Raw genomic sequence first — 56838 nt, forward strand, 5'->3', positions numbered from 1 at the left:
GTGCCGGGTTTCGAAAGATGGGCCGACAGGCCCGCGACCTGCGCTTCCAGGCTGCGGATCAGCGCCGGGTCGATGCCGGCGACTTGCGCCGCGGACGAATCCAGCCGGTGAGAGATATCTTCCAGCCGGCTTTCCAGGCCACGGATCGCTGCCTCGCCGGCGGGATCGGGAGCGCGCGTTTCCATGCGCTTGGCGAGCGCGGTGAAGCGGGCATCGATGGCGTCCATGATGCCGGCACTGTCGACCTGCGACGTGCGCTGGTCCAGCCGGTCGGCGACTTCGTCCAGCCGGCGCTCAAGATCGCGAAACAGCATGTTTCCCTGTTCGATGGCGTCGCCCTGGCGCCGCTCCATCATGCCCGACAGCACATCGAAGCGCTGTTCGAGGCCCTGGAAAATATATTCGGCGTCCGGCATGGCCGGCGCCCGGTCGATCTTGTCGGCAATGAGCGCGATCTGATTGCCGAGACGCTCCATCGCCTGTTCCGGCAGATTGGCGCGGCCGGCGAGATCGTCGACCCGGCTCGACAGCATGTTGAGCTGGTCGATCACCTGATTGCCAGGCCGGTCCTGCGCGACTTCCTCGATCTGCTGGGCAAGCGAGGCGATGCGCTTCTCGATGCGTTCGAAGGGTTCCGGATCGAATGAATTGGCTTGCGCTGCAACGGTCGAGGCGACGATGGCGCGGGAAATCTCGTCCAGCCGCTCGTCGATCATGCCGAATGTGCCGGTGCTGCGATTGTCCTGCTGGCTGGCGAAATGGTCGACGGCGCCGGCAAGCGTGCGGACCTTGTCTTCGAGCGAACGCAGCGACAGCGATTCCGGCAGATTGTTGACGGCATTGCTGATCTGTTCGAGCCGGTCGGTCAGCATCGCAAGGCCGGGCGCATCCGATCGCTTCTGCTGATCGGCATCGACACGATCTTCGAAAGCGCTCCAGCGGCGGTCGAATTCGTCCCAGCGGCGGCCGACCGCCTGAACGCTCTCCTCGCGCGCCAGCGTATCGAGCGCGGCCTTGACCTGCTCCAGTTCAAGACGAAGCATGTTGACGCTTCTGTCGTCGCTCTTTTCGGCCAGCGTCTGGATGGCGCCGGAAAGCCGCTCGAACTCGACGCCGAGTTCGGCGCTGCCCTTGCCGCCTCCCGACCGGCCGCCCGGCTGAGCGCTTGCCTGGAAGGCCCGCTCGATATCCTTGCGCAGCGCCTCGAACTCACGTTGCAAGCCGACGGTCATCTGGTGGCGGAGTTCTTCGCGCAGGCCGCGCAATTCTCCGGCGATCTTGCCGACCACGGCGACGCCGTCCTCCTGGCCGCGCACGCGGTCGATATCTCGGGCGATCGCCTGGTAATTCTGGTCGAAGGCCGGGGCCTTCGGCCGCTGCTGCGCGGGGGGCGGCTCCTCATGCCAGCGCTGCTGGCCATAGGGCTCGGCGCTGGCATAGCGCGGCTCCGCGGCCGGTCGGCGCGGATCGGGACGCACATTTGCGTCCTCGCGCGTGCGCTCCAGCCGCTGCTCCAGCGTTTCCAGGGAACGGTTGAGCTCCTCAAGCGTGGTATGCGGCCGGCGCTGCCTGCCGGCGTTGAGTGTATCGAGATAGGACCGCTTGCTGTTCATCAATGCGCCCGTTTCAGAATTGCTGGCTTATGGCCAGTTTCCCAAAGTCCTGCCGGGAACGAGGCGACCGAGCGGTTTTGCTGCGGTGGAAGGCGAACTTCCCGGGATCTCGCCCGCGCTTCGAAAAAACCGTGAAAAATTCGCTACAGGATAAACACGGGGTACCGACATGCGCACATTTCGCCCAACGTGGTAAACAACGCGTTAACCAAACTTAAGAAGTTGCAACGTTGTTGGGATTGCCGCCGCGCCAGGTGTCCGTGCGCCAGGGGATGCGGCATAACGTTCCGCCCACACAATGCCCTTGCGTCGTGAGGCGGCTATCGGTATAGAATTGACGTAAACGTAAAAGGTGCACAGACCGCGTCTTTTGCGATTTGTTTGTTGAAACCACGACTGGAAGCACGCCCCCGCTTCCACTCAGGCGACGCAAGGTCCCGGACCGCGATGCCACCAGACGGGGAAAGCCAGTGACCATGAAACTTGTTTCGCCCGGCGAAGCCGCGGCCAATACCAATAATATGTCTGTCGAAGCCGGCGAGGACCTTGCCCGCATCGGCGAGATGGCCAAGAATTACGGAGTGACGCTGCGCACGTTGCGTTTCTACGAGGACAAGGGCCTTCTCAATCCGCAGCGCGACGGCTCGACCCGCCTGTACACGCGCCGCGACAAGGCGAGGCTGAAACTGATCCTGCTCGGTCGCAAGGTCGGTTTCTCGCTGCGCGACGTCAAGCAGATGATGGATCTCTACGATCCGACCGGCTCCAACACCAAGCAGTTGCGGCTGGCGCTCGACAAGTCGGAGAAGCAGCTTGCCCGCCTGCAGAAGCAGCGGGCGCTGATCGAGGACGCCATCGGCGAGTTGAGCAATTCGATGGCGGCGGTGCGCCAGATGCTGATCGAGCGTTCGGCGCCGCAAGCCAGCGTCGCCAGCTAAATCCGTCCGCCGCTTCGGCGAACGGCCTTCCAACCAACGAATAAGAGCCGCGTGGCTTTCCGCGCGGCTTTTCGCGTTGCTTCGAGGGCATCTCACACGAAGACATTCCACGTTCCGTGCTGGCTTACGAGGTGTCACGCCGCTACGCTACGTGGGAAGTGTCGGGAAATTTTGTCGCATCAAAAAATTGACGTTTACGCAAACGTCAATTTTTGCTATCCCGACCTCGACATTGGTCCGCCTGCCGTGCAGGGCTTGATTCCGGGACCAAGTCCGCATGGTGGAGGGAAAAGCATGCCGATATACAGGGCTCCGGTCCAGGACACGCTGTTCGTACTGAATGAGGTGTTGGGCTACCAGCGCTATTCCAATCTTCCGGGCTTCTCCGATGCGACGCCGGACGTGGTCGAGGCGATCCTCGCCGAAGGCGCCAAGCTCGCCGAAAATGTCATGCAGCCGCTGAACCGCGTCGGCGACATGGAAGGCTGCGTGCGCCATGACGATGGCTCGGTGACGACGCCGAAAGGCTTCAAGGAGGCCTTCGACCAATATCGCGAGGGCGGCTGGATGGGGCTGGCCGCGCCTGTGGAGTTCGGCGGGCAGGGCCTGCCCTACGCGGTTCATACCGCGGTCGCCGAATATATGGTGTCGGCCAACATGTCGCTGATGATGTATCCCGGCCTGACGCAGGGCGCGATCGCGGCCATCATCACCCATGGCACCGACGCGCAGAAGGCGACCTGGCTGCCGAAGCTGGTCGAGGGCGCCTGGACCGGCACCATGAACCTGACCGAGCCGCATTGCGGCACCGATCTCGGCCTGCTGCGCACCAAGGCCGTTCCCAACGGCGACGGCACTTACAAGATATCGGGCCAGAAGATCTTCATCTCGGCCGGCGAGCACGACATGTCGGACAATATCGTCCATCTGGTGCTGGCCCGCATCGAGGGCGCGCCGGAAGGTGTGAAGGGTATTTCGCTGTTCATCGTGCCCAAGCTCAAGCTCGATGCATCAGGCAATCCCGGCGAGAGGAACACTGTCTCCTGCGGCTCGATCGAGGAGAAGATGGGCATCCATGGCAACTCGACCTGCGTCATGAACTATGACGAGGCCGAGGGCACGTTGCTCGGCGAGGCCAATGGCGGCCTGAAGGCGATGTTCACCATGATGAACGAGGCCCGCCTCGGCGTCGGCCTGCAGGGGCTTTCGCTGTCGGAGGTCGCCTACCAGAATGCCGTCTCCTACGCCAAGGACCGCCTTCAGGGCCGCTCGTTGTCCGGGGCCAAGGCGCCGGACAAGAAGGCCGACCCGATCATCGTCCATCCCGACATCCGCCGCGGCCTGATGACCATGAAGGCCTTCAACGAAGCCGGTCGCGCGCTGGCGCTGTGGACGGCGATCAAGTCCGATATCGCTCACCGCTCCGCCGACGACAAGGACCGCCAGGCCGCCGACGACTACACCGGGCTGATGACGCCGGTGGTCAAGGGCGTGCTCACCGACAAGGGCTTCGACCACGCTGTCATGGCGCAGCAGGTGTTCGGCGGCCATGGCTATATCGAAGAGCACGGCATGAGCCAGTTCGTGCGCGATGCCCGCATCGCCATGATCTATGAAGGCGCCAACGGCATCCAGGCGCTCGATCTCGTCGGCCGCAAGCTTGGCCTGAACGGCGGCCGCGCCGTGCAGGCTTTCTTCAAGGAGGTCGGCGAGTTCTGCGAGGAGAACCGCTCCGACGAGAAGATGGCGCCCTTCACCAAGGCGCTGAAAAAGGGCCTCAACGATCTGCAGGCCGCGACCATGTGGCTGGTGCAGAACGGCATGGCCAAACCCGACAACGCGGGTGCCGCCTCGACCGACTACATGCATCTCTTCGGCCTTGTGGCGCTGGGCTATATGTGGGCGCAGATGGCCAAAGCCGCCGGCGCGAAGCTGGCGAACGGCGCCAACGGTGCTTCGTCCTTCTACGACAACAAGCTGGTGACGGCGCGCTTCTTCATGGAGCGGATCATGCCGGAGACTTCGGCGCACCTCGCCCGCATCTCCAGTGGCGCGGACACGCTAATGGCGCTGCCGGCGGAAGCGTTCTAGGTTTGGCGGGCCGGCACAGCCGGCCCACAATTGTCGGAACGCGGAGGAAATCGTGGCGACAAATCCAGCCGAAGTTCTTGGCCTGCCGAAGCCCGCCTGGGCGGCGGACGAGGTCGGTATGCTCTATGACATGGCGTCCCGCTTCATGTCGGAAGAGATCGCGCCGCGCTACGACGAGTTCGAGAAGAACGAGATGGTCGACCGCGAGAGCTGGTTGAAGGCGGGTGCCGCCGGCCTGCTCTGCGCCTCGATGCCGGAGCAATATGGCGGCTCCGGCGGCAGTTTCGCGCATGAGAGCGCCATCATCGAGGCGATCGGCCATGTCGGCGTCGACGGCTTCGGCATCGGCCTGCACAACTCGATCGTCGCCCCCTACATCCTCCACTACGGCTCGGAAGAGCAGAAGAAGAAGTGGCTGCCGAAACTCGCCACTGGTGAGTTGATCGGCGCCATCGCCATGACCGAGCCTGGCGCCGGCTCCGATCTGCAGGGCGTCAAGACGCGCGCCGAGAAGGACGGCAACCAGTACAAGCTCAACGGCTCCAAGACCTTCATCACCAACGGCCAGCTTGCCAATTTCATCATTGTCGTCACCAAGACCGATCCGGACAAAGGCGCCAAGGGGACCTCGCTGATCGTCGTCGAGACCGACGAGGTGGACGGCTTCGAGCGCGGCCGCAACCTCGACAAGATCGGCTTGAAAGCCAACGACACGTCGGAACTCTTCTTCAACGACGTGCGCGTGCCGACCTCCAATTTGCTCGGCCATGAGGAAGGCCAGGGCTTCATCCAGCTGATGCAGCAATTGCCGCAGGAACGGCTGCAGATCGGCACCGGGGCCATCGCCATGATCGAGCGCGCATTGGCGCTGACCATCGAATACGTCAAGGAGCGCAAGGCCTTCGGCAAGGCGATCATCGATTTCCAGAACACCCAGTTCAAGCTCGCCGAATTGAAGACCGAGGCGACCATCGGCCGCGTCTTTTACAATGATTGCGTCGCCCGCCACATCAATGGCGGCCTCGACCCGGTCACGGCCTCAATGGCCAAATACTGGCTCAGCGACCTGCAGGGAAAAGTGGTCGACGAATGCCTTCAATTGCACGGCGGCTATGGCTACATGAATGAATATCCGATCGCCCGCATGTTTCGCGACGCCCGCGTCCAGCGCATCTACGGCGGCACCAACGAGATCATGAAATTGCTGATCGGGCGCTCGCTCTGAGCAGCTTTCAGCAAACCCAAGGAGCAGAAAAATGGCCGAAGCTTATGTCTATGACGCCGTGCGCACGCCGCGCGGCAGAGGCAAGAAGGATGGCTCGCTGCATGAAGTGCCGGCGGTAAGGCTCGGCGCCAAGGTGCTCGAGGCGATCCGCGACCGCAACGAGCTCGACACCGGCGCCGTCGACGACATCATCTTCGGCTGCGTCGACCCGGTCGGCGAGGCGGGTTCCGTCATTCCGCGCGCGGCCGCCTTTGAAGCCGGTTACGCGACCTCGGCGCCCGGCATGCAGATCTCACGCTTCTGTGCATCGGGCCTCGACGCCATCAATTTCGGCGCCGCCAAGATCGCGCAAGGCGCCGACGAGATCGTCATTGCCGGCGGCGTCGAATCGATGTCGCGCGTCGGCATGGGCGCGTCGGGTGGCGCCTGGTTCATGGACCCTTCGGTCGGTCTGCCCGGCTGGTTCGTGCCACAAGGCATCTCGGCCGATCTGATCGCCACCAAATACGGTTTTTCGCGCGACGACGTCGACGCCTATGCCGTCGAGAGCCAGAAGCGCGCCGCCAAGGCCTGGGGCGAGGGCCGCTTCAAGAATTCGGTGATCTCGATCAAGGACCAGAACGGCCTGACCATCCTCGATCATGACGAGCACATGCGGCCCTCGACCGATATGCAGTCGCTGGCGGCACTCAATCCGTCCTTCGTCATGCCTGGCGAAATGGGTGGCTTCGACGCCGTCGCGGTGCAGAAGCACCCCGAGGTCGAAGAGGTCAACCACGTCCATCACGCCGGCAATTCGTCGGGCATCGTCGATGGCGCAGCCGCCGTTCTGCTGGGCTCGAAGAAGGCTGGCAAGACGCTCGGCCTGAAGCCGCGCGCGCGCATCCGCGCATTCGCCAATATCGGCTCTGAACCGGTGCTGATGCTCACCGGCCCGGTCGACGTCACCGAGAAGCTGCTGAAGCGCGCCAGGATGAAACTGTCTGATATCGACCTGTTCGAACTCAACGAGGCCTTCGCCTCGGTGGTGCTGCGCTACATGCAGGCGTTCGAGATTCCGCACGACAGGATCAACGTCAATGGCGGCGCCATCGCCATGGGCCATCCGCTCGGTGCCACAGGCGCGATGATCTTCGGCACGGTGCTCGACGAGTTGGAGCGGCGCGACCTGAACACCGCGCTGGTGACGCTCTGCATCGGCGCCGGCATGGGCACCGCCACGATCATCGAACGCGTCTGACCGGGAGAAAGACGATGAGCTACACCAATTTCACCCTCGACATCGACGCTGACGGCATTGCGCTGATCACCTGGGACATGCCCGGTCGCTCGATGAATGTCTTCACCGAAGAAGCGATGCTCGAACTCAATGCCATTGTCGACAAGGTGGCGGGCGACGCCGCCGTCAAGGGCGCGGTGATCACCTCCGGCAAGGACACCTTCTCGGGCGGCGCCGACATCACCTTGCTGCAGAAGATGCTGACCACCTTTGCCGCCGACAAGGCCAAGGACGCCGGGCAGGCGACCAAGGCGCTGTTCGACAACGCCGGCAAGATGACCGGACTGTTCCGCAAGCTGGAGACGTGCGGAAAGCCATTTGTGTCGGCGATCAACGGCACCTGCATGGGCGGCGCGTTCGAGTTGTCGCTCGCTTGCCACGGCCGTGTCGCGGCCGATTCCGACAAGGTCAGGATGGCGCTTCCCGAAGTGAAGATCGGCATCTTCCCCGGCGCCGGCGGCACTCAGCGGGTGCCGCGGCTGACCGACCAGCAGCAGGCGTTACAGATGCTGACCTCCGGCCAGACGCTGTCGCCGCAGAAGGCCAAGGCGATGGGCCTGATCCATGAGATCGCCGAGCCCAGGAATCTGGTCGAGACCGCCAAGGCGATGATCAGGAACGGCCTGAAGGCCGTCCAGCCGTGGGACGAGAAGGGCTTCAAGCTTCCCGGCGGCCCGATCTACTCGGTGGCCGGCGCCAATCTGTGGCCGCCGGCCATCGCCATCCTGCGCCGCGAGACCTATGGCAACTATCCTGCCGCCGCCGCGATCCTGAAATGCGTCTATGAGGGCCTGCTGGTGCCGTTCGACACTGGCTTGCGCATCGAGCAACGCTATTTCACCGAGATCATGCAGACCAGGGAAGCCGCGGCGATGATCCGCTCGCTGTTCGTTTCGCTGCAGGAACTCAACAAGGGCGCGCGCCGCCCGGCCGGCGTGCCGGAAACGAAGTTCAAGAAGATCGGCATTCTCGGCGCCGGCTTCATGGGCGCCGGCATCGCCTATGTCACGGCCAAGGCCGGCATCCCGGTGGTACTGCTCGACCGCGACATGGAGTCCGCCGCCAAGGGCAAGGCGCATTCCGACAGCCTGGTCTCGGATCAGGTGAAGAAGGGCCGCGCCAAGCCGGAGGACAAGGACAAGCTCTTGTCGCTGATCACGCCGACGGCCGACTACGCCGATCTTGCCGGCTGCGACCTTGTCGTCGAGGCGGTGTTCGAGGATTCGGCCGTCAAGAAGGCCGCCACCGAACAGGCGGAAGCCGTGCTGAAACCGTCGGCGATCTTCGCGTCCAACACCTCCACCATCCCGATCACGGCGCTGGCCAAGAATTCGGCGCGGGCGAAGAATTTCATCGGCATCCATTTCTTCTCGCCTGTCGACAAGATGATGCTGGTCGAGATCATCCTCGGCAAGAAGACCGGCGACAAGGCGCTGGCCACCGCGATCGACTTTGTCCGCGCCATCAAGAAGACGCCGATCGTCGTCAACGACACGCGCGGCTTCTACGTCAACCGCTGCGTGCTGCGCTACATGTCGGAAGCCTACAAGATGCTGATCGAGGGCGTTCCGGCGCCGATGATCGAGAATGCGGCGAAGGCCGCCGGCATGCCGGTCGGTCCCTTGGCGCTGACCGACGAAACGGCGATCGACCTTGCCCAGAAGATCATGAAGCAGACCATCAGGGATCTCGGCGACAAGGCTGTCGATCCCAAGCAGATGGCGCTGATCAACACGCTGGTCGACACGCATGGCCGCTTCGGCCGCAAGAACGGCAAGGGCTTTTACGACTATCCGCAAAAGCCGGCCAAGAAGAAGCTGTGGCCGGGCCTCAGGGATCTCTACCCGCAGCTTGCGCCGGAAAAGGTCGACTATGAGGAGCTGAAGCGGCGGCTGCTCGTCACCATCGCGCTGGAAGCAGCGCGGGTGATGGAAGAGGGTATCGTCACCGATCCGCGTGAGGCCGATGTCGGCTCGATCCTTGCCTTCGGCTTCGCGCCTTTCACCGGCGGTGTTCTGTCCTATATCGACGGCATCGGCGCCAGGAAGTTCGTCAAGATCGCCAAGGGCTTGCAGAAGAAATACGGCGCCGAGTTCAAGGCGCCGAAGCTGCTGCTCGACATGGCCGACAAGGACGAGACCTTCTACCAGCGCTTCGACCCCTACGCGAAGGGCGAGGTGAAGAAGGCGGCCTGACGCCGCCTGGCTTGGGGCGACGCCAAGAGCGGGTTGACGGCCAGCGCCGCCAACCCGGGAGAAAGCGATGAACCTCGCCATCCGCACCCTGAAGTCGGCCCTTGTCGGTCTGCTCGTGCTCGCTGTCATCATCTTCGTGCCGGCGGGAACGCTGGCCTATTGGCAGGGCTGGACCTTTCTTATTGTCTTCACGCTTTCGACCAACATTATCGGCATCTACCTCGCCCTCAGGAACCCGGCACTGCCGGAACGGCGCATCAAGGCCGGCCCCGGCGCGGAGACCCGGCCGGCGCAGAAAATCATCATCACCCTCGCCTTCGCTGGCGCGATCGCCCTGGTGATCGTCTCCGTGCTCGATTATCGCTTCGGCTGGTCGCATGTTCCGGCCTGGATCTCGGTGTTGGGAAACCTTCTCGTGGCGCTCTGTCCGGACTGTCGGTGGACAAACCGACAATCGAAGATTAGAACGGCGAAGGTATTTTTTCCTGTTGCAGAGCACCGGACCGAAAGTGTGCAGCGGTTTCGGATAGATACGGTGTTCAAACCAAGAGGCAGGGCAAAAAGTGCTCTCGCATGATCGGGTATGGGCCGCCATCGACGCTCTGGCCGAGCGTTATTCGCTCTCGGCCTCGGGACTGGCGAAGCGCGCGGGCCTTGATTCGACCGCCTTCAACAAGTCGAAGCGGCTGTCCTCGGATGGGCGCCCGCGTTGGCCCTCGACCGAATCGCTGGCCAAGATCATCGAGGCGACCGGCGCTTCGCTCGACGAATTCATCGGTCTGGTCGAAGGCCGGGGCAAGCCCGGCCCCGGATTCCTGCCGGCGCAGAAGTCTTCGGTGCCGCTGCTCGGCTTCGCCCAGGCTGGCGCCGGCGGCTTCTTCGACGACGCCGGCTTTCCGGCGGGGCAGGGCTGGGACCTGATCGAGATTCCGGCGCGAGCGACGGAAACCTCCTATGCGCTGCAGGTCCAAGGCGATTCCATGCTGCCGCTCTACCGCAACGGCGACGTGCTGATCGTCGAGCCTGGCGCCGCCACCCGCCGGGGAGACCGCGTCGTCGTCAAGACCAATGCCGGCGAGGTCATGGCCAAGGTGCTCGACCGCCAGACGGCGAAGTCGATCGTGCTGGTCTCGCTCAATCCCGACCATCCGGACCGCGACATCCCCATGCGGGACGTCGATTGGGTGGCGCGGATCGTCTGGGCAAGCCAGTAGGGGGCCGCCGATGCGTCCGCTTCACGCTGCCGTCGCGATGTTGGTTCTCCTGGCGATGGGGACGGCGATCGTCGCTGGCGGCCGCGCCGTTCGTCGTGACGAGGACGCCAGCGCCGGCAACCACGTGCAGGCCGGCCTCGAAGCCCGATCCGACATGCCTGCCGCCACCGCAATTCCGAAGCAGCAGGCGGCAAAGCCGGAAGCGCATTCCAGGGCCATCGATCCCGAGATCATCGCGCATCCGCAGCTTCAAGCCGAGGAACTCCAGCGGGTCGAGCCACGCGCGCCTTTGAGCGAACTGGCGCTGGCCGGCCCGCCCAAGCCGCCCAAGACGAAAATGCCCGACGACTGGAACGGGACGAAACTGTTCCAGCCGGTCGCGACGGCCGCCGGCGTGATCGAGGCCAAGGGCTATTCGGTCGCGGTTTCCGGCATCGACATCGTCAGGCAGGACGAGACCTGCACCGATGGCGGCAAGTCCTGGGCCTGCGGTATCCGGGCGCGTACCGCGTTCCGCGCCTTTCTGCGTGGCCGGGCGGTGGTCTGCACGGTGCCGCCCGAGGGTGGTCGCGACCTGATCGCCGCCGAATGCCGCGTCGGCAAGCAGGATATCGGCCAATGGCTGATCGAGAACGGCTGGGCGCGCGCCGCCGAGGGCAGCCCTTACGTCGAAGCCGGCGAGAAGGCGCGTGAGGCCAGGAAAGGCATTTTCGGACCGGCGCCAATACTCTCTGGCCTGCTGCCGGTGCCGGCTGTGGTGGCAGCACCGGCAGCCACGCAGCCGATACTCGATCCGTCGGCGACGACGGCTACGCCGTCCACCGAAACGACCGCTACGCCGCCAGTTGACCAGCCAGAGCCTTCCGAATGAGCGCGCGCGTCTCCTCGATGCCATAGAGCGCGACAAAGGAACCGAAGCGCGGACCGCGCTCCTGTCCGATCAGCACCTGGTAGATCATCTGGAAGAACGCGACGGAGACGCCAGGCCCGCCTTCGGGGCTCTGCTTCGAATGGTCCTGATAGCGCTCGATCCTGCGCGCGACGTTGAGCGCGGCGTTCTGGATCGTTTCGCCGGTAGCTCCGGCGGGAAGCGCGGCAAGCGCTTGCGACAGCTCCGCCAGGGCCTCGCTCTCGACGATGTCGGCCGCCCGAAAGGTTTTCGTCGGTTTCACGAAATCGTCGAAATAGCGGATTGCATAGCCAATCAGCCTGTCGAGCTCGGGATGCGTCTCAGGCGTTACGCCAGGTACATGGCGCGAGATGAAGCCCCACAGCACATCCTTGTTCTGGGCGTTGGAGGCACTGACGAGATTGAGCAGCAGCGAGAACGGCACCGGCAGGTCGATGGCAGGCGGGTTGCCGTCATGCATGTGCCAGACCGGATTGCCGAGTCGCTCTTTCCAATCCTGCCTGGGATAGGCGGCGAGGAAGGTGTAATATTCGTCCACCGCCCTTGGGATGACGTCGAAGTAGAGCTTCTTGGCCTGGCGTGGCCGCTGGTACATATAAAGGCCGAGGCTCTCGGTTGGCGCATAGGTCAGCCACTCATCGATGGTCAGTCCGTTGCCCTTCGACTTCGAGATCTTCTGACCATTCTCGTCGAGAAACAGCTCATAGACGAAATGCTCCGGCGCCCGCCCGCCCAGAATGTTGCAGATCCGGTCGTAAATCACTGCGTTGGTCTGGTGGTCCTTGCCGAACATTTCGAAATCGACGCCAAGCGCTGCCCAGCGCATGCCGAAATCCGGCTTCCACTGCAGCTTCACCTTGCCGCCCTTGATCGAAAGCGTGGTTTCGGTGCCGTCGTCGTCGAAGGTGATGGTGCCGGCCTTGGCGTCGACATGCTTCATCGGGACATAGAGCACCCGGCCGCTCTTCGGTGAAATCGGCAGGAACGGGCTGTAGGTGGCCTGCCGCTCCGGCCCAAGCGTCGGCAGCATCACCGCCATGATCTGGTCATAGCGTTCGGCGGCGCGCAGCAGGACTGCGTCGAAACGGCCAGCCTTATAATATTCGGTTGCGCTGGCGAACTCGTAGTCGAAGCCGAACGTGTCCAGGAAGCGGCAAAGCATTGCATTGTTGTGGTCGGCGAAGCTCGCATAGTCGCCGCCAAACGGATTGGGGACCGACGACAGCGGCTTGTGCAGATGCGGTTCGAGCGCGGCGCGATCCGGCACGTTGTCGGGAATCTTGCGCATGCCGTCCATATCGTCGGAAAAGCAGAGCAGCTTGGTCTTGACCGTGTCCCTGGTCAGGACGCGGAAGGCGTGGCGCACCATCGAGGTGCGCGCGACCTCGCCGAACGTGCCGATATGCGGCAGGCCCGACGGACCATAGCCGGTTTCGAACAGTATGGTCTCGGGAAAGTCGGTGCCCTTGTAGCGCTCTACGATCTTTTTGGCTTCCTCGAACGGCCATGCCTTGCTTTCGGCCGCTGCCGCAAGCACCTCGGGGTTGAGATCGATGATGTTTGATCCCGCCATGTCACTGTTCCAGGTCGTTCATCCGGCAAAGCCGCAAGATTTTTCAACCGGTCTCTAGGCGTGCCTGTCTTGGGCGTCAACGCGTGGAGCGCTTTTTCCTTGCGGCACAGATGCCGCGTTCCTAAGTTCGGAAGCCGTTCAAGGAGTAAGAAAATGCCGTTGCCGACGCCGCATGAAGCCCTGATCTACCTGATGGTCATCACCTCGGCGTCTGATCGCGACATGACCGATGTGGAACTGGCGCGGATCGGCGACGTCGTCCGCTCATGGCCGGTGTTCGAGGACTTCAACCATGAGCAGCTGGTCGAGGTCGCCCAGGCCTGCCAGAAGATGCTGCACGAAAAGGACGGTCTGGAAGGGGTTTTGGCCAATGTCGCCGAGGTTCTGCCCGAACGATTGCACGACACGGCCTATGCCGCCGCCTTCGAAGTGGCGGCCGTCGACCTCGAAATGCGGCTGGAGGAGGTGCGGGTGCTGCAGCTCATCCGCCGCGAGCTCGATCTCGATACGCTGACTGTCGCCGCCATCGGCCGTGCGGCCAAGGCCCGGCTTCGGACGCTGACCTAAAGCAGGATCGTCAGAAATACTGACCGGGCCGGATGAGAAGAAACTGACCGGGCCGGATCAGAAAAAGCTGACCGGGAAATAGCGCAGATAGAATTCGGTGAAGATGCCCTTCACCGAAATCTCCTGCAACGCGTAGTCGAATGCGGCGGCCAGCGCCGGATCGTCGGCCCTGGTGGCGATGGCCATGCCCGAGCCCACATATTCCGGGGCCAGATAGGGGCCTCCGGCAAAGCGGCAGCAGCCCGCGGCATCGGAGCCGCCCAGCCAGAAGGCGAAGCGCATGCCGTCGCCGAAGGCCGCGTCGATCTTGCCGGCCTTGAGCTCGGCATAGAGGTCTTCCGGCCGCCCGAACGGGATGACCTCAACGGCGTTGAAATAGTCGCGCAGCATCCGCTCATGCGCGGAGCCGGCGACCACGCCGACGCGCTTGCCGCGCAATTTGTCGAAGATCGGTTCCGTCAGCGCCTTTGTTTTCGGCATGATGAAGCGCGCCGGAAACTGCAAATAGGAGCGCGAGAAGGCATATTTCGACCGAGACTCCGGCGTGGCGGCGATGCCGGCAATGATCGCTTCGCCTTCGCCCTTCCGCAGCGCGCCTTCCAGCTCGGCCCAGGGCAGCGCCTGGATCTGACATTTGTCGGCGATGCCGAGTTCGGCGCAGATGGCCCGCGTCAGATCGACGTGGAAGCCGGACAGCCGGCCTGCACCGTCGAGGAAGTTGAAAGGTGGGAAATCGGTGGTGGTCAGGAAACGCAACCGGGGCAATTTTGACAGGTCCGGCTTCGGCAGCCGCTCCTTGGCGTCCCACAAGACCGGCACTTGTGGCTCCGCGGCGCGTGCCGTCAGCGACTGCGCTCCCAACGAAGCCAGCATCATGACAATGGCTATCCACCGAATTGCCATCCTGCACTCCTCCCCATCCTGTTCCAATTTGTACCAAAGGAGCAAAGGCGCAAGTTTTTGATTTCATCAAGCTGATTTAGGGATATGATTGATAAGCTTGCAAATGATTGCATCGCCTCGGCTGGGGTGGCCGTGGGTAATGCAGGCAACAAATTTGCACCCGGGATCGATGGCAAGGTGAAGCGCCGGACTGTCGGTCTCAATGCGGAAGGCAACATGGGGTAGATGTTGCGATGGGCCATTTCGATCGCACACTGGAATTCATCGATGATCTGCAGCACGCCAACACGGCGGCGGCGGTCTGCGAAAAGCTGCTTGGCATAACCTCGGAATTCGGCCTGACCGCGCTGATGGCCGGGACGGTTCCGCAGCCAGGCACGCCAAAAGGCCAGCAAAAGGAGCATGTGCTGCTTTGCGAGTGGCCGGTTGAATGGCTAGAGCGCTATGTGTCGCGCAACTATGTCGACCATGACCCCGTCGTCAGCCATATGAAGCAGCTTCAGGCGCCGTTCCAGTGGCGGGAAGCCGCGCAAGGCATTCGCATCGACAAGAGCAGCGGCGAAGTGATGGGCGACGCCGGCGAATTCAAGCTGCGCGACGGACTGGCCTTCCCGCTGATCACATTGGACGGCCAGATCGTCATGGTATCGCTGGGTGGCGAGGCCGTCGAACTGTCGGGGGCCGAGTTCGGGCTGGTGTCGCTGGTGTCGACCTATGCCGTCGGCCGCGCCATGCAACTCCACACGATGGCCAACAAGACCATCGATCACATCGAACTGACGCCGCGCGAGCGCGAATGCATGCAATGGGCGGCTGTTGGCAAGTCCGAGTGGGAGATTTCGCAAATCCTCGGCATCTCGGAACACACCTCGGAGAAACACCTTCTTAACGCCAAGAGCAAACTCGGTGCCGTCAACCGGGTGCAGGCGGTCGCGGAAGCGATAAGGCGCGGCTATATTAGTTAGGTCGGCCGCGCCGGCCTAGAAATTCTTGCCTACGCGATCGCGTAATTTTCTCGGGAAAGCCCGGCCGTATCTTCCTCTTAAAACCAGGAGACGGCGAATGCTTTTTTCCCTAAACACCCAGGAATTGATGGAACGACCCGACCTTTGGGAGGCGGTTCATCGCTTACGCTACAAGATCTTTGTCGAGGAGATGGGTTGGACCGATCTGAAGCGCCCCGACGGCCTTGAGATCGACCAGTTCGACCACGACGAAGCGGTACATCAGCTTGTCATCCGCAATGGTGAACTGGCCGGTTATCAGAGGATGTTGCCGACGACGCGGGCGCATCTTCTGACCGACGTGCTGGCAGACCTCTATGAAGGGACACCTCCCTCGGGGCCGAATGTCTGGGAACTGACCCGCTATGCGGTGGCGCCGGGCTTTCGTGACGGCAAGCGCGGCGTGTCGACGGTCGGCACCGAGCTGATTGCCGGTTTCGTCGAGTGGGGGCTGAAGCGCAACGTCAACCAGGTGATCATCGAATTCGAGCCGATGTGGGTCCTGCGTGCGTTGCAACTGCACTTCCTCGCCACGCCGCTCGGCTACCAGCGCACTTACGGCAACCAGCAGGTCGTCGCCACGCTGCTCACCTTCAACGACCATACGCTGGACGTGGTGCGGTCGCGCCGCAACCATCACGCGCCGGTGCTGGCCAGAGGATATCCCGACATGCTCGGGATGAGGCGGGCATCGTGATGGAGGCGGTCATGAACGTCCACGCGCAAACGGAATTCCGCAACCATACGCTGATTGTCACGGTGTCGTCGGATGACGGCCGGCCGGTGCTGGACAGGCGAGCCTATGAAAGCCTGGCGAGGACCTTCCACGAAGCCGCCGTCGACGATGAGGTACGGGTCGTGGTGCTGCGTGGCCTGGCCGGCTGCTTCTGCCTCGGCGGCGACTTTTCCGAATTCCTCGATGCCACCAAGCATCAGCGGTTGATCGCCGCCGTCACCGACATGTTCCGCACTTTGGCGACGTTTCCGAAGCCGGTCCTTGCCTGTGTCGATGGCGACGCTGTCGGTGTCGGCTGCACCATCCTGTTCCATTGCGACATGGTGATCGCATCCGATGAAAGCACGTTCCGGGTGCCGTTCGTCGATTTCGGCCTCGTGCCGGACGCGGCGACCAGCATTCTGGCGCCGCAGAAGCTGGGCTACGCCGGCGCCTTCCGCTTCTTCTGCCTGGGCGACACGCTCCGTGCCGAGGATGCCAAGGCGCTCGGTCTGGTCACGGAGATCGTGGCGGGCGGCAGTGTCGAGGAAGCGGCACTTGGCAGGGCCAGGCAACTCGCCAAGAAGCCGGTCGCCGCACTGTTGCAGACGCGCGACCTGCTGCGGGGCGACACCGGTGTGCTTTGCGACCGCATCGATCAGGAGATCTCGCTTTTCCAGCAGGCTTTGCAGGACGACACCACGCTGAAGCGGCTGCAGCGGATTGCCAGGCTGGCGGCCTGAGCGGTCACGCCGAAGAGAGAGCGATGGATCGAGCGCCGCGCGGCCAAGAGGCCGCGCGGCGTTCCAGAAGCGTCAGTCCTGTTTTCCGAGAAATGATGGCCCTTCGCCGATGATCTTCTTGTCTTCCTTGCCGATGGCATCGAGGTCGCGACCCTCATAAGGCAGTGACAGCAGGATGCGCCGGATGACGGCCAGCCGCGCGCGCCGCTTGTCGTTGGCCCGCACGATGATCCAGGGTGCGAACTCCTTGTGCGTGCGCTCCAACATCTGATCGCGCGCCTTGGTGTAGTCGTCCCATTTCGTGATGCCGGCGACATCGATCGGCGAAAATTTCCAGTTCTTCAAAGGACTCCAGCGGCGGTCGTGAAACCGCTCGAGCTGCGTTTCCCGGCCGATGTTCAGCCAGAACTTGAAGAAATGGATGCCCTCGTTGCAGATCATCCGCTCGAAATGCGGAACCTCGTTCAGAAATTTCGCGTGCTGTTCGGGCGTGCAGAAGCCCATGACCGGCTCGACGCCGGCGCGATTGTACCAGGAGCGGTCGAAGGTGACGAATTCGCCCAACGTCGGGAAGTGCGCGACATAGCGCTGGAAATACCACTGTCCGCGTTCGGTCTCGGTCGGCTTGGTCAGCGCCACGTTGCGCGCGGTGCGCGGGTTCATGTACTGGTGCAGCACGAAGATCGTGCCGCCCTTGCCGGCAGCATCGCGTCCCTCGAACAGCGCCATTACCCGCTTGCCGGTCGACTGCAACCAGGCCTGCGCTTTAACCAGTTCGATCTGCAGCCGCTCGAGCGGCTCGTCATAGTCCTCGCTCTTCATTTTCTTGTCGTAGGGATAGCCGCCGGCGGTCAGCTTGTTGTCCTCTACCCAGTCGGGAAGCTCGCGATTCTCGATGTCGAACTCCCGCTCCTTGCCGTCGATCCTGATCTTCAGCGGACCTGACGCGGGTGCTGCGGGACTTTCCTGGGGTTTTTTCATCGAGACGAACCTTTCCAGCTTCCGGACTCATGCTATTGGGGGCTTCGATACCGGTCCAGCGGGAAGTTTTCCAGCCGGCCGACCGACAGGATGCCGGGCACAAGGTGCGCGCGAATGGCTGACAATGGCTGAGATGGGCGCGGAGCAGCAAGGCGCGGCGCAGACAGTCGCTATCCGGCTGTGGAACAGCCGCTGGCTGCTTGCCGCCGGCATCGTCGCGGTTCTGGCGGTTTATTGGTTCGCGGGCATGTCCTTCTATGTCGTGCTGCTGGCCTGTACCGTACTGTTTGCCGCCGCGACGCTGCAGACCGACGTTGCGCGCCAGTCCGCCGAGAGCGGCGCGGCGATCGAGGGCAGCGGGCTGCAGCGGCTGTCGGGCGAATATCTGGCGGCGGCCGTCGCCGATCCGCTGATCATCTTCGATCGCACGGCCATGATCGTCCATGCCAACGCTGCCGCCTTCGCCGCCTTTGGCGGCATCGCGCCGGGCCTGTCGCTGTCGCTCAAATTCCGCGCGCCGGAAATGCAGGCCCTGCTGGACAGCATCTTGTCGGGAAATGTCGCTTCGGATGTCGTCGACTATACCGAAAAGCTGCCGGTCGAACGGGCCTACCGGGTGAGCGCCTCTTCGGTCGGCCACGGCACCGATCTCTATGTGCTGGTGTTCAAGGACCAGAGCGAGGCGCGCCGGATCGACCGGATGCGCGCCGATTTCATCGCCAATGCCAGCCATGAATTGCGCACCCCGCTGGCCTCGATATCGGGCTTCATCGAGACGCTGCGCGGGCCGGCCCGCAACGATCCGGCGGCGCGCGAGCAGTTCCTGCAGATCATGCAGAACCAGACCGGCCGCATGGCGCGCCTGATCGATGATCTCTTGTCGCTGTCGCGGCTGGAGATGAAGCCCTATCTGAAACCGGGAACCGAGGTCGATCTTCGCCAGACCCTCGACAGCGTCATCGATTCGCTTGGGCCGCTTGCCAGGGAAAACGGCGTCGCCATCGAGCGGGATTTCGCGGAAGGGCCGCTTGATGTGCCGGGGGACCGCGACGAACTCTTCCAGGTCTTCGAAAACCTGCTTGAAAACGCCTGCAAATACGGACAGTCGGGCGGGCGCGTCGTGGTGTCGATCGCCCATGGCGATGCCGGTCCCGAACCGGGTATCGACGTCACCATCAGGGATTTTGGTCCCGGCATAGCCGAGGAGCATATCCCGCGCATCACCGAGCGCTTCTACCGCGTCGACGTCGAGAACAGCCGGACCCAGAAAGGCACGGGCCTCGGCCTGTCCATCGTCAAGCATATACTGACGCGTCACAACGCCAGACTTTCGATCAAGTCCGAGGTCGGCAAGGGCGCAGCCTTCTCGGTCCATTTGCCGAGGCACTGACGTCGCACTATGTGCTAACGCGTCGGCCCGAAAATCTTAATGGGTTTTCGGAAAAGCACGATGCGTAGATATAGGAGCGTACTTTGTGCGTCTAATCGGACGCAGGTCGCTCTAACTGTTTCTTTTTTCTGTCATCCCGCTAGCGTATCAGTGGAGGATTCGAGAAGACGACTCGGTGAGAAGACCATGGAAAGGCATCCATCCATGCAGTCCGTGCACATCGTCAGCGCCTATGACGAGGAGCTGCAATACCTGTCGAAGCGCATCGCCGCGATGGGCGGGCACGCCGAGCGCATGGTCGAACAGGCGATCGCGGCTTTGGTCAACGCAGATCCCGGCCTCGCCCAGAAGGTCATCCGTGACGACCTGGTTCTGGACGAGGGACAGCGCGAGATCGACGACAAGGCGATCGTCATCATCGCCAAGCGTCAGCCGATGGCGACGGATTTGCGCGAGATCGTCGGGGCGATCCGCATCTCGGCCGATCTCGAACGGGTCGGCGACCTCGGCAAGAATGTCGCGAAGCGGGTGGTTGCCGTCATCGAAGGACGCCAGCCGACCAGCCTGTTTCGTGGCCTGGAGGCACTGGCCGACCTTGCCTTGACGCAACTCAAGGAAGTGCTCGACGTCTACGCGTCACGCTCGGTGGAGAAGATCGGCTTCGTGCGCGACCGCGACGATCAGATCGACGCCATGTACACCTCGCTGTTTCGCGAATTGCTGACCTATATGATGGAGGATCCGCGCAACATCACGCCTTGCACGCATCTCCTGTTCTGCGCCAAGAACATCGAACGGATCGGCGATCACGCCACCAACATCGCCGAGACGATCTATTACATCGTCACCGGCGACCAGATGCCGGCCGACCGGCCAAAAGGCGACAAGACGGACAAGGTTGTCCTTCCCGCTACGCAGCCGGTGAAGTGAACGCACCACCTCTCGAACCTATTCCTGATTTAGTGCGAACTTGCTCGAACGTTCCTGAAGAGGCGAGTTTCATGCGCCGAACATTCTGGCGCATATCCATTCACCATCTCACCGGCTCCGCCGCCGCTCCGACGCGGGCTGGAACGCTACCTTTGCATGGTATTTGCAATAAGGCCCGGTTTCGGCGGCATCGTTGCCGCAGAAATGGAAGTCTTCTGAAAGCGGATCGCCATTCGGCCATTTGCAGGTCCGTTCGTTCAATTCGACGAGCTGCAGATGCCGAGAAATCGGTACGACGACGTTCTCGACCGGGCGGATGTAATGACGCGCCACCGGTTGGGCGTCGAATTGCGCCTGCAACGCGGTCGCGCCGATCGACGTGGTCATATGCCGCGCCGCGCTTGCCGCCCGTGATACCGATTTCTGTACACTTGATCCTTGCACGCTCTTCTTCTGGCGTGCCGGCGTGGCCGTCGATCGGCCGCGGCCCGACAATTTTAGCCGGTGCACCTTGCCGATGACCGCATTGCGGCTGACGCCCCCGAGCTGTGCGGCGATCTGGCTTGCGCTCAGTCCTTCCGACCACAATTTCCTGAGAAGTTCGACCCGCTCGTCAGTCCAGTTCATGAGACCGCGCTCCTGCTGAGGCGTGCGGCGATCGGAATCCTTCCCCGACCCGGCTCTCGCCGGGCAAACAACACCACATATACCGGGTGATTAGGTCCGCCGCACGAAATCTAGTTATTTCTCGACTACAAATACCTATGCGTTGACTCAGTGACAAGAGTCCCGAGGGCAACACGAATCGGTTTTTTCGGTTTTCCCCAACTTGCCCGGTCGCTTATGAGCCGGCGTCTCGCTGAGGGGCTTGCCGCGCGTGCTTGCGCGACGTTTTCGTTGACTTCATGGCCGAAAAACACGATAAGCCGCAAAGGCCGCCGCTTTGGCGGCTTTTTTGATTTTCCGGTTCCGGAGACGCATATAATGAGCGGTTCGGCGCTTTTCGAGACCTTTACCCGCGCACCCCTGGCTTTCGACCATGGGGAAGGCACTTGGCTGGTTACCGACAAGGGCGAGCGATATCTCGATTTCGCCGGCGGCATCGCCGTGAACTCGCTGGGCCACGGCCATCCGCATCTGGTCGCCGCGCTCACCGACCAGGCTGCCAAACTCTGGCACGTCTCCAATCTTTACGAGATTCCGGGACAGAGCCGCCTGGGTGAGCGGCTGGCCGAAGCCACATTTGCCGACAAGGTGTTCTTTACCAATTCCGGCGCCGAGGCGCTGGAATGCGCGATCAAGACGGCGCGGCGCTACCATTTCGTCAAGGGCCATCCCGAGCGCTTTCGCATCATCACCTTCGAAGGCGCCTTCCATGGCCGCACTCTGGCGACGATAGCGGCAGGCGGCCAATACAAGTATCTCGAAGGGTTCGGACCCAAGGTCGAAGGCTTCGATCAGGTCGGTTTCGATGACATCGACGCCGCCGAAAAGGCGATCACGCCGGAGACCGCGGCGATCCTGATCGAGCCTGTACAGGGCGAAGGCGGCATCCGCCCGGTGCCGACGCAGTCACTGAAGCGGCTCCGGCAGCTCTGCGACCAGCATGGCCTGCTCTTGATTTACGATGAGGTCCAGTGCGGCATCGGCCGCACCGGAAAACTGTTCGCGCATGAATGGTCCGGCGTCACGCCTGATATCATGGCAATCGCCAAGGGCATCGGCGGTGGCTTTCCGATGGGCGCCTGCCTTGCCACCGACGAGGCAGCGGTCGGCATGACCGCTGGCGTGCATGGCACCACCTTTGGCGGCAATCCGCTGGCGATGGCGGTCGGCAACGCCGTGCTTGACGTGGTGCTGGAAGACGGCTTCCTGGAGGATGTCCAGCGCAAGGCGCTGTTGCTGAAGCAAGGCCTGGCGGGTGTCGCCGATGAGTTTCCCGACGTCATTGAAGGCATTCGGGGCACTGGCCTGATGCTCGGCCTCAAATGCGTCATGCCCAACACCAAGGTGAACATGGCGCTGCGCGACCAGCATCTGCTGGCGGTTCCGGCGGGCGACAACGTTATCCGCCTGCTGCCGCCGCTCACCGTCACCGATGCCGAGATCCATGAGGCGCTCGACCGCATCCGCGCCGGTGCCCAGGGCCTGGCTGACGCCATCGCCGCGGCTGCCGCGAAATAATCCCGGAACCAGTCCTGATGTCACTTCGCCATTTCACCGATCTCTCCGCCGTTTCCGCGGGCGACCTGCGCTTCATGCTGGACGACGCGGTGGTGCGAAAGGCGCGCCTCAAGGCCGGCGAGCGGACGAAGCCGCTCGAAGGCAAGGTGCTGGCGATGATCTTCGACAAGCCGTCGACGCGCACGCGCGTCTCCTTCGACGTCGGCATGCGCCAGCTCGGTGGCGAAACCATCATGCTGACCGGCACCGAGATGCAGCTCGGCCGCTCCGAAACCATCGCTGACACCGCCAAGGTGCTGTCGCGCTATGTCGATGCGATCATGATCCGCACCACCTCGCATGAGCGGCTGCTGGAGCTGACCGAGAATGCCACCATACCCGTCATCAACGGGCTGACCGACGACACCCATCCCTGCCAGCTGATGGCCGACATCATGACCTTCGAGGAACATCGCGGTCCGGTGGCCGGCAAGACCATCGCCTGGACCGGCGACGGCAACAATGTGCTGCATTCCTTGCTGGAAGCTTCGGCGCGGTTCTCCTTCAACTTGAATGTCGCGGTGCCCGAAGGCAGTGAGCCGGGCGAGAAGCATGTCGACTGGTCGAAGCGGCATGGCGGCAAGCTGAACTTCACCCGCTCGCCCGAGGAGGCGGTCCACGAGGCCGACTGCGTCGTCACAGACTGCTGGGTGTCGATGGGCCAGGAACACCGCGCCCGTGGCCACAATGTTTTCCTGCCCTATCAGGTCAATGCGGCGCTGATGGCCAAGGCCAAGCCCGACGCGCTCTTCATGCACTGCCTGCCGGCACATCGCGGCGAGGAGGTCACCGATGAGGTCATCGACGGGCCGCATTCGGTGGTGTTCGACGAGGCCGAGAACCGGCTTCATGCCCAGAAGGCGGTGCTGGCCTGGTGTCTGGGCGCTTGATCCGGGCCACCTTGATCCGGCCCAACTTGATCGGGCCCAACTTGATCGGGCCCACCTTGATCGGGCAATGCGTGGTGCCTATCTCAGGCCCATCACGCAAAATGAGCGCGTTTGGACGCATGCGCCCCGGAGGGCGGCATGGCCGCGCCCCGGAGCTTTGTCATGTTGGAAACCCGTCAATTGGCTGAACATCAACCCAGACTCGGCGAATTCGGCTACGCCGGCGACGATCATGTCGTCCCCTTCGAGGTCGGGCCGCTCGATGTGCGTGGCCGCACCGTCCAGCTCGGGCCGATGCTCGACGCAATCCTTTCGCGTCACGACTATCCCGAGCCGGTCGCCCGCCTGCTGGCGGAAGCCTGCGTGCTGACGGTGCTGCTTGGCACCTCGCTCAAGTTCGAAGGCAAGTTCATCCTGCAGACCCGCACTGACGGGCCGGTCGACATGCTGGTGGCGGATTTTTCCACGCCGTCCGCATTGCGGGCATATGCGCGTTTCGATGCCGACCGGTTGGAGGTGCTGACGGCCGCCGGCGAGACGTCGCAGCAGACGCTGCTCGGCAGCGGCGTGCTGGCGTTGACCATCGACCAGGGCGCCCACACGCAACGCTACCAGGGCATTGTCCAGCTCGACGGCGAGACACTGGAGGAGGCCGCGCGCACCTATTTCCGCCAGTCGGAGCAGATCCCGACCGATCTCCGGCTTTCGGTGGCCAAGCTCCTGACGCCCGGCATCGGCGGCGCTCGCGAGCAATGGCGCGCCGGTGGCATTCTGGCGCAGTTCCTGCCGCAGTCGCCAGAACGCATGCGCGTGCCCGATCTGCCTGGCGGCGACGGCGATCCGCGCGAGGAGATCCACGATCCGGACGACAATTCCTGGCAGGAACTGCTGGCGCTGCTCGGCACCATCGAGCCGACTGAACTGATCGATCCGACGATCGGCGCCGAGCGGCTGCTTTACCGGCTGTTCCACGAGCATGGCGTGCGCGTCTTCGGCGGCGTGCCGGTCGCCGACCAGTGCTCATGCTCCAGGGACAAGATTCGCGGCATTCTCGAAGGTTTTTCCGCCGACGAGATCAGGGACAGCACCGAGGATGGCGGCATCCATGTCGCCTGCGAATTCTGCTCGAAGCAATATGACTTCGACCCGGCGGAGTTTGGCGCGACTCAGTAAAGCCCGTCGCGTGCCTGGGCCGCGATAATGTGGCGGTGAATGAATGTCAGTTCACCGTGCGTCGCGTGTCCGGGCCGCGATAATGTGGCGGTCAATGAGTGTCAGTTCACCGTGCGTCGCGTGTCTGGCAGGTCGAGCGAGAAGGCGGGGATGGCGATGTTGAACATTTCGCCCCGCGCGTTGCGCATCGTGTAGTGGCCGACCATGATGCCGGACGGCGTCGGCAGCGGGCAGCCAGACGTATATTGATAGCTGTCGCCGGGGTTGAGCTCAGGCTGGTCGCCGACGACGCCTGCGCCGCGCACTTCCTCGACGCGGCCGGCGCCGTCCGTGATGTGCCAATAGCGCGACAGAAGCTGCACGAACTCGTCCGACTGATTGTCGATGGTCACATGGTAACCCCAGACATAGCGGTTCTCCGACGGATCCGAGCGATCTTCCAGGTAGAACGGCCTGACCAGCACTTCGATGTTGCGCGTAACGGCGCGGTACATGAGCTACTCCAAACAGTCCCAGCAGAAGTTTCGACGCGCTCCTTATAAGGTTAACGGCGCGCGGTACCTGTCCCTTCCGGTTTTATGCGCACGTGCCGCCAAACAATGTCATTTAAGTGACACATGACAATGATGGTGTGCACGGGCTTGTACCGGGCGACTCGAGCCGGTTTTTCCGGAGTGACCAGATCCGATGGTACTGACAGTCATAGTCGCCCTGCTCTCGACAGCTCTGCTCCTTTCAAATCTCGCCAGCATCGTGCTTGCCTCAATGGGGCTGAAACGGCGAGGGACGATCGCGCCGCCCTCCGGCAAGGCGCCGCCGGTGTCGATCGTCATCCCCTCGCGAGGCGTCGAGCCATTTACCGAAGAGACGCTCGCGCGTGCCTTCTCGCTCGACTGGCCGCGTTACGAGCTCATATTCTGTGTCGCTAATGCCGACGATCCGGTGGTCAAACTGATAAACAGGGCGGTTGCCCGGTTTCCCAAGGTGCCGGCGCGGCTACTGGTCGGCGACGATCGCATCAGCGGCAATCCGAAACTCAACAACTGCGTCAAGGGCTGGGAAGCCGCCCGTCACCACTGGGTCATCCTTGCCGATTCCAACGTCCTGATGCCGAAGGATTATGTCCAGGATCTGATGGCGGCATGGGGGCCAGGCACAGGCCTCGTCTGCTCGACGCCGATCGGCTCGCGGCCGGATGGGTTCTGGGCCGAAGTCGAATGCGCCTTCCTCAACCCGCTGCAGGCGCGCTGGCAATATGCCGGCGAGGCACTCGGCCTCGGCTTTGCCCAGGGCAAGAGCATGCTGTGGAACAAGCCGATGCTCGATGCCAATGGCGGCATTCGCGCGCTTGCCGCCGAGATCGCCGAGGACGCTGCCGCGACCAAGCTGCTCAATGGACTCGGCTTGCGCGTCAATCTCGTCGCCTCGCCATTCGAGCAGCCGCTCGGCCAGCGCACATTTGGCGAAATCTGGTCACGCCAGGCCCGCTGGGCGCGCTTGCGCCGCGTCACCTTCCCGCTGTTCTTCGCGCCCGAAATATTGACCGGCGTGGCGGCGCCGCTGGTGCTTGCATTGGTGGCGGCGGCAGGCTTCGGCATCAGCCTGCCGGTCACGGCCATCGGCGTCTTGGCGCTCGCCTATCTTCCGGAATGCATCTTGGCCGCGGCCAAGGGCTGGCACCTGTCGCTACGCACGATCCCGGCGATGATGGCGCGTGACATGATGCTGCCGGCGATCTGGGCGCGTGGTTGGCTCAGCGGCGCCGTAGACTGGCGCGGCAACACGATGACCATCCACACCAAAGCCGTCGCCGACCTGGAAGAGACTCCGTCGGGCGCCTGACCATCGGGCCGACCAATACCTTATCCTATTTGGCGGCTTTCAGCGCCTGCTCGACATCCGCGAGCAGATCGTCCGTATCTTCAAGCCCGACCGACAGCCTCAGCGTGCCCGGTCCGATGCCGAGTTCGGCGCGGGCCTCGTCGCTCAGATTCTTGTGCGTCGTCGTCGCCGGATGGGTGATCAGGCTCTTGGCGTCACCAAGATTGTTGGAGATCAGCACGATGTCGAGAGCGTTCTGGAAGGCGAAGGCCGCTTGCTTTCCGCCCTTGACGTCGAGGCAGATCAGCGTCGAGCCGCCCGTCATCTGCTTCTTGACGACGGCCGCCTGCGGGTGATCGGCACGGCCGGGATAGATGACGCGGGCTATCTCAGGCCGCTCCGCGAGGAAATCCGCGATCTTGCCGGCACTTTCCGTCTGCTGGCGCACGCGCAGCGGCAGCGTCTCCAGGCCCTTGAGCAGCGTCCAGGCATTGAACGGCGACAGGCTGGGTCCGGTATGGCGGAAATAGTCGTGCAAATTCTCGTCGATCCACTTCTTGTCTGAGAGGATGACGCCGCCCAGGCATCGCCCCTGGCCGTCAATATGCTTGGTCGCCGAATAGACGACGATGTGGGCGCCGAGCTGCAAAGGCCTCTGCTGCAAGGGGGTGGCAAAGACGTTGTCGACGATCAGCCGCGCCCCGATCGAATTGGCAAGCGTTGCGACGGCGGCGATGTCGACCACTTCCAGCGTTGGATTGGTCGGGCTTTCCAGGAACAACAGCTTGGTGTTTGGCCTGACCGCCTTTTCCCAATTGGCGATGTCGGTGCCGTCGACCAGCGTCGCCTCGATGCCGTATTTCGGCGCCAGCGTCTCGACCACCCAGCGGCAGGAGCCGAACAGCGCGCGCGCCGCCACGATATGGTCACCGGCCCTGGCACTGCACAGAAGTGCGGCGGTCACCGCCGCCATGCCTGATGCGGTGGCGCGTGCGTCTTCCGCGCCTTCCAGCGCGCACATGCGTTTTTCGAACATGTCGACCGTGGGATTGGCGTAGCGCGAATAGATGAAGCCCGGTTCCTCGCCCTTGAAGCGGGCTTCCGCCGCCTGTGCCGTCTCGTAGACGTAGCCCTGGGTGAGGTACATCGCCTCGGATGTTTCGCCGAAGCCGGAACGCAGCGTCCCGCCATGCACGAGTGCGGTTTGAGGCTTCCAGTTACGCTTCTTGGTGCTCATCGCTTTTGTTCCAGACACAAAAAAACCGGCCGCGAAAGTCGCAACCGGTCCATACGGCCTTGCGGCCCGACGGTCCTTTAGCGACTTGTTTAACGTGGCTGCAAGCCGACCGGCCAAATCACCACGGGATAACGACCCTTTAGACCCGCGCCGCGCTTGCGTCAATTGCCGGCTTGATTAAGAGGTTTGTACCAGCGGCCCTTGGAGCAGCCTTTGCGGCAGACAGGCATTCTTCCCGATCACGACATTTCCGCGCTGTTCCAGTCCGGCGCGCTGAAGGCGCCTGCGCTTGATGCCGATCAGATCCAGCCGGCCAGCCTCGACCTCAGGCTCGGCGACAAGGCCTGGCGCGTGCGCGCCTCCTTCCTGCCAGGTCCGAACCATAAGGTCGCCGAAAAGCTCGACCGGCTGAAGCTGCACGAGATCAATCTGGCGGAGGGCGCCGTGCTCGAAACCGGCTGCGTCTACATCGTGCCGCTGCTCGAAAGCCTGGCGCTGCCTGAAAACATTTCGGCTTCGGCCAACCCGAAGAGCTCGACCGGGCGGCTCGACATCTTCACCCGCGTGATGACCGATCGCGGCCACGAGTTCGACAAGATCGCCGCCGGCTACACCGGGCCGCTCTATCTGGAGGTCAGCCCGCGCACCTTCCCGATCGTGGTCCGCACCGGCTCACGGCTGTCGCAGATCCGGTTCCGCACCGGCAACGCGCTTCTGTCGGAACGCGAGCTTAGCGAACTGCACCGTGCCGAGACGCTGGTCGCCACCGAGCCGCCGAACATTTCCGGCGGCGGTATCGCCCTGTCGATTGACCTCGATGGCGACAAGGACGGTCTGGTTGGCTACCGCGGCAAGCATCACACCGGGCTGGTCGATGTCGACAAGCGCGCCGCGCAGGATGTCGTCGACTTCTGGGAGCCGCTCTACAAGAGCGGCGCCGGCGAGCTGGTGCTCGATCCGGACGAATTCTATATCCTGGTCAGCCAGGAAGCGGTGCACGTCCCGCCGCTCTACGCCGCCGAGATGACGCCCTTCGATCCCCTGGTCGGCGAATTCCGCGTCCACTATGCCGGCTTCTTCGATCCGGGTTTCGGCCATTCCGCGGCCGGCGGCACCGGCAGCCGGGCGGTGCTCGAAGTGCGCAGCCATGAAGTGCCGTTCATCCTCGATCACGGCCAGATCGTCGGCCGCCTGGTCTACGAGCACATGCTGAAGCGGCCGCAGGCGCTCTACGGCACCGATCTCGGCTCGAACTACCAGGCGCAGGGCCTGAAACTGTCCAAGCATTTCCGCGCCGCGCGCTGATCGGTTCCGCCAGTCTCACATTGTGCCAGTCTTGTATTGTGCTTGCCTCACACCGTGCTTGCCTGACCGGGCGCACCATGCTTGGCTATGCCGACCTTCAAATGAGCAACCGCAAGGGGAACAAAAAAATGCGGATTTCGAGATGGATCATATCGGCAGCGGCTGCTGCCATGCTGGTGGCTGGCCCTGGTTTCTCGTTGGCACAGGCACAGGAAAAACTGAAGATCGGCACCGAGGGTGCCTATCCGCCGTTCAACACCATCACCGCCGACGGCAAGCTGGTCGGCTTCGACATCGACATCGCCGATGCGCTTTGCGCTCAGATGAAGGTCGAATGCGAGCTCGTCACCTGGGACGGCATGATTCCGGCGCTCCAGGCCAAGAAGTTCGACGCCATCGTCGCCTCGATGAGCATCACCGAGGAGCGCAAGAAGCAGGTCTCCTTCACCAACAAATATTATACGACGCCGCTTTCGCTGGTGGCGCTGAACGACACGGAGATCGCTTCGACCGAAGCTGAGGCGCTTGCCGGCAAGACGGTGGGGGCGCAGGCCTCCACGACCCAGGCCGACTATGCCCAGAATGTCTATGGCAAGGCCGGCGCCGAGGCGAAGCTCTATCCGACCCAGGAAGAGGCGATCACCGACCTCATGAACGGCCGTCTCGATGCCGTCCTCTCGGACAAGTTCGTGCTGATGGACTGGATGAAGAAGGCCAGCGACGGCTGCTGCAAGATGGTCGGCGACGTCAAGGGCACCGAGACGCAAGCCGGCATTGCCGTGCGCAAGGAGGACAATGCGCTGCGCGAAAAGCTCAACGCGGCCATAGACGCCATCGTCGCCGACGGTACCTACAAGAAGATCCAGGCCAAATATTTCGACTTCGATATTTATTGAGGGTCAGCTTCGCCGGTCAGCCGCGAAAGAGATACTCTTTCGCGGCGCCCAAGCAGCCATGAAATTGGCCGATAAAGAGCAGTTCACGTACAGCGAAACGCTTCCTGCCCCAAAACCTTTCGGTCTGTTTCTCCTCGTCGAGCGCCACGTTTGAGCCGCGCTTCAAGGGGAACAACTGCTTGTCGAGGCAACCGAGGATATGGGCTCTGGCCGAGTCGATACCGCAAGCTCTGCCATTGTCGTTCAGCCTGTCGCTGCGAAGCGCTGATGTCATGCGATCCGTGTTGCGCATCAGAAAGCCCACCTGCGCTTTCGAAAAGCCGGTTGCCAGAAGACGGCTTGTCATCGCCGAGCGGGCTTCACGGTAGGATTTCGGGCTGCACTGGCCAGCGCTAAAGACCACTGAGGGCTGGGTCAGGAGCAGAGCAAGGCCCGCGAACACAATGACAAGCTGCCTCAAAGCGCCTTCACCGCCACCTTCACCGGCTTCTCGATTTCGAGCGGATTGCGCAGCGGCAGGCCGAAATCCCCGGCCTCGATCTCGAAGACGTCGCCGGCCTGCGTCCGGATGCCGTCGGCAAACGACAGCGTCGCCGTGCCGAACATGTGCACATGCACGTCGCCCGGCTGGCGGAAGGCCGAATATTTGAAATGGTGGTGCTCGAGATTGGCGATGGTGTGCGACATGTTCGCTTCGCCCGACAGGAACGGCTTTTCCCAAAGCAGCTTGCCGTCGCGCAGGATGCGCGAGGAGCCCTTGATGTCGGACGGCAGGTCGCCGATCAGGATCTCCGGTCCGAACGAGGCGTTGCGCAGCTTGGAATGCGCGAGGAACAGATAGTTCACGCGCTCGGTGACATGGTCTGAAAACTCGTTCGACAGCGTGAAGCCGACGCGGAACGGCGCGCCATCATCGCCGATGACGTAGATGCCGGCGATTTCCGGCTCCTCGCCGGCGTCCTGCGCGAATGCGGGCGACATCAGTGCCGCGCCCGGCGCCACCGCCATCGTGCCATTGCCCTTGTAGAACCATTCCGGCTGCACGCCCATCTGGCCCTTGGCCGGCTTGCCGCCTTCCAGCCCCATGCGGAACATCTTCATGGAATCGGTGAGCTGCTCCTCACCATCGGTGTTGAGCTTCTTGTGCATGGAATCGCGGGTCGCCGCGGAGCCGAGATGTGTCAAGCCCGTGCCGGTGAGATGGAGATGCGCGGGATCGGGATGGTTGATCGGCGATACCAGCCGCCCCTTCTTATAGATGGCATCGAGATCGACCGTCTCGCCGTAGCCCTTGCGTTCGATGAGCGCTTCGAGGCCAGTGCCGGTGCGGGCGGCCTCCATCGCCAGCGAATAGACGCTGCGGGCGCCGTTGATGATCCGGGTCTTGCCGCCGTTGCGGGCAACGACACGGATCGTCTCGGCGTCGTCGAGTATCTGGGAGATCAGCATGATGTACCCTCTCTAGAATTGCCTTGGCGGCCTGCCGGTGTGGCAAACCCTTCCAAGCGCGACCCGGACCAGGTCCGCGCCACGGGTGAAATTCTTCGTCCGGATTGCGCTCGCTGGCCTGGTCTCTCAGGAGACTTCTTCGCACCGGCCTCTTGCCGGCAGCCGCGATGTGACCCGTATGGTTTCCTCGTCCGGCCAGGTTGTTCCCGGCTCAACCCTTGTTCTTGTTGTAGACGTCGAAGACCACGGCGCCGAGCAGCACCAGGCCCTTCACAACCTGCTGCCAGTCGACATTGACGCCCATGATCGACATGCCGTTGTTCATCACGCCCATGATGAACCCGCCGACCACCGCGCCGATGACCTGGCCGACGCCGCCCATGGCCGAAGCGCCGCCGATGAACACGGCGGCGATGACGTCGAGCTCACTACCAAGGCCGGCCGCCGGCACCGCCTGCCCCAGCCGCGCCGCGATGATCAGGCCGCCAAGCGCCGACAGCACGCCCATATTGATGAACACCATCAGGGTCAGCCGTTCGGTCTTGATGCCCGAGAGCTGCGCCGCCTTGGCGTTGCCGCCCATCGCGTAGATGCGGCGGCCGATCGTCATCCTTTTGGTGACGAAGACGAACAGCGCAATCAGCACACCCATCACCATGAGGACGATCGGCAGGCCTCTATAGGTGGCGAATTGGTAGACCAGAAACAGCGCCAGCGCGCTGGTCACCAAGGTCTTGATTACGAACAGCGTGAAGGGTTCGGCCTCATAGCCATGCCGCTCGCGGCTGCGCCGTGCCCGGAGCCCGAAATAGGCATAGGCGAGCACGGCGGCGAGGCCGATCACGATCGTCGTCATGTGCAGCGTCAGGCCGCTGCCGAACACCGTCTTGCCGGCGGCGTTCACCGTCGGGGGGATCAGCGTCAATGGGCCGATCACGTCGGGAATGAAGCCGGAACTGAGCGCCTTGAAGCCGTCCGGAAGCGGCCCCACGGAAGACCCGCCACCCAGCAGCGCCTGGCAGATGCCGCGGAAGATCAGCATCCCCGCCAGCGTGACGATGAAGCTCGGTATTCGGTGATAGGCGATCCAGTAGCCTTGCGCCGCGCCGATCGCGCCACCCACGATCAGACAGATGATCGACACCACCAGCGGATTGCTCAAGGGGCCGAGCGGCCAGATGACCATCATCATCGCCGCCAGCGCGCCGATGAAGCCGGCGACGGAGCCGACGCTGAGATCGATATGGCCGGAGACGATCACCAGGAGCATGCCCAACGCCATCACGATGATGAAGCTGTTTTGCTGCACCAGATTGCTCAGGTTGACCGGCTTGAACAACGTTCCGGACGTCGTGAACTGGAAGAACACCATGATGGCGATCAGCGCCAGGATCAGGCCGTATTCGCGCAGATTGGTGACCAGCGCCGAGACGGCAACGCGAGGTGTCTGTTGCAGGTCTTGGGCGACGCCGCTCTGCGGCCCGGGAGCGCTTTCGGTGCTCATGATGCTCTTCCTTCTCCACGGACGATGGCGCGCATGATTTTTTCCTGGCTTGCGTCGCTTGCTGCCATTTCTCCCACGATGCGTCCTTCGTTCATGACGTAGATGCGGTCGGTGATGCCGAGCAGTTCAGGCATTTCCGACGAAATGACGATGATAGCCCTGCCTTCGGAGGCGAGACGAGCGATGATCGTATAGATTTCATATTTGGCGCCGACGTCGATGCCGCGCGTCGGCTCGTCGAGGATCAGCACTTCCGGATTGGCGAACAGCCACTTCGACAGCACCACCTTCTGCTGGTTGCCGCCCGACAGGTTGCCCGTCATCTGGTAGACGCTGGACGAGCGGATGTTGGTCTTGGCCTTGTATTCATTGGCAACGGCGAGTTCGCGCAAATCGTCGATCACGCTGTGACGCGACACACCGCCCAGATTGGCCAGCGTGATGTTGTGCTTGATATGATCGATCAGGTTGAGGCCGTAGGTCTTGCGGTCCTCGGTGACGTAGGCGATGCCGTGTTCCACCGCCTTGCTCACCGAGGAGACATCGATCGGCTTGCCCTTGAGCAGCACCTCGCCGCTGATGCGGCGGCCGTAGGAGCGGCCGAACAGGCTCATGGCGAATTCGGTGCGCCCGGCGCCCATCAGCCCGGCGATGCCAACCACTTCGCCCTTGCGGACATTGATGTCGATGCCCTTGATCACTTGCCGCTCGGCATGGATCGGGTGATAGACCGACCAGTTCTTCACCTGGAGCACGATCTCGCCGATGTCCGGCTCGCGCGGCGGATAGCGGTCGTCGAGCGAGCGGCCGACCATCGAGGTGATGATGCGGTCTTCCGAAATGTCTTTCTTGGCAAGTGTTTCGATCGTCCGCCCGTCACGGATGATGGTGACCTTGTCGGCGACCCGGTTGACCTCGTTGAGCTTGTGCGAGATCAGGATCGAGGTGATGCCTTGCCGCTTGAATTCGAGCAACAGATCGAGCAGCGCCTGGCTGTCCTTTTCGGACAGGCTCGCCGTCGGCTCGTCGAGGATCAGCAGCTTCACTTCCTTGCTCAGCGCCTTGGCGATCTCCACCAGCTGCTGCTTGCCGACGCCGATATTGGTGATCAGCGTCTTGGGGTCCTCCTTGAGGCCCACCTTCTTGAGCAGGGCGCTGGTGCGTGTCTCGTTGGCATCCCAGTCGATGACACCGTACCTGGCGTGCTCGTTGCCAAGGAAAATGTTTTCCGTGATCGACAGCATCGGCACCAGCGCAAGCTCCTGGTGGATGATGACGATGCCCTTGTGTTCGCTGTCGTGGATGCCTTTGAAATGGCATTCCTCGCCCCGGTAGACGATCGCGCCGTCATAGGTGCCGGACGCATAAACGCCCGACAGCACCTTCATCAGCGTCGACTTGCCGGCGCCGTTCTCCCCGACCACGGCGTGGATCTCGCCCTCTTCGACGCTGAGATTGACGTTGGACAGCGCCTTCACGCCGGGGAACGTCTTGGTGATGTCGCGCATCTCCAAAATCGTCGAGGTCATCAGGAATTAAGCTCCTCCGAGATCGGCAAACATACCGGGCTCGCTGGTGAACGAAAAGGGGCCCTGCGTTGCGCAGGACCCCAGACTTTGCAACCGGGATTACTTCAGTTCGTCGGCCTTGATGTAGCCGGAGTCGACCACCAGCGCCTGGTAGTTCGACTTGTCGACATCATGCGGCGTCAACAGGATCGAGGGAACGACCTTGACGTCGTTGTTGTAGGTCGTGGTGTCGAGGCCGTCCGGCTTGCCGCCCGTGAGCACCTTGTCGACGAGTTCGACGGTGGCCTTGGCGAGTTCCCGGGTGTCCTTGAACACGGTCGAATACTGCTCGCCGGCGATGATCGCCTTGACCGAGGCGGTCTCGGCGTCCTGGCCGGTCACGATGGGCCACGGCTGGTCGGCGGTGCCGTAGCCGACAGCGCGCAACGAGGCGATGATGCCGCGCGACAGGCCGTCATAGGGCGAGAGAACACCGTCGACGCGGCTGCCGTCCGAGTAGTTGGCGGAGAGCAGATTGTCCATGCGGGCCTGGGCGGTGGCGGCCAGCCAGCGCAGCGTGCCGACCTTGTCCATGCCCATCTGGCCGGACTTCACGACCAGCGTCTTGTCGTCGATCAGCGGCTGCAGCACCGACATGGCGCCGTTGTAGAAGAAGAAGGCGTTGTTGTCGTCCGGCGAACCACCGAACAGTTCGACGTTCCAGGGCTTGGTGTTCGGGAAGCGCTCCTTGAGGCCTTTGACCAGGGAATTCGCCTGGATGACACCGACGCCGAAATTGTCGAAGGTGGTGTAGTAGTCGACATTCGGGGTCTTCTTGATCAGACGGTCATAGGCGACGACGACGACGCCGGCGTCAGCGGCCTTCTGCAGCGCGTCCGACATGGTGGTGCCGTCGATCGAGGCGATGATCAGCGCCTTCGGGCCCTTGGTGATTTCGTTTTCCAGCTGGCTGAGCTGGTTCGGGATGTCGTCCTGCGCGTATTGCAGGTCGACGGTGTAGCCGAGCGCCTCGAGCTGGGACTTGACGGCGTCGCCGTCATTGATCCACCGCTGCGAGGTCTTGGTCGGCATCAGCACGCCGACCAGGCCTTCGCCTGCCTGCGCAGGCAGCGTCATGGCCGCGATGCCAAGTGCCGCCACGGCGGCCAGTGTCTTGATGATTTTCACAGTAACTCTCCCTGGTTGATGGACGCGATACCTCGGGGCTTCGCGGGCCGCGCAGTCGAGCAGAAGCGCGAGCGCCGCTGTCGTCTATCGATCTCCGGTATCCTCCCAATCGGCCCCGGTACGCTTGTTTCAATCGATACGATTTTCCTCGTCATCGACAGACACGTCTCGGGACGCGCGGAGGGTGTGTCCCTTTGACATAACTGTCAAATGCGATCTCTGATGGTTGATATATCGAAACTGGTATGTGAATGAAGCAGTCCGAAACCTAGGCGGGAGCTGGCGAAGATCATGGCGGCATTGCGGAATCCCCAGGGAGTTTCAAGCGGTTACGACGACGTTCCGGGCGACGGCGAAACCTTGTTGCGCAGCGGTTTGAGCCTGCGCCACATGCGCATGATCGCCGCGCTCGACGATCACGGCCGGGTGAGTGCCGCGGCCCAGGTGATGAACATCTCGCAGCCCGCCGCCTCGCGCATGATCGCCGAGATGGAAGCGGTGCTCGACGTCAAGCTGTGCGAAAGGCTGCCGCGCGGCATTACGCTGACGCCCTACGGCAAGGCATTGGCGAGGCGCGCGCGTTCGATCCTGCTAGAAATGCGCGAGGTCGACCGCGAGATCTCAGAGCTCAAGGCCGGCAAGGGCGGCTCGGTGTTCCTTGGCGCGGTGACGGCGCCGGCCATCGAACTGGCCGTGCCGGCGATCCGCGAAATCCGCCGCATCTATCCGCGCATCGAGATCACCATGCAGGTCGAGACCTCCAATGTGCTGGCGCGCGAGCTGATCGCCACGCGTCACGATTTCATCATCGCGCGCATCCCCGAGGACCTCAATCCGCGGCTGTTCGAGTCGCGCGTCATCGGCGTCGAAAAGGCCTGCCTGATCGTGCGCCGCGGCCACCCGCTGAGCAAGGGCAAGGCGGTGCGCTTGGAAGAGACCGCCGCCTATGACTGGGTTTTCCAGTCGGGCGGCTCGCCGCTGCGCCAGGCGATGGAGAGCAATTTCCTGAACCGCAACATCGCCTTGCCGGACCGCATCCTCAACACCAGCTCGCTGTTGCTCACCCTGGTCATGGTCGCCCAGTCCGACGCGATCGCGCCGGTGTCGATCCAGGTGGCGAAATTCATCCAGAACCCCGACGGGCTCTCCGGCGCCATCGACGTCGTCCAGACCGAGTTCGATATCGAGGTCAGGCCCTACAGCCTGATCACCGTGAAGAACCGCGTCCTGTCGCCGGCCGCCAAGATGCTGCACGACTTTATTTTGCGGGAGGTGGGGTGACAGCAGACGGCTTGTACCCGGGCCGGCGGGTCGCCTTGAGCGGCGACATTGCGATAAAGAAACTCTTGCTCTGTAACTTTGGCCCTTTTTCAAACGTAGCATCTGAAGGAGGTACTTCAGATGGTAATGCTAAGTTGGCTTGGCGTGCTGTTCATCCTCATCGGTGTCAAGTACGCCATGGCCCCACTTCCACCGATGACCGAGAACGATCCGGCCCGAAGGCAAACTGGCGCGCTCGAGCCAAAGCACAGGATAGGACCGGCGCAGTCCTGGCGCGCGCTTTGCTTTTTCGTGCTCGGCACAGGGACATTGATCCTGGGGTTTTTTGACGTGTGGGAACCAGCAGCAGGCTGAAAAAGCGGCCCTTTGGGTGGAGTGGGTAGCGGGAATCGAACCCGCGCGTTCAGCTTGGGAAGCTGTCCTTTCGCTTCAAGTCCAATGACTTGGCTGCAAAACGGGCGAAAGCCACCTTTGGAAATCAATGGGTTACCGAGTGAAGTCGGACCTTGGAATACTGAAGGCGTCAAACCCCTTCGAGGATGACGATCGTCGGCCGGTCAGGCAGGGACTTCAGCGAAACCGACAGCGACCGGCTGGAGCGGAATTCCACGGCGAAATCGTCGCCCATCCTGCCCGTGAATTCGCCGATCGGGGTCGCATGGCGATGCATCGGCAGGATCATCGAGGAATAGAGCCGCGTGGTGATTTCGGTCATCCGGTCGAGCGACAGCGTCATGCCGCCGTCGATAGGCACCATCAGGATGTCGAGCCGGCCGATGGCGCCGTAATGCGCGTCCTCCAGCCGGTGGTGCAGATGGCCGAGATGGCCGATGCAGAGTCCCGCCACTTCGAAGATGAAGATGGAATTGCCGTCCTTGCCGAGATCGCCGCCATTGCGGATATCCGTCGGCACGTTGCGGATGTAGACATCGTCCACGACAAGGGCGTGGTGCGCCGGACCGCCGTCCGGATTCCAGCCGCGCAGCACATATTCGATGGCGGGATCCGGATGGTCCGAATAATGGGTGCGGTGGGCCTTGTTCATGGTCACCACGCGCGGCAGCGGGTCAGCGCCGTAGACGCCGGAAAAATCGGTGGCGATCCTGACGCCGGCGGGCGTCTCGATGATGTAGGTCGAATGGCCGGCATAGGTGATCGTGACGTCGCCGTCGACGAAGGCCTGGGCCAGCAGGGACGTCTGCCCCTTTGGCGCCGTGAAGCTGGCATAGGTGGCCGACGGCAGCGCTTGCGCGATCGCAACGCATCGCGACGGCGGCGGCTCCTCCTGGGCCGAAGCGGCGAGCGGCCAGAAAGCCAGGGACAGCAGAGCGGCTGCGGATAGGCGGAGCATGGCTGTCTCCCGTGGCAGGACTGGCGCGCTCATGCACGATAGCGCCAGCGATTATGATGGCTATCGGCGGGACGGTCACGTTTTCGCGAGCGCTGGAGGGGCTGACTGTCAATTATCGCCAAGGCGCGGCGGATCGGAGTACCGCCTGGCCGGCGCCTATGTGGCCCGAGCTGGAGCGGGTAGCGGGAATCGAACCCGCGCGTTCAGCTTGGGAAGCTGACAAGCTACCATTACATCATACCCGCGCACAGCCTCGTTACCACGCAAGCCGGCATTCGGGCAATCGTTATGCGCACGCTTGTGCCTTGCCAGCCGCCCACTGTTACTTCGCCGTGGCGAGGGCGTTGTTCGCGGCAAAGTTCGGCCAGTATTTCGAAATTGCCAGCGTGGCCCCAATTGTCGAGAAATGCCCATAATCAAAATAGAGAAACTGGCCTGCGTCGGCGAAGGAACAGCGTCCCGCGCTGCACAGGAATTTCAGCGGATCGATGAAAGTGGCGCCTTTGGTGAATGCGCGCACACGGTCGTTGATGCCGGGATCCATGGCCATTGGCCAGGATGTATCATCCAGATTTCTGCGCTTTGCGAAGAACGCGATTTTCCGGACGTCGGCTATGAACTCCGGAGACTGGCCGATGACGAACACCCGCACGCCCAGGCCATGAAGCGTATCGACCGTTTGCTGGAGACCGTCGAAACGTCTCGCCGCGTAGTCGGTCCACCGGCCGCTGAGTATGACCGTCCGGATACCGGCATCCCCAATGATTTTCAGGGCCCGCTGATTGAATCGCGTGCAATTTGGACGTGCATAGGAGAAATAGGAGAGAATCGGCGGACAGCCCGCATAAGTGTATTCCACGACATTGGCTTGAATCTGATTTGCGTTGGCGTCCAGGCCTGAAACATAGTGGGCGGCGAACGAGTCTCCCCACAACAAGACATTCGTCTTGAAACCGTGGGTGCGTGTGCAATCCCCGAGGTTCCAGTTCTCTATCTGGCTGGAGCCCTCGTTGAAACAGGTGCCATTGCGCCAGTCGCCGACAGGAATCCGCTGTTGGGCATAGTCCGGAAACCGTTGCGGAAAACCGTTGCCCAGTGCCCCGGCCGCGCCGCCAGCACAAAGCAGAGCGATCGCGCCCGCTGAAAAGGCGAAGATGGGCAATGGGGCGGTAAAGGTCCTTTTCTGCCGAAACGGCTGCTCGACATATTTCCAGGAGAATGCGGCCAGCGCGAAGCTTGCAACCGTCATCACAACGATCATCGACGGGTCGAGTTTTTGCAGTGAAAGATAGTGAGCGAACGAATTGATTGGCCAGTGAACGAGATACAGCGAATACGAGATGAGACCGATCCAGACCAGCGGCCGGGTTTCGAGTATACGGGTAACGATCGTCGACGGGGTAGCCTGGCCAGCGTAGATAAGCAGCGCTGTTCCAAGGCACGGATACAAGGCGTTGTAACCCGGGAACGGATCACTCTCCGAAACCGTCAGGAATCCGATGGCGAGAAGGCCAACCCCTGCCAGGCCGGCCAGTTCCATGACAAGCCGGTTGCCCACGGCCGGGGGCCGTTTCAGCATGAGCACGGCGCCCAGCATAAGTTCCCAGATACGTGTCGGCAGCAGGTAGAAGCCCGCGGTCGGCGCCATCGATGTCGCCATGATCGCCAGCACGAAGCTGCCAAGAATGATCGGCAGGAGTATCGCCAGCCAGCGCTTCCCGAAATAGCGATAGATCAGCAACATAAGGATCGGAGCGAAGATATAGTATTGCTCCTCGACCGAAAGCGACCACGTATGCAGCATTGGTCGCAGTTGGGCATCAATGGAGAAGTAATTCGTCGTTTTCCAGAAATAGATGTTCGACCAGAACGTCGATGCCGCTATGACGCTGAGACTGAATTCATGCAGATCTGACGGCAGGAGAATGAACAGCGCCGCTATGCATGTGAGAAGTGTGACAAAGACCAGAGCTGGCAGAATGCGCCGGGCGCGACGCCAGTAGAAGCTGACGATCGAAAACTGGCCGCGTTCAAGGTCGTCCAGAAGGCTTCCGCTGATCAGATAGCCGGATATGACGAAGAAGATATCGACGCCGGTAAAACCGCCGGGAATTGCCGTGATTCCGAAGTGGAAGAGTACGACCGGCAGGACTGCAACAGCCCGAAGGCCATCGATATCGCGCCTGTACTTCATATCCACTCGCTGTGTTGGCTGACCACGGCGAGACAGTGCAGTCCGTCCATAACAGGGCGATACGAGTGAGTCTGGCTGATCGATATCAACTGGGTACCCTCCGTGACTTGATTTTGCTGCACTGCAACATAGGTGTCAAGACTGGCGAGCAGGCAATCATGCAGCCGCCGTTCGGGCAGTCGTAAAGCGGTCTGGGTTCTGCGACTGGCTTGATAGAGGGTCGACAAGTGCGTATTTCTGGGCTTGCACCGAATCGGTGCAAGCCATTCTGGAGACGGGCCTTGTCCGCATTGAACCGTTTTCTCGGCGATACGCCGCTCCGGGTGCTCCTGAAGCTGCTGGTGGTGTCGTTTCTCGTTGGCCTCGTCATGAACGCCTTCGGCTGGTCGCCGATGGATGTGCTCTACGGCATCCGCAAATTCTTCCTCGATCTGTGGAACCTGGGTTTCCGCGCCGTCGACCGTTTCCTCGGCTATATATTGCTAGGCGCGGCGATCGTCGTCCCGGCCTTCATCCTGCTTAGGATCGCCAACTACCGAAAATGAACTTTCAGGCAAAGCCTGAAGCCACCTCGAACAGGATGGCGTGGCGCGCGGCAAGTGTCGCCACATCCGTCGCATAGCCACCGCCAATGACGCCGCACACGGGGATATCGAGCGTCCGGAAATGGCGGATCACCATGTCGTCGCGGGCGCGCAGGCCCTCGTTCGACAGCGACAGCCTGCCCAGCCGGTCCTCGGCATGGACATCGACCCCGGCATTGTAGAAGACAATATCCCAGCGCGCCTTGGCGGACAATTCCGGCAGAAGGCTATTCAGCCGTTCGAGATAGGCCGCATCGCCGGTGCCGTCGGGCAGGGCGACATCGAGGTGGGAGGCGATCTTGCGCACCGGATAGTTGCGCTCGCCATGCATGGAAAAGGTGAATGCGCCGGGCTCGTCGCCCAGAATGTCAGCCGTGCCGTCACCTTGATGCACGTCGAGATCGACGATCAGGATGTTTTGGGCGGCACCTTCGGCAAGCAGTACCAGCGAGGCGACGGCGACATCGTTGAAGGTGCAGAAGCCGGCGCCTTGCGCACGCCGCGCGTGATGACTGCCGCCGGCGGTGTTGCAGGCGATGCCGTTCAGCAATGCCAGCCGCGCCGCCAGCACCGTGCCGCCGGTTGCGAGCTGTGCCCTCAGCGAAACGCGCGGTCCGACCGGAAAGCCGATCTCGCGCTCGATTTTTGCAGGCACTTCGCAGGCCAGCACTTGGTCGACATAGGGGGCGGCATGGGCAAGCTTCAGCCATGACCCCGGCGCTGCGTCCGGCACGTTGAGCGCGGCAGGCTCGGCCAGTCCGCGCGCGCTCAGGGCTTCCATCAGCAGCGGATATTTGCCCATCGGGAACCGGTGGTTGACGGCGAAGCCGGCGTCATAGTCGGGGTGATGGACGATCTGCAGCGGCATGATGTAAGGCGGCCTGCGCCAGCTCTGGAATTCGGTTGGCCGCCGTTCGTTCACGATTGCGCGGCATCGCGAAACTGGGGCACATCGGCTGTTCGATCAAGCGGCAATCAGCAAGGCAGCAATCCTTGGACAAAGGTGCCAACCAAGCCACCGTCAGGACTTTCGTCGTCACCAATCGCTCGGTGCTCGCTATCGCGGTGCCGATGACGCTTGCCTATCTGACGACGCCGCTGCTCGGCATCGTCGACACGGCGGTGATCGGCCAGTTCGGTGACGCCGCCCTTCTCGGTGGCCTGGCGGCGGGTGCGCTGATCTTCGATGTCGTCTTCACCACCTTCAATTTCCTGCGCTCCGGCACCACAGGCCTCGTCGCCCAGGCTTTCGGGCGCGGCGACGAACTGGAAGAGCAGGCAGTGTTCTGGCGCGCGGTGCTGATTGCGATCGTCGCCGGCATCGTGTTTGCCGTGCTCGCGCCATTGGTTGCCATTGCCGGGCAATGGTTCATGGCCGCCGACCCGCGCGTCAGCGAGGCGATGGGCCTCTACATCAGGATCAGATTACTCGCCGCGCCCTTCTCGCTGATCAACTACGCCATCCTCGGCTATGTGCTGGGCCGCGGCGAGGGCGGGCTTGGCTTGATGCTGCAACTGGTGCTCAACGGCATCAACATCGCGCTCTGCATTCTGCTTGGCCTGGAGCTGGGCTGGGGCGTTGCCGGCGTCGCCTGGGCGACCGTCACCGGCGAATTCGTCGCCATGCTGCTTGGTCTCGCGATCGTCATCAGGCGCTTCCGCGCAGCCCCGGCTTTGCCGCGTCATCGTCTGCTCGACATGTCTGCCTTCCTGCGCATGCTGTCGCTCAACCGCGACATCATGATCCGCTCGTTCTCGCTGCTCGCCGCTTTCGCGCTGTTCACCCGCCAGGGCGCGCAATTTGGCACGGTGATGCTGGCCGCCAACGCCGTGCTGATGAATTTCTTCCTCATCGCGGGCTATTTCCTCGATGGCTTTGCCACGGCCGCCGAGCAGCTCGCCGGCCGCGCCATCGGCGCGCGCGCGGCCACGCCGTTCCGCCAGGCCGTCAAGCTGACCCTGTTCTGGGGCTTCGGACTGGCAGGCGCCGCGACCTTGATCCTTTTGCTGGGTGGAGCCGATCTCGTCGCGCTGATCACGACTTCTGAAGATGTTCGCGCCGTTGCCGACATCTATCTGCCCTGGGCCGCCTTCACCGCGCTGAGTGGCGTGCTGGCGTTCCAGATGGACGGCGTCTTCATCGGCGCGACCTGGTCGCGCGACATGCGCAACATGATGCTCTTGTCCTTCCTCGTCTTCAGCGCCGCGCTGCTCATCCTGGCGCCGGCCTTCGGCAATCACGGCCTCTGGGCGGCGCTGCATGTCTTCCTGCTGGTGCGAGGCTTCAGCCTGCTCGCCATTCTACGGCTGCGGGTGCGGACCGCGTTTTAGGCGATCTTCTCGGCGTCATCGGATGCGCTTGCACTTCGGGGCGATTTCGTTACGTTTTCCGGTAGCCTGATCCACCAATTTGTTCAGGAGGAGGAAGCTTGTGCGAGGCTACCTGCCATATGTCTGGGGTGCGGCGCTGGGACTGCTCGTTGCGTTCATTCTTTCCGCAATTTTCGGAGTCGGCGGAACGCCTCAGTTATTTCTTTTTGGATTGTTGCCTGCCATCGGCGGCACCGTCTGCGAGCGGATCCTCAGTCGCCATTGACACTACGCTTCTTTACGCAGTTTTAGAGTTGCTTCGACGCCCAGAAGTCGAGCCGGTTGTCGCGTAGATCGCGGATGGATTTGAGCTGCTCTTTTTCCACGAAACGGATCATTCCCGAAAGAATGCGGCCCGGCAGCGCAGGCCCGGCATAGATCATGCCGGTGTAGAGCTGGACGAGATCGGCGCCTGCGCGGATCTTTTCCAGTGCCGTCTCTGTGGTGGAGACGCCGCCGACGCCGATGATGGTGCGGTCCGGCCCGAGCAGTTTGCGCATCTTTGCCAGCACGATGGTCGAGCGTTCGAACAAGGGTTTCCCCGAGAGCCCGCCGGTCTCGCCGGCAACACCGGTGCTGCGCAGGCTCGGTCTCGAAATGGTGGTGTTGGAGACGATGACGCCGTCTATCTGCTTCTCGGTGACCTCGGCGGCGATGTCCTCCAGCTCGGCCTCGACCAGATCCGGCGCGATCTTGAGGAAGACGGGCGGCTGCACTGCTGCTGCCGAGCGCGCCGCGATGATGCGGGACAAAAGCTCGCCGAGCTGCTCGCGCGCTTGCATATTGCGCAGGCCAGGTGTGTTCGGCGAGGAGATGTTGACGGTCAGATAGCTGGCGTAAGGCGCAAACCTGGTGACGCCGCGCTCATAATCGCTGACGCGGTCGGCGCTGTCCTTGTTGGCGCCGATGTTGACGCCGACGATGCCGGCGCGGCCCCTGCGGGCGGCAAGGCGCCGCTCGGCCGCCTCGTGACCCTCATTGTTGAAGCCCAACCGGTTGATCACCGCTTCGTCCGCTGTCAGCCGGAAAATGCGCGGCTTCGGATTGCCCACCTGCGGCAGCGGCGTGACGGTACCGACCTCGGCGAAGCCGAAACCGAGGCCAAGGAGCGCGTCCGGCACCTCGGCATTCTTGTCATAGCCGGCGGCCATGCCGAGCGGATTGGGAAAATCGATGCCGCAAAGGCTGACCTTCAGCCTGGCGTCGCGCACAGGGCGGCCGCCAACCGGCAGGCCGCATTTCAGCGCCGCTATCGAAAGCCCATGCGCGGCTTCCGGATCGAATCCGAACAGCAGCTTCTGGCCGACGCGGTCGAACAGGCTCATTCGCCCTCCAGTGCCGGGAACTCGTGCAGACCGTCGGCGCCGAGCGGCAGCGGCCGCACCCAGACGACGGCCTTGATGTCGAGCGGACTGTAGAGATGCGGGAACAGCGCGCCACCGCGCGAGACCTCGTATCTCAGCGCTTCACCCAGGCGAGACGCGTCGATGGCAATCAGCAGCAGCCCGGTCTGGCCGGCAAAGTGCTTTGCCGCCGTTTCCCTGGCCTGCCCGGCGGTGGAAAAATGTATGAAGCCGTCGGCGAGATCGATCGGCGCGCCGGGGAAGCTATCGTTTCTTTCGGCCTCTCGCCAAAGCGCTTCCGGCACTATCTTGTAGATAATCTGAGACATGGTTGCGCTATAGTCTGAACAGATCAGGCGGGGAAGTGTGCTTCTTCCCCATTTCCGGCGCAAACATGTGATAGGTTTGCGCCAATTGGTCCATGGAGGACAATATGCGTCTGCAGCACGTCTTGATCCCGGCAGCTCTCGTCTCGCTCGTCGCGGCATCGGCCTTTTCCGAGGAAACCGATCGCTACAAGCTGGAAAAGTCGGCCAATGGCTATGTCCGTATGGACACACAGACCGGCGCGATGTCGATCTGCGAGGAACGCACCGGCCAGCTCGTCTGCAAGGTGGCCGCCGATGAACGCGCCGCCTTCCAGGACGAGATCGACCGGCTGCAAGGCTCGGTGAAGGCGCTGGACGAGCGCGTGGCCAAGCTCGAGAATTCGCTGTCAGCCCGCCTCGAATCGCAGCCGCCCAGCGAGGAGGATTTCAACAAGACGATGAGCTATATGGAGCGTTTCCTGCGCGGCTTCATGGGCATCGTCAAGGATATGGACAAGGACAATGGCGACGACGGCGCCAAGCTCAATTCGCAAAAGACCTGAACGCAGTTAGTTCGGGGAAAAGTCCGCACGGGGTCTTTGCCGCTTGAAAACAGCTGACATCACCGCATAATTGTTCGACTGGTCCCGAAAAAGCGCAAAATCATCGATGGGATTCGGGGAGGAACATTTGCCGTCGGGCTACACGTTCGTCATCGCCGACGATCATCCGCTGTTCCGCGGCGCCCTTCGGGAGGCGCTGGCCGGCATCGGCAATGTCGCCGCCATTCACGAGGCCGGCGATTTCGAAAGCGCCAAGGCGCTGGTCGTGGCCAATGAGGACGTCGATCTGGTGCTGCTCGACCTGTCGATGCCGGGTGCCAGCGGCCTTTCCGGCCTGATCTCGCTGCGCGGTATCCATCCGGCGGTGCCATTGGTGGTGGTGTCGGCGCATGACGACCCGGTGACGATCCGCCGTGCGCTCGATCTCGGCGCCTCGGGCTTCATCTCCAAATCGGCCAGCATGGAGGAGATCCGCGGCGCCGTGCAGTCGGTGTTGGCCGGCGATATCGCGGCTCCCGTCGGCATCGATCTCGGCGTCGAGCGCGATCCCGAGATCTCCGACCTGATCAAGCGCCTGCAGGCGCTGACGCCGCAGCAGACGCGCGTGCTCGGTATGCTGGCCGAAGGGCTGCTCAACAAGCAGATCGCCTACGTACTCGGCGTCTCGGAAGCAACGATCAAGGCGCATGTCTCGGCGATCCTGCAGAAGCTTGGCGTCGACAGCCGCACCCAGGCGGTGATCCAGCTCTCCAAGATCGGCAGCGACCCGCTGCAGGCGGCTGATTGACCGGCTAACTCTTACTCTGCCGCTGGCGCCAGCGGCCTGACCCTGGCCATCATCGAACGCAGCACCGCCGGTTTCAGCGGCTTGTTGACCACCGGCACGTCCAGCCTGGCGGCGGCGGTGCGAACCTCGCTGGAGCGGTCGGCGGTGACCAGCACAGCGGGCATGTCCCCGCCATGGATCGCGCGCAGTCTCGCGACCACATCGAGGCCGGTCCTGCCGTCGAGATGGTAGTCGGCAAGCACGATGTCGGGCCGTCGCAGCCCCGATCCCTCGAAATCCTCCGAGCCGGAAAAAAGGTCGACGTCGCAGCCCCAGCCTTCGAGCAGCAGCCGCATACCATCGAGGATGCGGGCGTCATTGTCGATGCAGAACACATGGAGCCCGGCAAGGGAAGCCGCGCCCCGGATTGGCGCCTTGGCCTCGACGGCGGGGCGCGGCGCCTCGACCTCCGCGACCGGCAGGATGACGGAAAAGCGCGTGCCCTTGCCCGGATTGGAGTAGATCCGGATTTCGAGGCGCAGAACGCGGGCGATGCGGTCGACGATCGAGAGGCCGAGACCCAGGCCTTCGGCCTCGCGCATGCCTTCGTCGAGCCGGGTGAATTCATGGAAGACCGTGTTCAATTTGTCGCCTGCGATGCCGATGCCGGTATCGATCACCTGGATCTCGGCCAATTCGCCGCGCCGCCTGACACCGACCAGTATGCGGCCATGGCGCGTATATTTGATGGCGTTGGACACCAGGTTCTGGATCAGGCGGCGCAACAGATTGCGGTCCGTCACCACGCCGAGCGACGACGGCATGATCGTCAGGTCGAGCTTTTTCTCCGCCGCCAGCGGCCGGAAGTCGTTGCCGATCTGTCTGAGCAAGCCATCCAGGCTGAAGGCGGTATCCTCTGGTTTCATCGCGCCGGCGTCGAGGCGGGAAATGTCGAGAACCGCACCGAGGATGGTCTCGACCGACTCCAGCGAGGATTCGATGTTGATCGCGGCCTTGCCGGCGCGGCCCTTCCCTGCCTTTTCGATCAGCGAAGAGCAATAGAGTCTGGCGGCGTTGAGCGGCTGCAGGATATCGTGGCCGGCGGCTGCAAGAAAGCGCGTCTTGCCGAGATTGGCCTCCTCGGCCAGCATCTGCGCCTGTGCCAGTTCCTCGTTGACGCGGGTCAGTTCGACGGTGCGGTCCTTGACACGCTGTTCGAGCGATTCATTGGCGCGTTTGAGCGCCAGATCCTGCTCGACGCGTCCGGAAATGTCGGCATAGGTGGCGACGATGCCGCCGTCGGGCATCGGATTGGAACGCAATTCGAGGATGCGGCCGCTGGTCTTCAGCTCCATCTGCCACGGACTGACGAAACTGGTCAGGCGGTTGAGCATCGCCACCCGCTGGTCCGCCGGAATGTCGCCCCGTTGGGCGAGGTGGTGCAATATGCGGTCGAGCGAGACACCGACCTGGCCCATCTCGTCGGGCAGGTCGAACAGCGCCCGGTACTGGCGGTTCCAGCAGATCAGCCGGAAATCCCGGTCGAAGACGGTGATGCCCTGTTCCATCTGGTCGAGCGCGATCTGCAACAGGTCGCGATTGTGCTGCAGCGCTTCGGTGGCGTCGTCGAGCAGGCGGAAGGCATCCTTGGATTCGCGGTCGTTGCGGCGCAAAAGCAGCGACAGGATCAACCGCGCCGAAGACGAGCCGACGGCGCTCGCCAACAATTGCTCCGAGAAGCGGATGACATCCATGCTCGCCTGCTCGTTGCCGTGCAGGGAGGTGCCGCTGCTCGTTTCGAACGACTGGAAGGAGCGTTCGGTGCGTTCGACGCCGAGATAGCGTGCAATCGTGTCCTTGAGGTCGTTGACGGTGACGGTGGTGCGGAAGCGGCGCAGGCTGGGCATCGGACCGGCATCGCGCGGCACGAAGATCGCCGCCTGGATGCGTTCCAGTGGCACCGACGCGCGCGACAGCGAGCCGAGCACGAAAAACAGCGTATTGATCGACAGGCTCCACAAGACGCCGTGGTTCAGCGGCTCGGCGACGGTGCCGAACAGCGCCTGCGGCCGCAACGCTTCGAAACCGAGCAGGCCATGGACGACGATGCCGGTATCGGGCTCGGCAAGCGAGGGGAGCAGCAGCGTGTAGCTCCAGACGACGATGCCGGCGACCATGCCGAGTGCGGCGCCCCTGCCGTTGGCGCGGCGCCAGATCAGTCCGCCAATAAAGGCAGGCGCAAACTGCGCGATCGCCGCAAACGACATCAGGCCGATGGAGGAGAGCCGCGCGCTGTCGGTGCTCTCGCGATAGTAGAGAAAGGCGATGAACAGCATGATGAAGATCGCCGCCCGCCGCACGTTGAGGATGAGCGTCGACCAGTCCTCGTTCTCGGAAGTCGTAGTCCTGAGCAGGCGGCGCACGAACAGCGGGATGACGAGGTCGTTGGAGATCATGATCGACAGCGCCACGCTTTCGACGATCACCATCGCGGTCGCCGCCGACAGGCCGCCGATGAAGGCCGCCATGGCCAGCACATCGTGGCCGTTGAGCAGCGGCAGCGACAACACGTAGAGATCGCTGCTGGTCCGGCTGCCGACCAGCGACAGGCCGGCCAGCGCGATCGGCAGCACGAACAGGTTGATCGCCACCAGATAAAGCGGAAACACCCATGTCGCGGTGCGCAGCTCGGCCTCGCTGCGGTTCTCGACGATGGTGACATAGAACTGGCGCGGCAGCATGATGATGGCGAAGCCGCTGAGGCATGTCAGCACCAGCCAGGTGGCGAGCGAGGTGTTGTAGCTCATCGCATGACGCACCTGTTCATTCTGCGCGAGCTTGTCGATCATATCGCCGGGGCCGCCAAAGATCAGGAAGGTCACCATCAGGCCGATCGCCAGGAAGGCGGCAAGCTTGACCACGGTTTCGACCGCTACCGCCAGCACCAGACCGTCCTGATGCTCGGTGGCGTCGGCGTGGCGGGTGCCGAAGAGCACAGCAAACAGCGCCAGGAGCATGGCGACGACCAGCGAGATGTCGCTGACGAAAGGATCGAAGGACGGCGGCGAGCCGGTATAGTGCTCGACCATCAGGCTGACCGAGCCGGAAATCGCCTTCAGTTGCAGCGCGATATAAGGCACCGCGCCGATCGTCGCGATCAGCGTGGCGATCGCGGCGACCGCAAAGCTCTTGCCGTAGCGGGCGCCGAGGAAATCGGCGATCGAGGTGATCTTCTCGGTCTTGGCCAGCCTGACGATGCGTTGCAGCAGCGGAAAGCCGAACACGAAGACCAGCACCGGACCGGTATAGATGCCGAGGAATTCGAGGCCGCGTTCGGAGGAAAGGCCGACCGAGCCGAAAAACGTCCAGGATGTGCAGTAGATCGCTAGGCTGAGCGCATAGATGAAGGGCCGGGCCCGGTCGGGCCTGGACATCGTCGAGCGCCGGTCGCCAAGGCTGGCGATGGCGAAGAGCAACGTCACATAGGCGATCGCGATGATGACGATGAACCAGCCCTGCACGGCTTGAGAATCCTCCCTTGCCGGTTCTCCTCCGGCCTATCGAGAGGCAATCACAGCTTGAGGGGCAAGTCCATCACCGCTTTCGGTGCATGATATCTGCGGCTTCGAGCGAAACCTGGCCGGTGGAAACCGGTCTTTTGCCTATGTTGCAACCGCAGGTTTTTGTTATGGTGCCCGCAGGTCGGCGCCGGTCGGATCGGGTGAAGGTGGCAGTTCGGCCGATCATGGCAAGGAGGGTCGAATGCTGAAGGAATTCCAGGAGTTCATTTCCCGGGGCAATGTGATGGACTTGGCCGTCGGCGTCATCATCGGCGCTGCTTTCGGCAAGATCGTCGATTCGCTGGTCAACGACATCATCATGCCGATCCTCGGCGCCATTTTGGGCGGTCTGGACTTCAACAACTATTTCTTCGGCCTCTCCTCTGCTGTCAACGCGACGTCGCTGGCTGATGCCAAGAAGCAGGGCGCCGTCTTCGCTTATGGAAGCTTCATCACCGTGGTGCTGAACTTTATCATCCTCGCCTTCATCATCTTCCTGATGGTCAAGGCGGTGAACAATCTGCGCAGGCGGCTGGAGAAGGAGAAGCCAGCTACCCCGGCCGCACCGCCGGCCGATGTCGCCCTGCTCACCGAAATTCGCGATCTGCTCGCCAGGAAATAGCGCCGGGCGGATTTCTGGACCAAAAACCTGGCCGCCTGCGGCCGGGGTTTTCTGTTTTCGGCTGCCGCAAAACGCATTAGAGCGACGTGCGTCCATTTGGACGCACAAAGTACGCTCTGACACTCGAATCTACGCATCGTGCTTTCCGAAAATCGGTTCCGATTTTCGGGCCGATGCGCTAGCAGTCCAGAAGACGAAACCGGATCCACCCATGACCTTGATCGAGACCCTGCGCGCCGAAGCCCGCGCCGCGCCCGAAAGCGGCATTGTCGCCGTCATCAACTACGGCCGTCTGCGCGAGGGGATGATCCCGCTCTGGGCCGGCGAGGGTGACCTGCCGACGCCCGCATTCATTACCGACGCCGCCTCGAAGGCGCTGGCCGGAGGCGAGACATTCTACACCTGGCAAAAGGGCATCCCGGATCTCAGGCAGGCGCTTGCCCGCTATTATGCCAGGCATTTCGGCAAGACTTTCCCGGAAGAGGAATTCATCGTCACCGGGTCCGGGATGCATGCCATCCAATTGGCGCTCGACGCGCTCGCCAGCGCCGGCGATGAGGTTGTCTATCTGTCGCCGGCCTGGCCGAACTTCGCCGCTGCAGCGGCAATATCGGGCGCCGTTCCCGTCGCGGCTACGCTCGACCATTCCGGCAATGGCTGGTTCTGCGACGTCGAGAAAATCGCGGCGGCGATCACGCCGCGCACAAAGGCGCTGTTCATCAACACGCCGTCGAACCCAACCGGCTGGACCGCCGATCATGAGACCTTGCGGGCGATCCTCGATCTCGCCCGCGCCAGGAACCTTTGGATCATCGCCGACGAGATCTATTCGCTGTTCCACTATGGTCACGGTCGTGCCCCGTCCTTCCTCGACATCGCGACGGGGGAAGACCGCATCCTGTTCGTCAACAGCTTCTCCAAGAACTGGGCGATGACTGGCTGGCGCATCGGCTGGATCAAGACGCATCCCGCGTTGCAACAAGTGTTCGAGAACCTGATCCAGTATTCGACCTCGGGCGTCGCCCAGTTCATGCAGCGCGGCGCGGTTGCCGCGCTCGATGAGGGCGACGCCTTCATTGCCGAACAGGTGGAGCGGGCGCGGGCAGCGCGCGATCTGGTGTGCGACATCCTTGGTGCAACCGGCAAAGCCCGGTTCACCGTGCCACAGGGCGCGTTCTATCTGTTCTTCACTGTCGACGGCATCACCGATTCACGCACTGCCGCTTTCGACATTGTCGACAAGGCCAATGTCGGCCTGGCGCCCGGCACCGCCTTCGGCCCCGGTGGCGAAGCCTTCCTCAGGCTGTGCTTCCACCGCCGCCTCGATCAGATCGAGGAAGCGGCGCACCGGCTGGCGAAATGGATGAAGACTGTTTGAGCAAGGCGGCGGCTTCAGCCGCCTGACTTTATCCGCCTGATTTGGGCACCAGCAGCGGAATAATCCGATCGCTCTTGGCAACGGCCGGCCGGCCGGCCGAAGCATAGGGAATGCCGAGCGCGTCCCAGGTCTCGACCAAGGCATCCTGCAGTTCCGCGATCAGCGCGTCGGAATGGAACGGCGTCGGCGTGATGCGCAGCCGCTCGGTGCCGCGCGGCACGGTCGGGTAGTTGATCGGCTGGATGTAGATGCCGTGGACACCAAGTAGGCGGTCGCTGGCCATCTTGCAGAGTTCGGGATCGCCGACCAGCACAGGCACGATGTGGGTGGGTGATTCCATCACAGGCAGGCCTGCGGCGGCAAGAATCTCCTTGGTCCGGGACGCTTGACGCTGCTGAGCGTCACGCTCGGCCTGCGAGCGCTTCAGGTGCCGGATCGAGGTGGTGGCGGCGGCGGCGACAGCCGGCGGCAACGCCGTGGTAAAGATGAAACCCGGCGCATAGGAGCGCACGGCATCGATCACAGCACTTGGGCCGGTGATATAGCCGCCGAGCGTGCCGAACGCTTTGGCGAGTGTCCCTTCGATGATGTCGATGCGGTCGGCCAGGCCTTCGCGCTCGGTGATGCCGCCGCCGCGCGGGCCGTACATGCCGACGGCGTGGACCTCGTCGATATAGGTCATGGCATTGTAGCGTTCGGCGAGATCGACGATCTGCTTGATCGGCGCGATATCGCCGTCCATCGAATAGACGCTTTCGAAGACGATCAGCTTGGCCCGTTCGCGGCCGGCGGCCTGCAGCAGGCTTTCGAGATGCGCGACATCGTTGTGGCGGAAAATCTTCTTTTCCGCGCCCGAGCGCCGCACACCCTCGATCATCGAGGCGTGGTTCAGCTCGTCCGAAAGCACCAGGCAATTGGGCAGGAGCTTTGCGATGGTCGAGATCGATGCTTCGTTGGAGACGAAGCCGGAGGTGAACACCAATGCGGCTTCCTTGTCGTGCAGGTCGGCAAGTTCCAGTTCGAGCGCGACCAGCGGGTTGCTGGTTCCGGAAATGTTGCGGGTGCCGCCGGCGCCCGAACCCATCTTGCCGGCCGCGTTCTGGAACGCGGCGATGACATCGGGATGCTGGCCCATGCCGAGATAGTCGTTGGAGCACCAGACCGTGATTTCCTGGGCGCGGCCGTTGGCGCGCCAGATGGCGCGGGGGAATTTCCCCACGATGCGCTCGAGGTCGGCGAAGACGCGATAGCGCCGCTCCGCATGGAGCTGGTCGATCGCTTCCTCGAAGAACCGCTGGTAGTTCATGTCGGCTTCCCAATTTTTGCGCGGGATCATAGTCACTGCCTCATTCGGCGTCCACCGGACCTTTTTGGTCAAAATGCCACGCCCCAAGCCTGTTCCTAACGACCATGGATCGTGGCCTATTCCCTTGATGTGGATCAATTTTGTTTCGGTATCATGCCGCGGGCCGGAGCAACTGTTACCGACTTAACATGCAGGGTTTTAATGGCCATGCCGCAGGCTTTCCAGTAAGGCGCTTGTTGAGACAGTTTCCGATAAATCAGATGGTGTGAGGATACGGATGACGGTTTTGGTGACAGGCGGTGCCGGCTATATCGGCAGCCACATGGTCTGGGAATTGCTGGATGCGGGCGAAAGCGTCGTCGTTCTCGACCGGCTTTCGACCGGTTTCGAATGGGCGGTGGCGCCCGAGGCGAAGCTGGTCGTCGGCGATGTCGCCGACAAGGAATTGGTCGGCTCCATCATCCGCGACAACCACGTCGACGCGATCATCCATTTTGCCGGTTCGATCGTGGTTCCCGAATCGGTCGCCGACCCGCTTGGCTATTACGAGAACAACACCTGCAAGACGCGCACGCTGATCGAGACCGCGGTGCGCGAAGGCGTGCCCAATTTCATCTTTTCCTCGACCGCCGCCGTCTATGGCGGCGCCGGACTGGAGCCCGTGCGCGAGGATGGTCGCCTGGCGCCGGAATCACCTTACGGCTTGTCCAAGCTGATGAGCGAATGGATGCTGCGCGACGCGGCGATCGCCTATGGGTTGCGCTATACAGCGTTGCGCTACTTCAATGTCGCAGGCGCCGATCCCAAGGGCCGCACCGGCCAGTCGACGCCGGGCGCCACGCACCTGATCAAGGTCGCCTGTGAGACGGCACTCGGCAAGCGCCCTTTCATGCAAGTGTTCGGCACCGACTATCCGACGCCGGACGGCACCTGTATGCGCGACTATATCCATGTCAGCGACCTGGCGGCGGCGCATCGGCTGGCGCTCGAGCGGCTGCGTGCCGGCGGCACCAGCCTTGTCGCCAATTGCGGCTACAGCCACGGCTATTCGGTGCTTGAAGTCATCGACAGCGTGCGCCGCGTCTTTGGCCGTGATTTCGATGTGCGGATGGGCGAGCGCCGCCCGGGCGACGCGGCGGCGGTGGTCGCCAATTCGGAGTTGGCGCGCCATGAACTCGGCTGGACTCCGCAGCGCGACGATCTCGACCTGATCGTCGCCGATGCGCTCGCCTGGGAACGCATCCTGACCGGCAAGAATTCGGCGCGGGTCTGATCCGCCAGTTCTTCGGCGGTGGGCTCGAAAGCTTGCCGCGGACGCGCTATCAATGAACTTCGCGGCGGTGCGTGAAGGCGCTGCACCGCGTCGAGCCTTGGGGGATGGCATGAAGATCCTGGTGCTGGGGGCCGGCGTGGTCGGCACGGCGGCCGCCTATTATCTGGCCAGCGACGGCCACGACGTCACCGTCATCGAGCGCCATCCGGCTGCGGCGCGCGGCACCAGCCAGTCGAATGCCGGGCTGGTATCGCCGGGCGATGCCACCGCCTGGGCTTCGCCCGCCGCGCTAAAGACGTTCCTGCGCGCGCTCTACAACCACGATCTCGGCATTAAGGTGCGGCTGCGCTTCGATCCTTATTTTCTCGCCTGGAGCCTGCGCTTCCTCAGGCAGTGCACGCAGGCGCGGCTGCGCGCAAACAGCCAGGTCAAGCTGCGCCTGGCGCTGTATTCCCGCGATTGCATCAACGCCATCTCCGCGGATACCGGTATCCACTACGACGAGCGCAAGAAGGGCATTCTCTATTTCTTCCGCTCGCAGCGGAGTCTCGATACCGGCACCGACAATTATCGCTATCTCGCCGAGCACGGCCTGCCGATCGAGATCGTCGGCCGCGACCGGCTGGTCGAGCTCGAACCAGGCCTTGCCGGGGTCAGGGAGAAGATTGCCGGCGGGGTCTATTCGCCAATCGACCAAACCGGCGATTCCAGCCAGTTCACCCAAAACCTCGCTGCTCATGCCGCCGAAAAACTCGGCGTGAAGTTTCTCTACGGCACGACGGTCGAAGGTCTCGACATCGAGGGCGACCGCGTGCGCGCGGTGATGACGTCTGCTGGCCCTGTCGCCTGCGATGCCGTGGTGATCTCGATGGGGCCGGAAAGTGGCCTGCTCGGCCGCCGCTACGGCATCGACCTGCCGATCTATCCCGTGAAGGGCTACACCGCGACCGTCCCGCTGGACGACGAAAGCAAGGGACCGACCATGGGCGGCGCCGACGAGGACCAGTTGATCGCCTATTCCAGGCTCGGCAATCGTCTGAGACTCGCTTCCACCGCCGAATTCACCGGCTTCGACCGCACGCACAGACCGGGCGATTTCGCCGCCATGTTCAGGACCGGCAATGATCTGTTCCCCGGCGCCTTCGACGAGAAGAAGGCCGTGCTCTGGGCGGGTCTGCGGCCGATGATGCCGAACTCCGTGCCGGTCATCGGCCAGGCGCGCTACAGGAACCTCTATCTCGACACCGGCCACGGCCATGTCGGCTGGACCATGGCCTGCGGTTCGGGAAAGTTCCTGGCCGATATGGTCGCCGGCCGCAAGCCGGAGATCGATCCGCAAGGGCTGCTGTACAGGAACTAGGCAATGTCGGGACCGCAAGTCGCCATCGACCTTGGCCGCATCGAGCGCAACGCGCGCACGATCGTCGGGCGCTGCGCGCTGTCGGGCATCAAGGTCTTCGGCGTCACCAAGGGCACCTGCGGCATGCCGCAAGTGGCGCGCGCCATGCTGCGCGGCGGCGTCGCCGGCATCGCCGAATCGCGCTTCGAAAACATCCGAAGGCTGCGCGACAGCGGCATCAACGCGCCGATCATGCTGCTGCGCAGCCCGCCGATGGCGCGTGTCGAGGAGGTGGTGCGCACCGTTGACATCAGCCTGCAATCCGAGCTCGCCACCATCCGCGAGATATCGCGCATCGCCGAGCGCATGGGCCGGGTCCATGACATCATGCTGATGATCGACCTCGGCGACCTCAGGGAAGGCATCTGGCCGAACGATCTGGTGCCGACGGTCGAGCAGATCCTGGCGCTGAGCGGCGTGCGCATCGCCGGCATCGGCACCAATCTCGGCTGCTTCGGCGCCATCATGCCGACGGAGGAAAATCTCGGCCAGCTCGTCGCCCATGCCTACAAGACCGAGCGGCTCTCGGGAAGAAGCCTGGACTGGATCTCGGGCGGCGCCTCCTCGTCGCTGCCGCTGCTGCTCGAAGGGCGGCTGCCCGCCGGCATCAACAATCTGCGTGTCGGCGAGGCGATCCTGCAGGGCGGCGTCGAAACCTTTCGCGACACACCTTGGGACGAACTCGAGCCCGACGCCTGCCGGCTGACCAGCGACATCATCGAGGTCAAGCTGAAGCCGTCGCGCCCGATCGGCCAGTCCGGCTACGACGCCTTCGGCAACCAGCCGGTGTTTCCCGACGAGGGCGACAGGCTGCGCGCCATCGCCAATATCGGCCGCGAGGATGTGCTGGTCGAGGGACTGATGCCGATCGCCAAGGGCGTGCGCGTGCTTGGCGCCTCCAGCGACCATCTGCTGCTTGACGTGCATGACGCCGATCCGCCGCTCGCCGTTGGCGACCGCGTGGCTTTTCGCATGAGCTATGGCGCCATGCTGCTGGCGATGACCTCGGAATATGTCGAGAAGGCGCCGATGCACGATGTCGAGGATTTTTCCGGCCGCAAGATGGTGTCGATAT

51 protein-coding genes, 1 tRNA gene, 1 pseudogene and 1 riboswitch (1 of these 54 only partly in view) are annotated in these 56838 nt (G+C 62.8%); of the genes and pseudogenes, 33 read left to right on the forward strand and 20 right to left on the reverse strand.

All coding sequences use genetic code 11. The features are described 5' to 3' along the window. Nucleotides 1-1613: pseudogene (locus tag CN311_RS08350) on the reverse strand (peptidoglycan-binding protein); the annotation flags it as partial. On the opposite strand from CN311_RS08350, the gene CN311_RS32920 reads away from it, so the two are divergent. The 9 genes from CN311_RS32920 to CN311_RS08390 all read left to right on the forward strand — a co-directional run bounded on the left by CN311_RS32920 (nt 1603) and on the right by CN311_RS08390 (nt 11426). Then, on the forward strand, nt 1603-1767 hold the full coding sequence (locus CN311_RS32920) for a hypothetical protein (protein WP_208866459.1): 165 nt from the start codon (nt 1603-1605) through the stop codon (nt 1765-1767). The pseudogene CN311_RS08350 and the gene CN311_RS32920 overlap by 11 nt on opposite strands. A 322-nt stretch (nt 1768-2089) precedes the next feature. Then, on the forward strand, nt 2090-2551 hold the full coding sequence (locus CN311_RS08355) for a MerR family transcriptional regulator (RefSeq protein ID WP_097572854.1): 462 nt from the start codon (nt 2090-2092) through the stop codon (nt 2549-2551). A gap of 294 nt (nt 2552-2845) precedes the next feature. Beyond that, nucleotides 2846-4642: an acyl-CoA dehydrogenase gene (locus CN311_RS08360; protein ID WP_097572919.1), complete on the forward strand. Its 1797-nt coding sequence runs from the start codon at nt 2846-2848 to the stop codon at nt 4640-4642. A 52-nt stretch (nt 4643-4694) separates the two neighbouring features. Then, nucleotides 4695-5867: an acyl-CoA dehydrogenase family protein gene (locus tag CN311_RS08365; RefSeq protein ID WP_097572855.1), complete on the forward strand. Its 1173-nt coding sequence runs from the start codon at nt 4695-4697 to the stop codon at nt 5865-5867. Between the two features lie 31 nt (nt 5868-5898). Further along, nucleotides 5899-7107, forward strand: coding sequence for an acetyl-CoA C-acetyltransferase (locus CN311_RS08370; protein WP_097572856.1), 1209 nt, complete (start codon nt 5899-5901; stop codon nt 7105-7107). A 14-nt stretch (nt 7108-7121) separates the two neighbouring features. After that, nucleotides 7122-9341 carry a 3-hydroxyacyl-CoA dehydrogenase NAD-binding domain-containing protein gene (locus CN311_RS08375; RefSeq protein ID WP_097572857.1) on the forward strand — a complete coding sequence of 740 codons (2220 nt, stop codon included), beginning with the start codon at nt 7122-7124 and terminating at the stop codon, nt 9339-9341. Between the two features lie 67 nt (nt 9342-9408). Continuing rightward, a complete protein-coding gene (locus CN311_RS08380) occupies nt 9409-9918 on the forward strand; it encodes a hypothetical protein (RefSeq protein WP_208866460.1) in 510 nt (169 codons plus the stop codon). Next, nucleotides 9905-10555 (forward strand): S24 family peptidase, encoded by a 651-nt coding sequence (locus CN311_RS08385; protein WP_097572858.1) that lies wholly within the window; start codon nt 9905-9907, stop codon nt 10553-10555. The genes CN311_RS08380 and CN311_RS08385 overlap by 14 nt, the downstream gene beginning before the upstream one ends. A 10-nt stretch (nt 10556-10565) precedes the next feature. Beyond that, the gene (locus CN311_RS08390; RefSeq protein WP_097572859.1) at nt 10566-11426 is read left to right on the forward strand and encodes a thermonuclease family protein; all 861 of its coding nucleotides are present in this window, start codon (nt 10566-10568) and stop codon (nt 11424-11426) included. On the opposite strand, the gene CN311_RS08395 is transcribed toward CN311_RS08390, so the two are convergent. Beyond that, complete coding sequence (locus CN311_RS08395) at nt 11389-13038, reverse strand: lysine--tRNA ligase (protein WP_097572860.1); 1650 nt, start codon at nt 13036-13038, stop codon at nt 11389-11391. The two genes, CN311_RS08390 and CN311_RS08395, sit on opposite strands and share 38 nt — an antisense overlap. 153 nt (nt 13039-13191) lie before the next feature. Between CN311_RS08395 and CN311_RS08400 the strand changes: the two genes are divergently transcribed. After that, a complete protein-coding gene (locus CN311_RS08400) occupies nt 13192-13605 on the forward strand; it encodes a tellurite resistance TerB family protein (protein ID WP_165779635.1) in 414 nt (137 codons plus the stop codon). A gap of 57 nt (nt 13606-13662) precedes the next feature. On the opposite strand, the gene CN311_RS08405 is transcribed toward CN311_RS08400, so the two are convergent. Next, nucleotides 13663-14508, reverse strand: coding sequence for an ABC transporter substrate-binding protein (locus CN311_RS08405; RefSeq protein WP_097572861.1), 846 nt, complete (start codon nt 14506-14508; stop codon nt 13663-13665). Between the two features lie 233 nt (nt 14509-14741). Between CN311_RS08405 and CN311_RS08410 the strand changes: the two genes are divergently transcribed. The 3 genes from CN311_RS08410 to CN311_RS08420 all read left to right on the forward strand — a co-directional run bounded on the left by CN311_RS08410 (nt 14742) and on the right by CN311_RS08420 (nt 16970). Then, nucleotides 14742-15473, forward strand: a complete 732-nt coding sequence (locus CN311_RS08410) for a helix-turn-helix transcriptional regulator (RefSeq protein WP_097572862.1) — start codon at nt 14742-14744, stop codon at nt 15471-15473. Nucleotides 15474-15570: 97 nt separating this feature from the next. Further along, nucleotides 15571-16209, forward strand: a complete 639-nt coding sequence (locus CN311_RS08415) for an acyl-homoserine-lactone synthase (protein ID WP_097572863.1) — start codon at nt 15571-15573, stop codon at nt 16207-16209. Nucleotides 16210-16220: 11 nt separating this feature from the next. Continuing rightward, entirely contained in the window at nt 16221-16970 is a 750-nt protein-coding gene (locus tag CN311_RS08420) for an enoyl-CoA hydratase-related protein (protein ID WP_097572921.1), read from the forward strand. Between the two features lie 72 nt (nt 16971-17042). Here the strand turns inward: CN311_RS08420 and ppk2 are convergent, their stop codons facing one another. Beyond that, a complete protein-coding gene (gene ppk2 / locus CN311_RS08425; protein WP_097572864.1) occupies nt 17043-17951 on the reverse strand; it encodes a polyphosphate kinase 2 in 909 nt (302 codons plus the stop codon). 124 nt (nt 17952-18075) lie between these two features. Between ppk2 and CN311_RS08430 the strand changes: the two genes are divergently transcribed. Together CN311_RS08430 and phoU are read left to right on the forward strand one after the other, a co-directional pair. After that, entirely contained in the window at nt 18076-19341 is a 1266-nt protein-coding gene (locus CN311_RS08430) for an ATP-binding protein (protein WP_097572865.1), read from the forward strand. Between the two features lie 204 nt (nt 19342-19545). Beyond that, nucleotides 19546-20271, forward strand: coding sequence for a phosphate signaling complex protein PhoU (phoU, locus tag CN311_RS08435; RefSeq protein ID WP_097572922.1), 726 nt, complete (start codon nt 19546-19548; stop codon nt 20269-20271). A gap of 108 nt (nt 20272-20379) precedes the next feature. On the opposite strand, the gene CN311_RS08440 is transcribed toward phoU, so the two are convergent. Continuing rightward, nucleotides 20380-20898 (reverse strand): GcrA family cell cycle regulator, encoded by a 519-nt coding sequence (locus tag CN311_RS08440; protein WP_097572866.1) that lies wholly within the window; start codon nt 20896-20898, stop codon nt 20380-20382. Nucleotides 20899-21255: 357 nt separating this feature from the next. Here CN311_RS08440 and CN311_RS08445 point away from each other — a divergent pair, with 357 nt between their 5' ends. The 3 genes from CN311_RS08445 to CN311_RS08455 all read left to right on the forward strand — a co-directional run bounded on the left by CN311_RS08445 (nt 21256) and on the right by CN311_RS08455 (nt 24557). Next, the gene (locus CN311_RS08445) at nt 21256-22455 is read left to right on the forward strand and encodes an aspartate aminotransferase family protein (protein ID WP_097572923.1); all 1200 of its coding nucleotides are present in this window, start codon (nt 21256-21258) and stop codon (nt 22453-22455) included. A 17-nt stretch (nt 22456-22472) separates the two neighbouring features. Beyond that, a complete protein-coding gene (gene argF / locus CN311_RS08450; protein ID WP_097572867.1) occupies nt 22473-23384 on the forward strand; it encodes an ornithine carbamoyltransferase in 912 nt (303 codons plus the stop codon). A gap of 138 nt (nt 23385-23522) precedes the next feature. After that, a complete protein-coding gene (locus CN311_RS08455) occupies nt 23523-24557 on the forward strand; it encodes an Hsp33 family molecular chaperone (RefSeq protein WP_097572868.1) in 1035 nt (344 codons plus the stop codon). A gap of 101 nt (nt 24558-24658) precedes the next feature. Here the strand turns inward: CN311_RS08455 and apaG are convergent, their stop codons facing one another. Further along, complete coding sequence (gene apaG / locus CN311_RS08460; protein ID WP_097572869.1) at nt 24659-25051, reverse strand: Co2+/Mg2+ efflux protein ApaG; 393 nt, start codon at nt 25049-25051, stop codon at nt 24659-24661. Between the two features lie 193 nt (nt 25052-25244). On the opposite strand from apaG, the gene CN311_RS08465 reads away from it, so the two are divergent. Then, nucleotides 25245-26399, forward strand: a complete 1155-nt coding sequence (locus CN311_RS08465) for a ceramide glucosyltransferase (protein WP_097572870.1) — start codon at nt 25245-25247, stop codon at nt 26397-26399. Between the two features lie 25 nt (nt 26400-26424). Here CN311_RS08465 and CN311_RS08470 read toward each other — a convergent pair whose 3' ends face one another. Next, the gene (locus CN311_RS08470) at nt 26425-27615 is read right to left on the reverse strand and encodes an O-succinylhomoserine sulfhydrylase (protein WP_097572871.1); all 1191 of its coding nucleotides are present in this window, start codon (nt 27613-27615) and stop codon (nt 26425-26427) included. A 57-nt stretch (nt 27616-27672) separates the two neighbouring features. Then, nucleotides 27673-27750: riboswitch (SAM riboswitch) on the reverse strand. A 78-nt stretch (nt 27751-27828) separates the two neighbouring features. Between CN311_RS08470 and CN311_RS08475 the strand changes: the two genes are divergently transcribed. Continuing rightward, the gene (locus CN311_RS08475) at nt 27829-28920 is read left to right on the forward strand and encodes a 2'-deoxycytidine 5'-triphosphate deaminase (protein WP_097572924.1); all 1092 of its coding nucleotides are present in this window, start codon (nt 27829-27831) and stop codon (nt 28918-28920) included. Nucleotides 28921-29048: 128 nt separating this feature from the next. Beyond that, nucleotides 29049-29816, forward strand: a complete 768-nt coding sequence (locus tag CN311_RS08480; protein ID WP_097572925.1) for an ABC transporter substrate-binding protein — start codon at nt 29049-29051, stop codon at nt 29814-29816. A gap of 16 nt (nt 29817-29832) precedes the next feature. Here the strand turns inward: CN311_RS08480 and CN311_RS08485 are convergent, their stop codons facing one another. The 5 genes from CN311_RS08485 to chvE form a co-directional block, all read right to left on the reverse strand. After that, nucleotides 29833-30276, reverse strand: a complete 444-nt coding sequence (locus tag CN311_RS08485; RefSeq protein ID WP_133117156.1) for a hypothetical protein — start codon at nt 30274-30276, stop codon at nt 29833-29835. After that, complete coding sequence (gene araD1 / locus CN311_RS08490) at nt 30273-31265, reverse strand: AraD1 family protein (protein ID WP_097572873.1); 993 nt, start codon at nt 31263-31265, stop codon at nt 30273-30275. The genes CN311_RS08485 and araD1 overlap by 4 nt, the downstream gene beginning before the upstream one ends. Nucleotides 31266-31476: 211 nt before the next feature. Next, complete coding sequence (gene mmsB, locus CN311_RS08495; protein WP_097572874.1) at nt 31477-32769, reverse strand: multiple monosaccharide ABC transporter permease; 1293 nt, start codon at nt 32767-32769, stop codon at nt 31477-31479. Then, nucleotides 32766-34298 (reverse strand): multiple monosaccharide ABC transporter ATP-binding protein, encoded by a 1533-nt coding sequence (gene mmsA, locus CN311_RS08500; RefSeq protein WP_097572875.1) that lies wholly within the window; start codon nt 34296-34298, stop codon nt 32766-32768. Before mmsA ends, mmsB begins: the two co-directional genes overlap by 4 nt. A gap of 99 nt (nt 34299-34397) precedes the next feature. Further along, entirely contained in the window at nt 34398-35465 is a 1068-nt protein-coding gene (gene chvE / locus CN311_RS08505) for a multiple monosaccharide ABC transporter substrate-binding protein (RefSeq protein WP_097572876.1), read from the reverse strand. A gap of 291 nt (nt 35466-35756) precedes the next feature. Here chvE and CN311_RS08515 point away from each other — a divergent pair, with 291 nt between their 5' ends. Continuing rightward, nucleotides 35757-36746 carry a LysR family transcriptional regulator gene (locus CN311_RS08515; protein WP_097572878.1) on the forward strand — a complete coding sequence of 330 codons (990 nt, stop codon included), beginning with the start codon at nt 35757-35759 and terminating at the stop codon, nt 36744-36746. 144 nt (nt 36747-36890) lie between these two features. Continuing rightward, complete coding sequence (locus CN311_RS32925; protein ID WP_208866461.1) at nt 36891-37100, forward strand: hypothetical protein; 210 nt, start codon at nt 36891-36893, stop codon at nt 37098-37100. A 169-nt stretch (nt 37101-37269) separates the two neighbouring features. Here CN311_RS32925 and CN311_RS08525 read toward each other — a convergent pair whose 3' ends face one another. From CN311_RS08525 to CN311_RS08535, 3 genes are all read right to left on the reverse strand, one after another. Then, nucleotides 37270-38097, reverse strand: coding sequence for an MBL fold metallo-hydrolase (locus CN311_RS08525; RefSeq protein ID WP_097572926.1), 828 nt, complete (start codon nt 38095-38097; stop codon nt 37270-37272). A gap of 171 nt (nt 38098-38268) precedes the next feature. After that, nucleotides 38269-38342, reverse strand: a tRNA-Gly gene (locus CN311_RS08530). A 77-nt stretch (nt 38343-38419) separates the two neighbouring features. Further along, nucleotides 38420-40291, reverse strand: a complete 1872-nt coding sequence (locus CN311_RS08535) for an acyltransferase family protein (protein WP_097572880.1) — start codon at nt 40289-40291, stop codon at nt 38420-38422. Nucleotides 40292-40572: 281 nt separating this feature from the next. On the opposite strand from CN311_RS08535, the gene CN311_RS08540 reads away from it, so the two are divergent. Then, nucleotides 40573-40836, forward strand: coding sequence for a DUF6460 domain-containing protein (locus CN311_RS08540; RefSeq protein WP_097572881.1), 264 nt, complete (start codon nt 40573-40575; stop codon nt 40834-40836). Nucleotides 40837-40840: 4 nt separating this feature from the next. Here CN311_RS08540 and CN311_RS08545 read toward each other — a convergent pair whose 3' ends face one another. Further along, complete coding sequence (locus CN311_RS08545; protein WP_097572927.1) at nt 40841-41743, reverse strand: histone deacetylase family protein; 903 nt, start codon at nt 41741-41743, stop codon at nt 40841-40843. Nucleotides 41744-41868: 125 nt separating this feature from the next. On the opposite strand from CN311_RS08545, the gene CN311_RS08550 reads away from it, so the two are divergent. Together CN311_RS08550 and CN311_RS32510 are read left to right on the forward strand one after the other, a co-directional pair. Next, the gene (locus tag CN311_RS08550) at nt 41869-43206 is read left to right on the forward strand and encodes an MATE family efflux transporter (protein WP_097572928.1); all 1338 of its coding nucleotides are present in this window, start codon (nt 41869-41871) and stop codon (nt 43204-43206) included. A gap of 100 nt (nt 43207-43306) precedes the next feature. Further along, nucleotides 43307-43471 (forward strand): hypothetical protein, encoded by a 165-nt coding sequence (locus CN311_RS32510; RefSeq protein ID WP_165779637.1) that lies wholly within the window; start codon nt 43307-43309, stop codon nt 43469-43471. A gap of 22 nt (nt 43472-43493) precedes the next feature. On the opposite strand, the gene CN311_RS08560 is transcribed toward CN311_RS32510, so the two are convergent. Beyond that, nucleotides 43494-44570, reverse strand: a complete 1077-nt coding sequence (locus CN311_RS08560) for a quinone-dependent dihydroorotate dehydrogenase (RefSeq protein ID WP_097572883.1) — start codon at nt 44568-44570, stop codon at nt 43494-43496. Beyond that, nucleotides 44567-44917, reverse strand: coding sequence for a DUF952 domain-containing protein (locus tag CN311_RS08565; protein WP_097572884.1), 351 nt, complete (start codon nt 44915-44917; stop codon nt 44567-44569). Before CN311_RS08565 ends, CN311_RS08560 begins: the two co-directional genes overlap by 4 nt. Before the next feature lie 104 nt (nt 44918-45021). Here CN311_RS08565 and CN311_RS08570 point away from each other — a divergent pair, with 104 nt between their 5' ends. Beyond that, nucleotides 45022-45459 (forward strand): hypothetical protein, encoded by a 438-nt coding sequence (locus CN311_RS08570; RefSeq protein WP_097572929.1) that lies wholly within the window; start codon nt 45022-45024, stop codon nt 45457-45459. 127 nt (nt 45460-45586) lie between these two features. Then, a complete protein-coding gene (locus tag CN311_RS08575; protein ID WP_097572930.1) occupies nt 45587-46246 on the forward strand; it encodes a response regulator transcription factor in 660 nt (219 codons plus the stop codon). Nucleotides 46247-46257: 11 nt separating this feature from the next. On the opposite strand, the gene CN311_RS08580 is transcribed toward CN311_RS08575, so the two are convergent. Next, nucleotides 46258-49746 (reverse strand): PAS domain-containing hybrid sensor histidine kinase/response regulator, encoded by a 3489-nt coding sequence (locus tag CN311_RS08580; RefSeq protein ID WP_097572885.1) that lies wholly within the window; start codon nt 49744-49746, stop codon nt 46258-46260. Nucleotides 49747-49987: 241 nt separating this feature from the next. Here CN311_RS08580 and mscL point away from each other — a divergent pair, with 241 nt between their 5' ends. Both mscL and CN311_RS08590 read left to right on the forward strand, forming a co-directional pair. Further along, nucleotides 49988-50407 carry a large conductance mechanosensitive channel protein MscL gene (gene mscL / locus CN311_RS08585; protein WP_097572931.1) on the forward strand — a complete coding sequence of 140 codons (420 nt, stop codon included), beginning with the start codon at nt 49988-49990 and terminating at the stop codon, nt 50405-50407. 211 nt (nt 50408-50618) lie between these two features. After that, the gene (locus CN311_RS08590; protein WP_097572886.1) at nt 50619-51785 is read left to right on the forward strand and encodes a pyridoxal phosphate-dependent aminotransferase; all 1167 of its coding nucleotides are present in this window, start codon (nt 50619-50621) and stop codon (nt 51783-51785) included. A gap of 28 nt (nt 51786-51813) precedes the next feature. Here CN311_RS08590 and hemA read toward each other — a convergent pair whose 3' ends face one another. Continuing rightward, the gene (hemA, locus tag CN311_RS08595; protein ID WP_097572932.1) at nt 51814-53091 is read right to left on the reverse strand and encodes a 5-aminolevulinate synthase; all 1278 of its coding nucleotides are present in this window, start codon (nt 53089-53091) and stop codon (nt 51814-51816) included. A gap of 277 nt (nt 53092-53368) precedes the next feature. On the opposite strand from hemA, the gene galE reads away from it, so the two are divergent. The 3 genes from galE to CN311_RS08610 form a co-directional block, all read left to right on the forward strand. Beyond that, complete coding sequence (gene galE, locus CN311_RS08600) at nt 53369-54364, forward strand: UDP-glucose 4-epimerase GalE (RefSeq protein WP_097572887.1); 996 nt, start codon at nt 53369-53371, stop codon at nt 54362-54364. A gap of 109 nt (nt 54365-54473) precedes the next feature. Next, nucleotides 54474-55724 carry a D-amino acid dehydrogenase gene (locus CN311_RS08605; protein ID WP_097572888.1) on the forward strand — a complete coding sequence of 417 codons (1251 nt, stop codon included), beginning with the start codon at nt 54474-54476 and terminating at the stop codon, nt 55722-55724. A gap of 3 nt (nt 55725-55727) precedes the next feature. Continuing rightward, a protein-coding gene (locus tag CN311_RS08610; protein WP_097572889.1) for an alanine racemase crosses the window boundary here: on the forward strand, nt 55728-56838 show its 5' portion. Its footprint extends 716 nt past the window's final position; the window shows 1111 of its 1827 coding nt (coding positions 1-1111); its start codon is at nt 55728-55730; the stop codon falls past the right edge of the window.

Source organism: Mesorhizobium sanjuanii (assembly GCF_002529485.1).
GTDB classification, from domain to species: Bacteria; Pseudomonadota; Alphaproteobacteria; order Rhizobiales; family Rhizobiaceae; genus Mesorhizobium; species Mesorhizobium sanjuanii.

Bases quoted from the DNA above. Each gene is read 5' to 3' on its own strand.
- CN311_RS08355 (WP_097572854.1), top strand. From the start codon at position 2,090: ATGAAACTTGTTTCGCCCGGCGAAGCCGCGGCCAATACCAATAATATG.
- CN311_RS08360 (WP_097572919.1), top strand. From the start codon at position 2,846: ATGCCGATATACAGGGCTCCGGTCCAGGACACGCTGTTCGTACTGAAT.
- CN311_RS08370 (WP_097572856.1), top strand. From the start codon at position 5,899: ATGGCCGAAGCTTATGTCTATGACGCCGTGCGCACGCCGCGCGGCAGA.
- CN311_RS08375 (WP_097572857.1), top strand. From the start codon at position 7,122: ATGAGCTACACCAATTTCACCCTCGACATCGACGCTGACGGCATTGCG.
- CN311_RS08380 (WP_208866460.1), top strand. From the start codon at position 9,409: ATGAACCTCGCCATCCGCACCCTGAAGTCGGCCCTTGTCGGTCTGCTC.
- CN311_RS08390 (WP_097572859.1), top strand. From the start codon at position 10,566: ATGCGTCCGCTTCACGCTGCCGTCGCGATGTTGGTTCTCCTGGCGATG.
- CN311_RS08395 (WP_097572860.1), bottom strand. From the start codon at position 13,038: ATGGCGGGATCAAACATCATCGATCTCAACCCCGAGGTGCTTGCGGCA.
- CN311_RS08400 (WP_165779635.1), top strand. From the start codon at position 13,192: ATGCCGTTGCCGACGCCGCATGAAGCCCTGATCTACCTGATGGTCATC.
- CN311_RS08405 (WP_097572861.1), bottom strand. From the start codon at position 14,508: ATGGCAATTCGGTGGATAGCCATTGTCATGATGCTGGCTTCGTTGGGA.
- CN311_RS08410 (WP_097572862.1), top strand. From the start codon at position 14,742: ATGGGCCATTTCGATCGCACACTGGAATTCATCGATGATCTGCAGCAC.
- CN311_RS08415 (WP_097572863.1), top strand. From the start codon at position 15,571: ATGCTTTTTTCCCTAAACACCCAGGAATTGATGGAACGACCCGACCTT.
- CN311_RS08420 (WP_097572921.1), top strand. From the start codon at position 16,221: ATGAACGTCCACGCGCAAACGGAATTCCGCAACCATACGCTGATTGTC.
- ppk2 (WP_097572864.1), bottom strand. From the start codon at position 17,951: ATGAAAAAACCCCAGGAAAGTCCCGCAGCACCCGCGTCAGGTCCGCTG.
- CN311_RS08430 (WP_097572865.1), top strand. From the start codon at position 18,076: ATGGCTGAGATGGGCGCGGAGCAGCAAGGCGCGGCGCAGACAGTCGCT.
- phoU (WP_097572922.1), top strand. From the start codon at position 19,546: ATGCAGTCCGTGCACATCGTCAGCGCCTATGACGAGGAGCTGCAATAC.
- CN311_RS08440 (WP_097572866.1), bottom strand. From the start codon at position 20,898: ATGAACTGGACTGACGAGCGGGTCGAACTTCTCAGGAAATTGTGGTCG.
- CN311_RS08445 (WP_097572923.1), top strand. From the start codon at position 21,256: ATGAGCGGTTCGGCGCTTTTCGAGACCTTTACCCGCGCACCCCTGGCT.
- argF (WP_097572867.1), top strand. From the start codon at position 22,473: ATGTCACTTCGCCATTTCACCGATCTCTCCGCCGTTTCCGCGGGCGAC.
- CN311_RS08455 (WP_097572868.1), top strand. From the start codon at position 23,523: ATGGCCGCGCCCCGGAGCTTTGTCATGTTGGAAACCCGTCAATTGGCT.
- apaG (WP_097572869.1), bottom strand. From the start codon at position 25,051: ATGTACCGCGCCGTTACGCGCAACATCGAAGTGCTGGTCAGGCCGTTC.
- CN311_RS08465 (WP_097572870.1), top strand. From the start codon at position 25,245: ATGGTACTGACAGTCATAGTCGCCCTGCTCTCGACAGCTCTGCTCCTT.
- CN311_RS08470 (WP_097572871.1), bottom strand. From the start codon at position 27,615: ATGAGCACCAAGAAGCGTAACTGGAAGCCTCAAACCGCACTCGTGCAT.
- CN311_RS08480 (WP_097572925.1), top strand. From the start codon at position 29,049: ATGCGGATTTCGAGATGGATCATATCGGCAGCGGCTGCTGCCATGCTG.
- araD1 (WP_097572873.1), bottom strand. From the start codon at position 31,265: ATGCTGATCTCCCAGATACTCGACGACGCCGAGACGATCCGTGTCGTT.
- mmsB (WP_097572874.1), bottom strand. From the start codon at position 32,769: ATGAGCACCGAAAGCGCTCCCGGGCCGCAGAGCGGCGTCGCCCAAGAC.
- mmsA (WP_097572875.1), bottom strand. From the start codon at position 34,298: ATGACCTCGACGATTTTGGAGATGCGCGACATCACCAAGACGTTCCCC.
- CN311_RS08515 (WP_097572878.1), top strand. From the start codon at position 35,757: ATGGCGGCATTGCGGAATCCCCAGGGAGTTTCAAGCGGTTACGACGAC.
- CN311_RS08525 (WP_097572926.1), bottom strand. From the start codon at position 38,097: ATGCTCCGCCTATCCGCAGCCGCTCTGCTGTCCCTGGCTTTCTGGCCG.
- CN311_RS08535 (WP_097572880.1), bottom strand. From the start codon at position 40,291: ATGAAGTACAGGCGCGATATCGATGGCCTTCGGGCTGTTGCAGTCCTG.
- CN311_RS08545 (WP_097572927.1), bottom strand. From the start codon at position 41,743: ATGCCGCTGCAGATCGTCCATCACCCCGACTATGACGCCGGCTTCGCC.
- CN311_RS08560 (WP_097572883.1), bottom strand. From the start codon at position 44,570: ATGAGCCTGTTCGACCGCGTCGGCCAGAAGCTGCTGTTCGGATTCGAT.
- CN311_RS08565 (WP_097572884.1), bottom strand. From the start codon at position 44,917: ATGTCTCAGATTATCTACAAGATAGTGCCGGAAGCGCTTTGGCGAGAG.
- CN311_RS08570 (WP_097572929.1), top strand. From the start codon at position 45,022: ATGCGTCTGCAGCACGTCTTGATCCCGGCAGCTCTCGTCTCGCTCGTC.
- mscL (WP_097572931.1), top strand. From the start codon at position 49,988: ATGCTGAAGGAATTCCAGGAGTTCATTTCCCGGGGCAATGTGATGGAC.
- CN311_RS08590 (WP_097572886.1), top strand. From the start codon at position 50,619: ATGACCTTGATCGAGACCCTGCGCGCCGAAGCCCGCGCCGCGCCCGAA.
- hemA (WP_097572932.1), bottom strand. From the start codon at position 53,091: ATGAACTACCAGCGGTTCTTCGAGGAAGCGATCGACCAGCTCCATGCG.
- galE (WP_097572887.1), top strand. From the start codon at position 53,369: ATGACGGTTTTGGTGACAGGCGGTGCCGGCTATATCGGCAGCCACATG.
- CN311_RS08605 (WP_097572888.1), top strand. From the start codon at position 54,474: ATGAAGATCCTGGTGCTGGGGGCCGGCGTGGTCGGCACGGCGGCCGCC.